The sequence below is a fragment of the Streptomyces rubellomurinus genome, assembly GCF_000961885.1.
Taxonomy (GTDB): domain Bacteria; phylum Actinomycetota; class Actinomycetes; order Streptomycetales; family Streptomycetaceae; genus Kitasatospora; species Kitasatospora rubellomurina.
In genome coordinates this window covers 1-42,784 of record NZ_JZKH01000072.1, presented here as the reverse complement: position 1 = coordinate 42,784, position 42,784 = coordinate 1, and the positions used below count along the sequence as shown (strand labels likewise).

At 75.0% G+C, this 42,784-nt stretch carries 42 protein-coding genes, 2 tRNA genes, 1 pseudogene and 1 riboswitch; of the genes and pseudogenes, 26 read left to right on the top strand and 19 right to left on the bottom strand.

Annotated features, from left to right (window positions below):
• The first annotated feature begins 578 nt into the window (after positions 1 to 578).
• The 8 genes from VM95_RS28090 (at position 579) to VM95_RS28055 (ending at position 10,912) form a co-directional block, all read left to right on the top strand.
• A complete protein-coding gene (locus VM95_RS28090; RefSeq protein WP_045701795.1) occupies positions 579 to 2,006 on the top strand; it encodes an NsdA family TPR-like regulatory protein in 1,428 nt (475 codons plus the stop codon).
• Positions 2,007 to 2,657: 651 nt separating this feature from the next.
• Positions 2,658 to 4,235, top strand: coding sequence for a TROVE domain-containing protein (locus VM95_RS28085; protein ID WP_045701791.1), 1,578 nt, complete (start codon positions 2,658 to 2,660; stop codon positions 4,233 to 4,235).
• A 392-nt stretch (positions 4,236 to 4,627) separates the two neighbouring features.
• Positions 4,628 to 5,863 (top strand): L-2-hydroxyglutarate oxidase, encoded by a 1,236-nt coding sequence (gene lhgO / locus VM95_RS28080; RefSeq protein ID WP_078860653.1) that lies wholly within the window; start codon positions 4,628 to 4,630, stop codon positions 5,861 to 5,863.
• A 145-nt stretch (positions 5,864 to 6,008) separates the two neighbouring features.
• Positions 6,009 to 6,794 (top strand): tRNA (guanosine(46)-N7)-methyltransferase TrmB, encoded by a 786-nt coding sequence (trmB, locus tag VM95_RS28075; protein ID WP_078860651.1) that lies wholly within the window; start codon positions 6,009 to 6,011, stop codon positions 6,792 to 6,794.
• Between the two features lie 171 nt (positions 6,795 to 6,965).
• Positions 6,966 to 8,270, top strand: coding sequence for a PrsW family intramembrane metalloprotease (locus tag VM95_RS39195; protein ID WP_052707624.1), 1,305 nt, complete (start codon positions 6,966 to 6,968; stop codon positions 8,268 to 8,270).
• 50 nt (positions 8,271 to 8,320) lie between these two features.
• A tRNA-Met gene (locus tag VM95_RS28065) sits at positions 8,321 to 8,394 on the top strand.
• A gap of 199 nt (positions 8,395 to 8,593) precedes the next feature.
• Positions 8,594 to 9,430, top strand: coding sequence for a hypothetical protein (locus VM95_RS28060; RefSeq protein ID WP_045701785.1), 837 nt, complete (start codon positions 8,594 to 8,596; stop codon positions 9,428 to 9,430).
• Positions 9,431 to 9,805: 375 nt separating this feature from the next.
• Complete coding sequence (locus tag VM95_RS28055; RefSeq protein ID WP_045701783.1) at positions 9,806 to 10,912, top strand: hypothetical protein; 1,107 nt, start codon at positions 9,806 to 9,808, stop codon at positions 10,910 to 10,912.
• Here VM95_RS28055 and VM95_RS28050 read toward each other — a convergent pair.
• From VM95_RS28050 to VM95_RS39190, 3 genes are all read right to left on the bottom strand, one after another.
• Positions 10,909 to 11,646, bottom strand: a complete 738-nt coding sequence (locus VM95_RS28050) for a hypothetical protein (protein WP_052707623.1) — start codon at positions 11,644 to 11,646, stop codon at positions 10,909 to 10,911. The two genes, VM95_RS28055 and VM95_RS28050, sit on opposite strands and share 4 nt — an antisense overlap.
• A 90-nt stretch (positions 11,647 to 11,736) precedes the next feature.
• Positions 11,737 to 12,552 carry a sensor domain-containing protein gene (locus VM95_RS28045; RefSeq protein ID WP_052707622.1) on the bottom strand — a complete coding sequence of 272 codons (816 nt, stop codon included), beginning with the start codon at positions 12,550 to 12,552 and terminating at the stop codon, positions 11,737 to 11,739.
• A gap of 113 nt (positions 12,553 to 12,665) precedes the next feature.
• Positions 12,666 to 13,310: a GNAT family N-acetyltransferase gene (locus VM95_RS39190; protein ID WP_052706466.1), complete on the bottom strand. Its 645-nt coding sequence runs from the start codon at positions 13,308 to 13,310 to the stop codon at positions 12,666 to 12,668.
• Positions 13,311 to 13,352: 42 nt separating this feature from the next.
• Here VM95_RS39190 and VM95_RS28035 point away from each other — a divergent pair, with 42 nt between their 5' ends.
• On the top strand, positions 13,353 to 14,225 hold the full coding sequence (locus VM95_RS28035) for a hypothetical protein (RefSeq protein WP_045701781.1): 873 nt from the start codon (positions 13,353 to 13,355) through the stop codon (positions 14,223 to 14,225).
• 131 nt (positions 14,226 to 14,356) lie between these two features.
• Here the strand turns inward: VM95_RS28035 and VM95_RS28030 are convergent, their stop codons facing one another.
• The gene (locus VM95_RS28030; RefSeq protein ID WP_052707621.1) at positions 14,357 to 15,226 is read right to left on the bottom strand and encodes a M23 family metallopeptidase; all 870 of its coding nucleotides are present in this window, start codon (positions 15,224 to 15,226) and stop codon (positions 14,357 to 14,359) included.
• Positions 15,227 to 15,238: 12 nt separating this feature from the next.
• Positions 15,239 to 15,397, bottom strand: a riboswitch (cyclic di-AMP (ydaO/yuaA leader).
• A gap of 462 nt (positions 15,398 to 15,859) precedes the next feature.
• Between VM95_RS28030 and VM95_RS28025 the strand changes: the two genes are divergently transcribed.
• The 6 genes from VM95_RS28025 to VM95_RS28000 all read left to right on the top strand — a co-directional run bounded on the left by VM95_RS28025 (position 15,860) and on the right by VM95_RS28000 (position 20,321).
• Positions 15,860 to 17,113, top strand: a complete 1,254-nt coding sequence (locus VM95_RS28025; protein ID WP_244178972.1) for a sensor histidine kinase — start codon at positions 15,860 to 15,862, stop codon at positions 17,111 to 17,113.
• The gene (locus VM95_RS28020; RefSeq protein ID WP_045701779.1) at positions 17,097 to 17,510 is read left to right on the top strand and encodes a roadblock/LC7 domain-containing protein; all 414 of its coding nucleotides are present in this window, start codon (positions 17,097 to 17,099) and stop codon (positions 17,508 to 17,510) included. Before VM95_RS28025 ends, VM95_RS28020 begins: the two co-directional genes overlap by 17 nt.
• Positions 17,507 to 17,854, top strand: a complete 348-nt coding sequence (locus tag VM95_RS28015) for a DUF742 domain-containing protein (RefSeq protein WP_045701777.1) — start codon at positions 17,507 to 17,509, stop codon at positions 17,852 to 17,854. Before VM95_RS28020 ends, VM95_RS28015 begins: the two co-directional genes overlap by 4 nt.
• A complete protein-coding gene (locus tag VM95_RS28010) occupies positions 17,832 to 18,458 on the top strand; it encodes a GTP-binding protein (RefSeq protein WP_078860647.1) in 627 nt (208 codons plus the stop codon). The genes VM95_RS28015 and VM95_RS28010 overlap by 23 nt, the downstream gene beginning before the upstream one ends.
• Positions 18,455 to 19,933, top strand: a complete 1,479-nt coding sequence (locus VM95_RS28005) for a cytochrome P450 (protein ID WP_208615544.1) — start codon at positions 18,455 to 18,457, stop codon at positions 19,931 to 19,933. Before VM95_RS28010 ends, VM95_RS28005 begins: the two co-directional genes overlap by 4 nt.
• 124 nt (positions 19,934 to 20,057) lie before the next feature.
• Entirely contained in the window at positions 20,058 to 20,321 is a 264-nt protein-coding gene (locus VM95_RS28000; RefSeq protein ID WP_045701775.1) for a hypothetical protein, read from the top strand.
• A 91-nt stretch (positions 20,322 to 20,412) separates the two neighbouring features.
• Here VM95_RS28000 and VM95_RS27995 read toward each other — a convergent pair whose 3' ends face one another.
• Together VM95_RS27995 and VM95_RS27990 are read right to left on the bottom strand one after the other, a co-directional pair.
• Positions 20,413 to 21,222: an isocitrate lyase/PEP mutase family protein gene (locus VM95_RS27995; RefSeq protein ID WP_045701773.1), complete on the bottom strand. Its 810-nt coding sequence runs from the start codon at positions 21,220 to 21,222 to the stop codon at positions 20,413 to 20,415.
• Between the two features lie 11 nt (positions 21,223 to 21,233).
• Positions 21,234 to 21,740 carry a carboxymuconolactone decarboxylase family protein gene (locus VM95_RS27990; protein ID WP_078860645.1) on the bottom strand — a complete coding sequence of 169 codons (507 nt, stop codon included), beginning with the start codon at positions 21,738 to 21,740 and terminating at the stop codon, positions 21,234 to 21,236.
• A gap of 129 nt (positions 21,741 to 21,869) precedes the next feature.
• Here VM95_RS27990 and VM95_RS27985 point away from each other — a divergent pair, with 129 nt between their 5' ends.
• The 5 genes from VM95_RS27985 (at position 21,870) to VM95_RS27965 (ending at position 24,771) form a co-directional block, all read left to right on the top strand.
• Positions 21,870 to 22,652, top strand: coding sequence for an NRDE family protein (locus VM95_RS27985; protein WP_045701771.1), 783 nt, complete (start codon positions 21,870 to 21,872; stop codon positions 22,650 to 22,652).
• A gap of 128 nt (positions 22,653 to 22,780) precedes the next feature.
• Complete coding sequence (locus tag VM95_RS27980; protein ID WP_045701769.1) at positions 22,781 to 23,014, top strand: hypothetical protein; 234 nt, start codon at positions 22,781 to 22,783, stop codon at positions 23,012 to 23,014.
• A 97-nt stretch (positions 23,015 to 23,111) separates the two neighbouring features.
• On the top strand, positions 23,112 to 24,032 hold the full coding sequence (locus VM95_RS27975; protein ID WP_045701766.1) for an undecaprenyl-diphosphate phosphatase: 921 nt from the start codon (positions 23,112 to 23,114) through the stop codon (positions 24,030 to 24,032).
• A gap of 126 nt (positions 24,033 to 24,158) precedes the next feature.
• On the top strand, positions 24,159 to 24,509 hold the full coding sequence (locus VM95_RS27970; RefSeq protein WP_045701763.1) for a hypothetical protein: 351 nt from the start codon (positions 24,159 to 24,161) through the stop codon (positions 24,507 to 24,509).
• Between the two features lie 4 nt (positions 24,510 to 24,513).
• A complete protein-coding gene (locus VM95_RS27965; protein WP_045701761.1) occupies positions 24,514 to 24,771 on the top strand; it encodes a hypothetical protein in 258 nt (85 codons plus the stop codon).
• A 39-nt stretch (positions 24,772 to 24,810) separates the two neighbouring features.
• Here VM95_RS27965 and VM95_RS27960 read toward each other — a convergent pair whose 3' ends face one another.
• Positions 24,811 to 25,695: a sigma-70 family RNA polymerase sigma factor gene (locus VM95_RS27960; RefSeq protein WP_045701758.1), complete on the bottom strand. Its 885-nt coding sequence runs from the start codon at positions 25,693 to 25,695 to the stop codon at positions 24,811 to 24,813.
• Between the two features lie 118 nt (positions 25,696 to 25,813).
• Here VM95_RS27960 and VM95_RS27955 point away from each other — a divergent pair, with 118 nt between their 5' ends.
• Positions 25,814 to 26,263, top strand: coding sequence for a carboxymuconolactone decarboxylase family protein (locus tag VM95_RS27955; RefSeq protein WP_045701806.1), 450 nt, complete (start codon positions 25,814 to 25,816; stop codon positions 26,261 to 26,263).
• Positions 26,264 to 26,292: 29 nt separating this feature from the next.
• Complete coding sequence (gene pdxR, locus VM95_RS27950; RefSeq protein WP_107073118.1) at positions 26,293 to 27,753, top strand: MocR-like pyridoxine biosynthesis transcription factor PdxR; 1,461 nt, start codon at positions 26,293 to 26,295, stop codon at positions 27,751 to 27,753.
• A gap of 18 nt (positions 27,754 to 27,771) precedes the next feature.
• Here pdxR and VM95_RS42820 read toward each other — a convergent pair whose 3' ends face one another.
• The 9 genes from VM95_RS42820 to VM95_RS43835 all read right to left on the bottom strand — a co-directional run bounded on the left by VM95_RS42820 (position 27,772) and on the right by VM95_RS43835 (position 37,974).
• Positions 27,772 to 27,978, bottom strand: coding sequence for a DUF6126 family protein (locus VM95_RS42820; protein WP_045701754.1), 207 nt, complete (start codon positions 27,976 to 27,978; stop codon positions 27,772 to 27,774).
• Positions 27,979 to 28,009: 31 nt separating this feature from the next.
• Entirely contained in the window at positions 28,010 to 28,645 is a 636-nt protein-coding gene (locus VM95_RS27940; RefSeq protein ID WP_045701752.1) for a helix-turn-helix domain-containing protein, read from the bottom strand.
• A 94-nt stretch (positions 28,646 to 28,739) separates the two neighbouring features.
• Positions 28,740 to 30,473: a pyruvate dehydrogenase gene (locus tag VM95_RS27935; protein WP_279616852.1), complete on the bottom strand. Its 1,734-nt coding sequence runs from the start codon at positions 30,471 to 30,473 to the stop codon at positions 28,740 to 28,742.
• A gap of 105 nt (positions 30,474 to 30,578) precedes the next feature.
• Complete coding sequence (locus VM95_RS27930; protein ID WP_045701750.1) at positions 30,579 to 32,984, bottom strand: glycoside hydrolase family 65 protein; 2,406 nt, start codon at positions 32,982 to 32,984, stop codon at positions 30,579 to 30,581.
• The gene (locus VM95_RS27925; RefSeq protein WP_045701747.1) at positions 32,981 to 33,754 is read right to left on the bottom strand and encodes an HAD family hydrolase; all 774 of its coding nucleotides are present in this window, start codon (positions 33,752 to 33,754) and stop codon (positions 32,981 to 32,983) included. Before VM95_RS27925 ends, VM95_RS27930 begins: the two co-directional genes overlap by 4 nt.
• A gap of 109 nt (positions 33,755 to 33,863) precedes the next feature.
• Positions 33,864 to 34,664 (bottom strand): VOC family protein, encoded by an 801-nt coding sequence (locus tag VM95_RS27920; RefSeq protein ID WP_045701745.1) that lies wholly within the window; start codon positions 34,662 to 34,664, stop codon positions 33,864 to 33,866.
• 196 nt (positions 34,665 to 34,860) lie between these two features.
• Positions 34,861 to 36,609 (bottom strand): LCP family protein, encoded by a 1,749-nt coding sequence (locus tag VM95_RS27915; protein ID WP_078860643.1) that lies wholly within the window; start codon positions 36,607 to 36,609, stop codon positions 34,861 to 34,863.
• A 485-nt stretch (positions 36,610 to 37,094) separates the two neighbouring features.
• Positions 37,095 to 37,167, bottom strand: a tRNA-Lys gene (locus tag VM95_RS27910).
• Between the two features lie 108 nt (positions 37,168 to 37,275).
• Positions 37,276 to 37,974, bottom strand: coding sequence for a nucleotidyltransferase domain-containing protein (locus VM95_RS43835; RefSeq protein ID WP_045701743.1), 699 nt, complete (start codon positions 37,972 to 37,974; stop codon positions 37,276 to 37,278).
• A gap of 147 nt (positions 37,975 to 38,121) precedes the next feature.
• Between VM95_RS43835 and VM95_RS43830 the strand changes: the two genes are divergently transcribed.
• Complete coding sequence (locus tag VM95_RS43830) at positions 38,122 to 38,268, top strand: hypothetical protein (protein ID WP_208615543.1); 147 nt, start codon at positions 38,122 to 38,124, stop codon at positions 38,266 to 38,268.
• Between the two features lie 109 nt (positions 38,269 to 38,377).
• Entirely contained in the window at positions 38,378 to 39,070 is a 693-nt protein-coding gene (locus VM95_RS27900) for a tyrosine-protein phosphatase (protein WP_045701741.1), read from the top strand.
• Positions 39,071 to 39,088: 18 nt separating this feature from the next.
• Here the strand turns inward: VM95_RS27900 and VM95_RS27895 are convergent, their stop codons facing one another.
• Positions 39,089 to 39,538, bottom strand: a complete 450-nt coding sequence (locus VM95_RS27895) for an RICIN domain-containing protein (protein ID WP_244178971.1) — start codon at positions 39,536 to 39,538, stop codon at positions 39,089 to 39,091.
• 296 nt (positions 39,539 to 39,834) lie between these two features.
• Between VM95_RS27895 and VM95_RS27890 the strand changes: the two genes are divergently transcribed.
• Positions 39,835 to 40,929: a hypothetical protein gene (locus VM95_RS27890; protein ID WP_045701739.1), complete on the top strand. Its 1,095-nt coding sequence runs from the start codon at positions 39,835 to 39,837 to the stop codon at positions 40,927 to 40,929.
• An 88-nt stretch (positions 40,930 to 41,017) separates the two neighbouring features.
• The gene (locus VM95_RS27885) at positions 41,018 to 41,353 is read left to right on the top strand and encodes a hypothetical protein (RefSeq protein ID WP_208615542.1); all 336 of its coding nucleotides are present in this window, start codon (positions 41,018 to 41,020) and stop codon (positions 41,351 to 41,353) included.
• 23 nt (positions 41,354 to 41,376) lie between these two features.
• Here the strand turns inward: VM95_RS27885 and VM95_RS27880 are convergent, their stop codons facing one another.
• Positions 41,377 to 42,201: a TIGR02452 family protein gene (locus tag VM95_RS27880; RefSeq protein ID WP_045701737.1), complete on the bottom strand. Its 825-nt coding sequence runs from the start codon at positions 42,199 to 42,201 to the stop codon at positions 41,377 to 41,379.
• Between the two features lie 198 nt (positions 42,202 to 42,399).
• Positions 42,400 to 42,784: pseudogene (locus tag VM95_RS27875) on the bottom strand (DEAD/DEAH box helicase); the annotation flags it as partial.

The following is a 42,784-nucleotide window of genomic DNA, read 5'->3' as shown; positions in this document are numbered from 1 at the left end:
TCGCCGGGCACGGCTGGGGCCGGTGTTACCGGTTCCGGTTCCGCGTCGGGCCGCTCGGCGGGGCCGCGGCGGGGCCGTGGGGGGTGGTGGGGGAAGGGCGGGCCGGGCCTTCCCCTCCCGGGCCCGGACCGCCGAGGGACTGCCTTGGCATGGGCATCGCGAGATGGCCGAAAGGCGTCGCCCAGCCCGGGAGGGCATCCGCATGCCCTCCCGGACCTCGCCGCCGCCCGCGGGGATTGAGACGGCGGCGTCCCCCGGCCCGCCGGGTCCTCGACGGCGGGCCGACCCACGACCACCAGCGAACTGCCGACCAGCCGGTCGGGCCAGGGGGCACGGCCGGGCGCACATCGACACGGGACCGGAGCACGGCGCTCCGGCGCGTGGCACTTTCGGCCGGAAACAGGCGGTCCGGACCAACTCCCGCGCCGCCGCGGCGGGGTGGCCCGGGCACGCGATCCCGCCATCCGGAATGCGACCTCTTAACCCTCGGAACGCGTCCGACTACGCTAGGTACAGCAGCTACGGCCCGGTGCCGCCCGGGCCCCGCGCACAAGGCCGCAGGAGGTGCCGCCGCCACCATGACCGTCAGCCCGCGTGGACCGAACGAACGGCTCGGCACGCTCCTGTCCCTCGCCCAGATCAGCAACGCCGGCCTGGCCCGCCGGGTCAACGACCTGGGCGCCCAGCGCGGGTTGACCCTGCGCTACGACAAGACCTCGGTGGCCCGCTGGGTCAGCAAGGGCATGGTCCCGCAGGGGCCCGTCCCGCACCTGATCGCCACCGCGATCGGCGGCAAGCTCGGCCGCCCGGTGCCGCTGGAGGAGATCGGCCTCGGCGACACCGACCCGGCGCCCGAACTCGGCCTGGCCTTCCCGCGCGAGGTCGCCGACGCCGTCCGTTCCGCCACCGACCTGTGGCGGGTCGACCTCGACCTGCGCCGCGGCCCCGGCGGCGGGCGCTGGAGCGACAGCCTGGCCGGCACCTTCTCGGTCGCCGCCTACGCGACGCCCGTCTCCCGCTGGCTGATCACGCCCGCGGACGGCTCGGTGGCCCGCGAGGTGCCGCGCGCGGCCAGCGAGGCGGCCTCCTACCGGGTCGGCCACTCGGACGCCGCCAAGCTCCGCGAGGCCGCCCAGGAGGCCCGCCGCTGGGACTCCAAGTACGGCGGCGGGGACTGGCGTTCGTCGATGGTGCCGGAGTGCCTGCGGGTGGAGGCGGCGCCGCTGCTGCTCGCCTCGTACAGCGACGCGGTCGGCCGGGCGCTGTTCGGCGCGACCGCCGAACTGACCAGACTGGCCGGGTGGATGGCCTTCGACACCGGGCAGCACGAGGCCGCCCAGCGCTACTACATCCAGGCCCTGCGGCTCGCCCGGGCCGCCGCCGACGTGCCGCTCGGCGGCTACGTGCTGGCCTCGATGAGCCTGCAGGCCGGCTACCGGGGCTTCGCCGAGGAGGCCGTCGACCTCGCGCAGGCCGCCCTGGAGCGCAACCGGGGCCTGGCCACCGCCCGCACCATGAGCTTCTTCCACCTGGTGGAGGCCCGGGCCCAGGCCAAGGCCCGCAATGCCGCGGCGTGTGCGACGGCGCTCGGCGCGGCGGAGAGCGCACTCGAACGGGCGCGCGCCGGGGATCCCGACCCGGCCTGGATCGACTTCTACGCCTACGACCGGCTCGCCGCCGACGCCGCCGAGTGCTTCCGCGACCTCGGAGTGCCCTCCAAGGTCCGGCAGTTCACCCGCGAGGCGCTGGCCAAGCCCACCGAGGGCTACGTCCGCTCGCACGGCCTGCGGCTGGTGGTCTCGGCGATGGCCGAGGCCGAGGCCGGCGACCTGGACGCCGCCGTCGCCGCGGGCGAGCGCGCCGTCGAGGTCGCCGGGCGGATCTCCTCGCAGCGCAGCCGCGAGTACGTGGTGGAGATGCTGCGGCGGCTGGAGCCCTTCCAGGGCGAGCGCCGGGTCCGGGAGTTGACGGAACGGGCGCGGGCGGTGATCGTCGCGCCGGCGTGAGGGAGCACGCCGCGCGAGGGGCGCACCCGCCCCGGCGCGAGGGGCGCGGGTTCGGCGGTAATTCGGGTGCGCCCGCGAGAGGGGCCTGGCTAAGGTCTCTCTCGTCCAGGTGCGCAGGCGGAGGTTACTTCCACTCTTCATGGGCGGGTCGCGGGTTCGAATCCCGTCATCGGCTTCGGGCCGGTGTAGCTCAGTTCGGTAGAGCAGCTTCGTCACCTCAGCCGACCTCGAACTCTGGACGCCTACACGTGAATAGAGACATCTGAACAAGATGTCCGCACCTCCCGGTGCGAAGGCAGCGGTTACTTCCCGGTAAAGGCGTCGGAAACGGCGCCCGCGGTTCAAGCCCGCAACGCGGTTGAGCGCGCCATGCGATCAACCGCGCAGACACCGCCGCCACTCTTGATCTCGGGAGGCATCGCGCTTCGGTGTGCCCGGTGCGCAGGCGGGGGTTACTTCGGATCTTGCGGTTCCGGGTTCAAATCCCGGGCGGCCGTGCGCGAGTGCGGCCGGTAGCTCAATTCGGAAGAGCACAAGGCATATACCTCCACCGACGCCGGCCGTTCGACGACGGCCGGCACGATCTCGGGCACCCTCAGCCGCCGCATGCCTCCCTCCCGACGAAACCCGCAGGCCGAGGGGGGCTGCATCATGTCCAGGTTCAACATCCGCAAGACCAAGGCGAACCCGCTCTCGCCGGTGGCCACCACCGGTCGGCGCACCACCAACCACAACGGCGGCACCGGCTTCGTCCGGGACGAGAAGTCCGAACTCTTCCTGCTCGCCGTGGCCAACATGGTGGGCCAGGACACCTTCCACGAGCAGGGCGGCGCGCGCGACGACCGCTACACCGCGCTCGTCCGCGGGCTCGCCGTCAGCGATCCCGAGTGGACGCTCGCGCTGCTGCGCTGGCTGCGCGGCGACGGGCAGTTGCGCACGGCCGCGCTGGTCGGCGCCGCCGAGTTCACCCGCGCCCGGCTGGCCGCGGGCGCCCACGGGTACTCCCGGCAGGCCGTCGACGCGGTGCTGCAGCGCCCCGACGAGCCCGGCGAACTGCTCGCGTACTGGACGTCCCGCTACGGCCGTTCCCTGCCCAAGCCGCTCAAGCGCGGTGTCGCGGACGCCGTCCGCCGCCTCTACAACGCCCGCTCGCTGCTCAAGTACGACACCGCCGGGAAGGGCTACCGCTTCGGCGACGTGATCGAACTGACCCACCCCTCGCCGGACCCGGCCAAGCCCTGGCAGGGCCCGCTGTTCCAGTACGCGCTGGACCGCCGGCACCGGCCGGAGGAGGCCGTGCCGCCCGCGTCCGACCGGGTGCTGACCGCCAACCGCGAGCTCCTCGCGCTGCCGGTCGACGGGCGCCGGCCCGCCGTCGTCGCCGAGGGCGGCGCCGAGCGGCTCGCCGACGCGGGCCTGACCTGGGAGGCGCTGGCCGGCTGGCTGCAGGGGCCGCTGGACGCGGCGGTCTGGGAGGCCGTCATCCCGTCCATGGGCCCGATGGCGCTGGTGCGGAACCTGCGCAACTTCGACCGGGCCGGGGTGTCGGACGCCGTCGCGGCCTCGGTCGCCCGGCGGATCTCCGACCCGGACGAGGTGCGGCGCTCGCGCCAGTTCCCGTTCCGCTACCTCGCGGCGTACCGGCACGCGCCCTCGCTCCGGTGGGGGCACGCGCTGGAGACGGCGCTCGCCCACTCGCTCGCCAACGTGCCCGAGCTGCCCGGCCGGACGCTGATCCTGGTCGACCGCTCCGGCTCGATGTTCGACCGGCCCAGCGCGCAGACCCAGCTCAACCGGGCCGACTCGGCGGCGATCTTCGGCACCGCGCTGAAGGTCCGGGCGGCGGAGGCGGACCTGGTCGAGTTCGGCACCAGCAGCAAGGTGATCGAGGTCGGCCGCGGGGAGGCGGTGCTGCGGGTGCTGGAACGCTTCTCCAGCCTCGGCGGCACCAACACCGCCGCCGCCGTCCGCGGCCACTACCGGGGGCACGACCGGGTCGTCATCGTCACCGACGAACAGACCGGCCCGGGCTCCTACGGCTCCGATCCTCTCGCCGCCGTTCCGGCCCACGTGCCCGTCTACACCTGGAACCTGGCCGGCTACGCCGCCGGCCACGGCCCCAGCGGCGGCGCCAACCGGCACACCTTCGGCGGCCTGACCGACGCGGCGTTCCGGCTGATACCGCTGCTGGAGGCCGGGGCGAACGCCGGCTGGCCCTGGGAGGCCTGAGGCCTGAGCGAGGGGGGCGGTGGCGCGCCGGGTCCGGGGGGGCCGGCGCGCCGCCGCTGGTTCGGCCGGGCCGTGGGAGCCCGGCGCGCGCTGCCGGGCCGGGCGGGCAGGAATGCCACCGGCGCACGCCCCGGAACCCGGCGCGCCGCTGTCGCGAGACCGGCGGCCGGACCGGCAGGAAGACCGGCGGGGAAAACCGGCAGGGAAGACCGGCGGAGAAGGCCGGCCTCAGCACCACGGACGGGCCCGGCACGACCGCACCCGGCCGCTCGGCGGAGCCTTCGCGGGCCGACCGCCGCGCGGTGCGGAGGCCGTGCCGAGGCGCTCTGGACCGCCATCGGGCGCCGTGGCAGCATCGGCCGCACATGCGGTCGGATGCGAGGAGCGCGGCGATGGCGGACGAGTTCGATGTCGCGGTGGTCGGCGGAGGGATCGTCGGACTGGCCACCGCCCACGCGTTGACGACGGCACAACCGGGCCTGCGGGTGGCGGTGCTGGAGAAGGAGAGCGGCTTCGCCGCGCACCAGACCGGGCGCAACAGCGGGGTGATTCACAGCGGCATCTACTACCGCCCCGGCTCGTACAAGGCCCGGTTCGCCGTCGAGGGCGCGGCGGAGCTGGTGGCGTTCTGCCGGGAGCAGGGCCTCCCGTACGAGGTGACCGGCAAGCTGATCGTGGCCACGGGCGCCGCCGAACTGCCCCGGCTGGCGGCGCTGGCCGAGCGCGGCCGGGCGAACGGCATCCCGGTCACCGAGCTGGACCGGGACGGCATCGCGCAGTACGAGCCGAACGTCTCCGGCCTGGCCGGACTGCACGTCGGCACCACCGGCATCTGCGACTACCCGGCCGTCGCGACCGCGTACGGCCGGCTGGCCCGGGAGGCGGGCGCCGAACTGCGCCCCGGCGGCGAGGTGCTGAGCGTGGCCCGGCGCCGGGACGGGGTGACCATCGGCACCGCCACGGGCGAGCTGCGCTGTGGGGTGCTGGTGAACTGCGCAGGCCTGCACAGCGACCGGATCGCCCGGATGACCGGGGACGACACCGGGGTGCTGATCCTGCCGTTCCGCGGCGAGTACTACGAACTGACCGAGGACCGGCGGAAGTTGGTGCAAGGCCTGGTCTACCCGGTGCCCGACCCGGCCTTCCCCTTCCTCGGCGTGCACCTCACCCGGGGCATCCACGGGGACGTCCACGTCGGCCCGAACGCGGTGCCGGCGGCGGCCCGCGAGGGGTACGGCTGGGGCGTCGTCCGCCCGCGCGACGTGGCCGAGACGCTCGCCTTCCCGGGGACCTGGCGGATCCTGTGGCGGCACTGGCGCTACGAGGTCGGCGAGTTGCACCGCTCGCTGTCCAAGCGGGCGTTCACCACCGCCGTGCAGCGCCTGCTGCCGGCCGTCACCGCGGCGGACCTGGTGCCGGCCGCCGCCGGGGTGCGGGCCCAGGCGGTGGCCCGGGACGGCTCGCTGCTGGACGACTTCGCCTTCGCCGGCTTCGACCCGGCGGACCGGCGCTCCCCGCGCCGGGCGGTGCACGTGCTGAACGCCCCCTCCCCCGCCGCGACGGCCTCGCTGCCGATCGGCCGCGAGGTGGCCCGCCGGGCGCTGGCCGCGCTGGAGGCGGGCGGCTGAGAGGCGGGCGGCCGAGAGCGCGGGGTGCCGGACTCCCCCGGATGAGCCGCGTCACAGGCCCTGCGGGGGAACGGCGGCGGCCCCGTAGACTCGGGTGATTGTGACTGCCACCGCCCCGATCCCCCAGCAATCGCCGTCCGCCCGGATGTCGGCCGCGCCGGCCGCGTACCCCGCGCCGATGTACCCGCACAAGGCCACCGAGGCCCAGCACCGCGAGCGGCGCATCCGCAGCTTCCAGCCGCGCCGGGGCCGGATGACCAACGCCCAGGCGGGCGCTCTGGACCGGAGCTGGGAGAGGTACGGCATCCCGATCGACGGCAGCCCGCTGGACCTGGCGGAACTGTTCGGCGGCCTGCCGGTGACCCTGGAGATCGGCTTCGGCATGGGCGAGACCACCGCCGCGATGGCCGCCGCCGACCCGTCGACCGGCATCCTCGCCGCCGACGTGCACACCCCGGGCCACGGCAACCTGCTCGGGATGCTGGAGCGCGACGGTTCGCAGAACGTGCGGCTGGCCGCCGGCGATGCCGTCATCCTGCTGCGCGACATGCTGCCGGACGCCTCGCTGGCCGGACTGCGGGTCTACTTCGCCGACCCGTGGCCCAAGCCCAAGCACCACAAGCGCCGGCTGATCCAGCCCGCCTTCCTCGACCTGGTGCTGCCCCGGCTGGCCCCCGGCGCCCTGGTGCACTGCGCCACCGACTGGGAGCACTACGCCGAGCAGATGCTGGCGGTGCTGTCCGCCTCGCCGGAGCTGGAGAACCTGCACCCCGAGGGCGACGGGACGGGCTGGCTGGAGCCGGCCGACCACCCGGAGGGCAGCGTCCCCGGCTACGCGCCGCGCCCGGACTGGCGGCCGGTCACCAAGTTCGAGCGGGCCGGCATCGCCAAGGGCCACGTGGTGCACGACCTGCTGTTCCGCCGCCGCTGACCCGGCCGGGCGGGCGGCCGGCCGCCCGCTGAACCACCGGCCGCCGTTCGAACGCACGACCGCCCGCCGACCGGGTGTCGTTGCCCCGGACGGCCCAATGGTCATGACCCGGACGGACGATTCGTCCCGAGTCCTCCCGGCGGGCCGCCCCCGTGGCCTACCCTGAGCCGCATGGGCAGCCCGTCCGGCGGCGGGCTCCGGACCACCGACCCGGCCCCCGCTGACGCACCGCACACGGCCCCGCGCACCGGAGGCACCCGGACCATCCCGGGGCCCCGGGGGCGCCGGGCCCACCGGCTGCTGCCCCGGCCGGGCGCCGCACCGCCGCCCGCCGGCCCGCCGCCCCGGCGGGGCCGCTCCCCGGCGCTCACCTCGGTCACCGCGACCACCGTGCTGACCCTGGCCGGCTGCGGGGTGCTGATCCTGCACCTGGTGCAGCGGCAGACCGGCACGCTCGGGCTGGTCGTGGGCCTCGCCCTGGCGATGGTGCCGGTGCCGTTCGTGCTCGGCGGCCTGGCCTGGCTCAACCTGACCGCGCGGGTGCCGCTGCGGCACACCGTGTTCTGCCTCGGCTGGGGCGCCTTCGCGGCCACCACCGTCGCCATCCTCGCCAACAACTGGACGGCCAGTCACCTGGCCAACCACCAGGGCCCGCTCGGCGAGCTGCTGGGCGCCGGGATGGCCACCCCGATGATCGAGGAAGTCGCCAAGGCCACCGCGCTGTTCGTCCTGCTGCTCCCGCTCGGCCAGCGGCTGCGCTGCCACGGCCGCCGCACCGGCCGCCCCTGCGCGCCCCTGCTGCACCGGCCGCCCGCCCCGCGCCGCACCCGCCCGTACGGGCACCGCGCGGCCGGCCCGCACGCCCGCGAGAGGCTGCGGCTGCGCCCGTACCTGCGGCCGCTGCCGTACCTGCGTCCCGCCCCGCCGTCCGGAGACGGGGCGCACCGCCGCTCCCGGCCGCGCACGCTGGCCGCCGGGGTGGTGCTCGGCGGGATGACGGCCTGCGGCTTCGCCTTCACCGAGAACGCCCTCTACCTGGGCCGGGCCTTCACCAACGACCAGCGGCAGCGGCTGGACAGCATCGGCCTCGGCACCCGGCCGAGCATCCGGGACTTCGACGGCACCGTGCAGACCTTCGTGCTGCGCGCCCTGCTCTCGCCCTTCGCCCACCCACTGTTCACCGCGCTCACCGGGATCGGCCTGGCCGTCGCGCTGACCACCGGGCGGCGCTGGCTGGCCCGGCTCGCCGTGCCGGCCGGGCTGCTGCTGGCGACGGCGCTGCACGGCGCCTGGAACGCGGCCGCCGACCTCGGGACGGACGGCTTCCTGGTGGTGTACGCGGCGCTGATGGTGCCGTGCTTCGGGGCGCTGGTCGGCTTCGCGGCCTGGACGAGAGCGCGGGCGGCCCGGCCCGCCGGGCGACGCGGGCGGCGGCCCGTGGAACCCCGGGCGGGCACGCCCCGGGAGGCGGTCTGAGGAACCGATTTCCCATCCCGGAGACTTCCACGTATTGTTGTGTTCACCGACGCGGGGTGGAGCAGCTCGGTAGCTCGCTGGGCTCATAACCCAGAGGTCGCAGGTTCAAATCCTGTCCCCGCTACTCAGTAGCCGGAAGACCCGGAGGACTCGTCCTCCGGGTCTTCCGCGTTTCCGGGCGCGGGGAGAGCACGTTCCTGCCACGAAGCTGTAACAGGGGCCGAATCCAAGATCGGCTGTCCGGGACCTCCCGCATACTGCTGAGGAAAAACTCGTCCAGTTGGGGGCACGACAAGACCGTGCCCTGGATAAGGAACCACCTCATGCTGTCGAAGCGCCTGGTCAGCACCGCCGCGATCTGCCTCGTCCTGGGGGCCGGCACGGCCGCCTGCGGCGACAACAAGGACGGCGACAAGGCCGCCGCGCCCGCCGCCGCCGGTACGACCGCTGCCGCCGCGCCGACCTCCGCCGCGGCGACCCCCGCCGGCGAGAAGCTGGACACCGACAAGCTGTCCGCCCAGGAGATCAAGCAGAAGGCCAAGGACGCCCTGGCCGCCGCCACCTCCGTCAAGTTCGCCGGCACCATGGTCGACGAGGACGGCAAGATGGAGATCAACCTGGCCATGGACAACACGGGCAAGTGCACCGGCAGCATGACGATGCCGGGCTCGGGCAAGGTCGACATCCTGCGCGACGGCAAGACCTCCTACATGAAGGGCGACGCCCAGTTCTGGACCTCCGTGGGCGGCCCGAACGGCGCCCAGGTCGCCGAGCTCCTCAAGGGCCGCTACGTGATGGGCTTCGACAACGACCCGCAGATGGCCGGGTTCCTCTCCCTCTGCAACCTCGCCGATTTCAGCAAGCAGATCGTCGAGGGCGGCGACAAGGCCGGCGGCGCGCCCGAGAAGGGTGCCGCCGGCACCACCAACGGCGTGCCGACCTTCAGCCTCAAGGTCACCAACTCGAAGGGCGAGAAGGGCACCATCTTCGTCGCCACCCAGGGCAAGCCCTACCCGGTGGAGATCCAGACGGAGCCGAGCAAGGACGGCCAGACCAAGATCGACTTCACCGACTACGACAAGCCGGTCACCGTCCAGACCCCGCCGGCCGACCAGACCATGGACTTCAGCAAGTTCAAGGACCAGATGAAGAAGGCCTGATCCGCTCCGGACACCGGGCGCGGATAAATCCGTTGCCCCCTCCCGCAGTGGCTGCCTATCGTGGCAGCACACTGAAAGGAGGTGATCCTGAGTTGAGTTCCATCAGGATGCGTGAGGTGGCTGCTCGCTAGAGCCGCCCCTGCCTGCGCAGGGTGAGGCCCCTGGCCTCCGGCAGGCGAAATCCATAGCAGTCACCCGGCCCGCGGGCTCACCGGTACATCCCCGGTGCCTCGGCGCCTGGCCAGTGCACGGGCCGGCGCGAGGAGCAGCCCGCGGGCTGTCTGCTGTTCCGGACCGTTTGTGCGGCGGTTGTCCGGGCATCCCGAGGGGGACCGTGGGCGGCGCTAGAGTCGGCGCGGACACAGGGGGTGTGCGGTGGCGAAGGCGCGGCGGCAGGGCGGGGCGGCGGCCCTGCGGACGGCGAAGTGGGCGGCGGCCGGGGTGCTGGCCGGGACGGGACTGCTCGGGCTGGTGCTGTTCGCACTCGGCCGGGAGCGGGCCTGGCAGGCGCTCGGCGGCGGGCTGGTGGTGGCCGGGGCCTCGGCGGTGCTCGGCGGCGCGCTGGGCTTCCTGTTCGGGGTGCCCCGGGTGCGCGGCGGCTCCGGCGGTTCCGGCGAGCCGCAGGGCTCGTACGCGCCGAACACCAATCTGGAGCAGGTGTCGGACTGGCTGACCAAGGTGCTGCTCGGCGTCGGGCTGACCCAGCTCGGCTCGCTGGGCGAGCGGCTGCACCAGCTCGGCACGGCGCTGGCGCCCGTGCTCGGCGGGGACGACGCGGCGGTGCCGTTCGGGGCCGCCCTGGTGCTGTACTTCCTGGTGCTCGGCTTCCTGGCCGGCTGGCTGGTGACCAGGCTGGCCCTGCCGCGGGTGCTGACCAGCGCCGACGACCAGGCGCTCGACCTCTTCCTCGCCGGCCAGGACCGCGACCGGCACGGCGACAAGGTGGGCGCCGACGACCTGCGGGTCCGGGCCATGCAGCAGCTCGGCGTGCTGGGCGGCAGCGCGGAGCAGCCCGCCGCGCTGGCCGGCCAGCTGCCGCCCTCGGCCGGGTCGCCGGCCGGGCCGGACGGCGTGGTGGCCGAGGTGCGGGCGACGGCGAAGCGGTCGGCGCTGACCGCCGAGCAGGTGCGGGACCTGTTCGCGGACGGCTCCGAGGGCCGGCGGATCCAGGCGCTGGCCCTGATGCAGGGCGATCCGGCGCTGGCCGACCTCACCAGCCTGCTGGACGCGATCGAGCACCCGCGCTCGGACTTCGAGCAGTACCACGCGCTGCTGGCCGCCCGCGGGCTGCTCTCCCGGCTGCCCGCCGACGAGGCCCGGCGGCTGCGGGACGCGGTGGCCGGGCGGCTGGTGGACCCGGCGGGCATCCCGTACGGGTCGGACCGCAGCTGGCTGGCGGAGAAGATCCTCTCCCGGCTGCAGACCGCGGCACCGTCCGTCCCGGCCCAGCCGGGGCCGCCCGACGCCCCGGCGAACGTCTAGGGCCTGGAACGGCGGCGGTGGTCGGCCGCGCGCAGCACCAGGAGGCGGCGGGTGCGGCCGTCCTCGGGGCGGGGGAAGCGGCGGATCTCGCTGGCGATCCGGCGCTCGCCGAGCGCGTGGCGCAGCGCGTCGAGGTGGCCGCAGCGCCGGCCGTACCCGTCGTGCAGTGGCTGGACGCGCACCTCGCCGGCCGGGGAGGTGACCCGGACCAGCTCGGCCAGTGCGGCCAACTGGAGCTCGGGGCCGAAGAGTTCGGGGTAGGCGAAGAGCAGGTAGCCGCTCAGGGTGAGGGCGAAGGCGCCGTCCGCGAACGGCAGCCGGGGCAGGGCGGCGGCCACGTACTGCTCCGGGTGGAGGGCCGAGTCGGCGGCGAACAGTCGGCGGGCGCGGTCCCAGCTGCGCAGGTAGCGCTCGGGGCGGCGGCCGGGCCGCGGGTAGAGCTGCGGGCGGGCGGCCATCGCCGCGGCCATCGACGCCCGGGCGGCCAGCGCGTGCGCCGCGACCACGGGCGGCGGCAGCGCGTAGGCCGGGTCGACGGCGATCACCCGGCAGCCCAGCTCGCGCGCCTCGGCGGCCAGGCCGGCGGCGCCGCCGGGGCAGTCCAGCAGCGGGCCGGGCAGGGCGGCGAGGCGGGCCCGGGTGAGGTCGAACAGGCCGCAGTACTCGTCCAGCGGCCGGGAGGTGACCAGGACGTCCGGGCCCGGCGGGCCACCGGCGGGGTCGGGGTCGGTCACCCGGCCATCGGAACACGGGCCGCCCCGGCCCGCATCCCGGGGTGCGGGGGGCGGGGCGGGGCGGGGCGGAGCGGAGCGGGGAGCCGTGGCTCAGCGGCCGAGCAGGCCCCGGGCGGCGGCCCGGTCGACGTTGGTCAGGCCGCGCACCAGCTGCGCGGTGAGGAACACGATCACCAGCCCGATCGCGGAGAACCCGGCGATCTGCGCCGGCGACTGGACGTAGTAGGCGTAGTGGTCGGCGCCGTCGTGGAAGTCGACGATCCGGTACCCGGGCCAGTGGACGAAGGTCGGGAAGACCCAGTGGTAGACCGGGTACAGCGCCATCGCCCAGCCGAGCAGTAGGAAGGTCAGCGTCACGGAGAAGCGGAAGACGGCCCACGGGAACATCAGCACCTGGTGCAGCACGGCCTTCCAGCCCGCCACGTCCGCGAGCCGCGCGGTGACCCCGCCCCACAGGCCCGGTCGGGTCTGCCGCACCGGCGCCGGGCCCGGCACGTCCACGGCGAGCAGGCTGCGCACCCGGGCCCGCTCCAGCCGGCCGAAGCCGCGGGCGGTGCTGGTCAGCGCGGCCAGGACGGGCAGGCCGAGGCAGGTGACGAGGGTGCCGAGGCCGACGCTGAACAGCGTGACGCCGAGGACGAAGCCCGCGATCGCCACCGGCAGGCCGGTGAGGGCGTAGCCGACCTCGCGGTAGTAGTGCGCGGAGAACGGCGCCCGCCAGAAGGGCGGCGGCTCCTCGGTGCGGCGAGCCCGGGCGGGGCTCCGGCCGTGGTCGTACGCGTCGTGGGCGTACGCGTCGCGGTCGTACGCGTCGCGGTCGTACGCGTCGCGGTCGTACGCGTCGTGGCCCCCGTCCCCGTCCCCGTCCAGGACGTTCCACGCGCGGTCCTGCGTGCTGCTGCTCATCCCGGCCCCCGGCCCCTCGTTCTCGCGGTCGTTCGCATTCGTTTGACGTTCCACAGTCTGGCCGGGCGGGGGGCCGGGGGACCATCGGGAGGCCTGGCGGATCGGGGGTGGGGTTAACCCCCGGCCGTGCCCCCGGCCGGGGCCGCGGCGCCCGGCGGGGGCCACTCGTCGGCGAGCAGCGCGTACTGCTGCGAGTCCGACCAGACGCCGTCCCGGTACACGTCGTGCCGCACCCGGCCCTCCAGCTGGAAGCCGAGCCGGGTGAGCACCCGGGCGGAGGCCCGGTTGTCCACGTCGGTCAGGGCGACCAGCCGGTGCACGCCGAGCGGGCCGAATGCGAGGCCGCAGAGCAGCCCGGCCAGCTCGCCCGCGTAGCCGCGGCCCCACGCGTCGCGGCGCAGCGCGTAGCCGAGGTGGGCGCTGCGGCGCGGGCCGAGCGTGAGCGAGCCCTGGCCGATCAGGGTCGCGCGGGCCGGGTCGGCGGCGTCGACGTCGGTGCCAGCTCCTGCGTCGGCTTCGCCCGTCGCGTCGGCGCGCAGGGTGACGGCGAGCCGGTAGACCCGGCGCGGCTCGGCCATCGCCTCGTCCAGGCAGAGTTCCAGCTGGTCGGCGCAGGTGTCCGGGTCGCGCGGCCCGAACGGCAGGTGGCGGGTGACCTCCGGGTCGCCGAACACGGCGTGCAGCGCCGCCACTTCCTCCGGGGTGTGGTGGTGCTCGCGGATGGCCAGCCGGGGGCCGGTGAGTCGTACGGGGACCATGGCTGCCGACCCTACCGGCGCCCGGCGGCTACCGTTCGGAGCATGAACGACGAAGACCTGCGGCTCGCCCCGCGCACCAGGGCCGCCGACCTGCTCGCCTGGGCGGCCGAGCAGGACCGCGCGCCGGTGGCCGAGGCGCCGCTGCGCGCGGTGCTGGCGCTGCTGGAGCTCGGCGAGGGCAGGATGCACGACGGCTGGCCCGAGCTGACCTCGAACGCGGTGGAGCAGCTGCTGTACGAACGCCTCCACCTGTACGTCCAACCCGCGCCGGAGGAGGACCCGCTCGCGTACGGCGACGCCGTCCGGCTGCTGGTCGACCACCAGCGGGCGGCGAAGCGGCTCAACGCCAAGCGCCAAGAGCGGCTGCACGCCGAGGCCGAGTGGCAGGGCGAGGTCGCGGCCGGGCTGCTGCGCCGCGCCGACCTGGTGACCTGGCCGCGGCTGCACGCGCTGCTGATGCACGCGCACGGGGTGGACGTCGCGGACCCGGCGGCGGTGCGGGCGTGGCTGGCCGGCTACGCGGCGCTGTCGGAGGAGAAGCGGCTGGCCGGGTACGAGGCGCTGGCGGCGACCGGGTGGCTGGACGAGCTCGACGAGCGCGGCTGGGGCCCGGCCCGGGTGCTGTCGGTGGGCATGGCCACCGATGGCGCGCGGCGGCTGCTGGAGCACGGCCTGATGCGGCGCAGCTACCGCAACCTGGCCGAGCTGAACGCGCTGGGGCGGCCGATGCCGGACGAACTGGCCGGGGACTTCGGGTCGTTCGAGGAGGCGGCGGCCGAGGCGGCGCTCGACCTGTCCGGGGAGTGGACGGTGCCGGGGCTGCCGCGGCTGCTGGTCGAGGAGTTCCCGGAGCTGGCGCCGGAGCCGGGGCCGGAGGAGATCGAGGCGTACCTGGCGCAGCTGCCGGCGGAGTGAGGACGCCCGGAGGAGCATCCGGGTGAGAACGCGGAAGGGCCCCGGCGGTGGAACGCGCTTCCACCGCCGGGGCCCTTCCGGCACGAGCGCACGGGCCTCACGGCCTCACGGCCTCAGGGGCTTCACGGGCCTCAGGGGTTGAGGCCGCGCTGCTGGAGCCAGGGCTCCGGGTCGACCGGGGCGCCGCCGCCCGGGCGGACCTCCAGGTGCAGGTGCGGGCCGGTGACGTTGCCGGTGGCGCCGACCTTGCCGATCTGCTGGCCCGCGGTGACCTGGCCGGAGCCCTTGATGATCGAGGAGAGGTGGCAGTACCAGATCTCGGTGCCGTCCGGCAGGGTCTCGACGATCCGGTAGCCGTACGAGCCGGACCAGCCGGCCGAGGTGATGGTGCCCTGGCCGACCGCCATCACCGGGGTGCCGGTGTCGGCGGCGAAGTCCAGGCCGGTGTGCAGGTGGGCCCAGTAGCGGGCGCTCTGCCCGTAGTGGGCGGAGAGCCGGTAGTCGGCGACCGGCAGGGTGAGGGCGGCGGCCTTGGCGCGCTCGGCCTCCTCGGCGGCGCGCTTGGCCTCGGCCTCCTTGGCGGCGGCCTTGGCCTCGGCCTCCTTGGCGGCCTGCAGGCGGGCGCTCTCCTCGGCGGCGGTGCGCTGGCTGTCGGCCTGCTGCTGGATGCGGGCGGCGAGCGCGAGGCCCGGGTCGGCGGAGAGCACGACCGGGGTCTCGTCGGGGGCCTCGATGGCGGGGGCGGCGGCCGGGGTGGCGGAGGCGAATCCGGTGGCGCCCAGGGTGGCGGCGACGGCGGTGACGCCGAGCAGCGGGGAGGCGCCGCGGGTCTGACGGGGCAGCCGGTGGCGGTTGGTCTCGACCTCGGTACCGAAGGCCTCCGGGCCGTCCGGGCCGTCCGGACCGGCGGAGCCGGCCGGGCCGTCCTGGCCGGGGTGGTCGAGCAGCTGGGTGCCGGTTGCGGGTCCGGCCGGGTGGGCCGGGGTGTGCGTCGACGCCACGGAGGCGCGCTCCTTTCCTTCCCTCGCGCCTACCGGGTTAGCTGACGGGTTCGGAGCAGGAAGGTCTCCTACGGCCGGGCCGGGGCCCCGCCGATTCACCCCAAGGAACGTGGTTCCCCGGCTCCCTGGCCTGCCCGGAGGCCGGCCGGCGGGATTAGGCGACGCGCACGGTGCCGTCTGGGTACGGCGTTGACGACCGCGCTGCGTTATCAGACGTTAATCCTAGGGAGCTCTGATTCCAAGCCGTCCGCCCGGGACGAACGGGGACGGACCCGTCAACTGGCGCTTCCCGCTGGGGTTCTCCTCCTCTTGGCGCAGGTGGCGGGCCCGACCCGTCGCGGCGGCCCGCCGGAGCGGGACGGCCCGGCACCCGAGGTGCCCTGCCTGCACCGGACGGGGCCGCCTTGCCGACACCCCGCACACAATTCCTCCACATCGACCGGTGCGGTTCGGCCAATCACGGGCCCTGCGCGGCACCGCCAAGGCCCGGACCAGGCGGGACCGCCGGCTCCGGATCGCGGTCGAACGAGGCCGAACCGGCGCCCCGTTGCCGGATATTGACGAGATCCGGTCACATGGCGAGATCCGTTCACACCTTCGTGCGATCATCGCCCTACAATTCGCGACGTGACGATGACTCAGTGGTGCGCAACGGCAACCGGCGTGCTCGCCGTCCTCGCCCTGGTGGCCGCCGCGCACTACCACGCCGTGTCCGTCACCCAGCGCCGGCGCGCCGACCTGCTGCAGCGCGAACTCGCCCTCCTCCAGGGCGAACTGGACGCCGAAGTCGCCCGCCGCGGCGCCGAACTGGCCGCCGTCCAGCACGAGCAGGAGCTCACCGCCGCCGCCCAGCGGGCCTTCCTCAGCGTCGCCCGCCGCATCCTCGTCATGGCCCACGACCAGCAGGCGCTGCTCGACGAGATGGAACGCACCCACGACGACCCGGCGCTGCTGGAGGGCCTGCTCAAGGCCGACCACGCCGCCGCCCAACAGGCGCGCCTCGCCCAGACCCTGGCCGTGCTGTGCGGCGCCCGGGCCGGGCGGCACTGGCCGGAGCCCGTCCCGCTGGAGGACGTCGTGCGCGGCGCCCAGTCGCGCATCCTGCCGTTCCAGCGGGTGGTGCTGCGCAGCCGGATCGAGACCGCGGTGATCGGCGCCGCCGCGGAGGCGCTGATCCACGCCACCGCCGAACTGCTGGACAACGCCACCCGCTACTCCCCGCCCAGCACCCAGGTGTTCGTCACGGTGGTGCCGGTGCACAACGGCGCCGTCATCGAGATCGACGACTGCGGCGTCGGCATGCCGGAACTCGCCGTCGCCAAGGCCGCCGCGACCCTGGCCGGCGGCACCACCCTGGAGGTCTCCCGGCTCGGCGAAGCCCCGCAGCTGGGCCTGGCGGCGGTCGGCCGGCTAGCCGAGCAGTACGGCTTCCGGGTCACCCTCAGCTCCGCGCCCTCGCCGTACGGCGGCGTGCGGGTGGTCGTGATGCTGCCGAACGCGCTGCTCACCGAGCCGCTCCCGCCCACCGTCCCCGGCCTCGGCCCGGAGGGCCCGGCCTTCGGCTCCGCGCGCCCGGCCGGCCACCTCACCGGCCACCCCCTGGTGGAGGCCCCGCCGTCCTACTCGGCCGACGGCCCGCCCCCGCCGCTGCCCCGCCGGAGCCACCGGCGCGGCCGCCCGGGCCGCCCCGCCCAGCACGCCGCCCCCGCGCCGCCGCCCGCCCCGCCGTACCGCTCGGCCCGGGACGCGCAGGCGTTCATGGCGATGTTCCAGGCCGGGACGGCCAGCGGCCGCTCGGACGCCCGGAACCAGCCCCCGACCGACCCTTCCCGTTCCGCTTCCCCCCGACTTCCCCAGCCCGGAGAGTTCCATGACCACCACCCCTGACCTCGGCTGGCTGCTCGCCGACATCATCGCCGTGCCGCACGTCCAGCACGCCGTCGTCGTCTCCAGCGACGGCCTGGAGATCGGCCGCAGCGCCCGGATCGCGCGCGAGGACGCCGAACGGCTCGCCGCCGCCTGCTCCGGCCTGCAGTCCCTGGCCCGGGGCGTGGCGGACGGCTTCGGCGGTCAGGGCAGCACCACCCGGCAGATCGTCGTCGAGTACGGCGGCGGCTACCTGTTCATCGTCGCCGCCGGGGCCGGCGCGCACCTGGCCGTGGTCACCGGCGACGCGGTCGACGCCGGGCTGGTCGCCTACCAGATGCAGATGATGGTCGAGCGGATCGGCACCCACCTGACCAGCCCGCCGCGGTTCGACCACGCGGCGGGCGGCCTGCGGTGATCGGGCCCGTCCGGCCCTACGTCGTCACCGGCGGGCGCAGCCGGCCCACCCGGGCCGAGCTCGCCGTCGAGAGCCTGGTGAACGCGGTGCCGCGGCCGCCCGAGCTGCCCCGGCACGTGCTGCTCAACCGGGAGCACCGGCGCATCCTCGGACTGTGCCGCAGCCTGCTGTCCGTCGCCGAGGTGGCCGCCCACCTGGGGCTGCCGCTCGGCGTGGCCAAGGTGCTGGTCGGCGACCTCTGGGACCTCGGCGCCGTCCAGGTCCTCCCGCCCGTCCCGCAGGCCGAGCGCCTGCCCACGACCCTCCTGGAAGAGGTGCTCGTTGGCCTCCGCCAACTCCGCTGAAGCCCCGGCCGACCTGCCGGCCGGGCCGCAGTACCTGCCCTCCTCGGTGCGCGGCGCGGTGAAGATCCTCGTCACCGGCCCGTTCGGGGTGGGCAAGACCACCCTGGTCGGCTCGCTCAGCGAGATCACCCCGCTGCGCACCGAGGAGGACATGACCGCCGCGAGCACCGGCGTCGACGACCTCACCGGGCTCGGCGGGAAGACCACCACCACGGTGGCGCTGGACTTCGGCCGGATCACCCTCAACTCCCGGCTGGCGCTGTACCTGTTCGGCACACCCGGGCAGCAGCGCTTCCAGCCGCTCTGGGAGGACCTCTCGCGCGGCGCGCTCGGCGCCATCGTGATGGTCGACCCGCGCCGGCTGAACGACAGCTTCGACGTCCTCGGCCGGCTGGAGGAGCAGGGCATCCCGTTCGCCGTCGCCGTCAACACCTTCCCGGGAACGCCGAGTTACCCGGAGGAGCAGCTGCGCTCGGCGCTCGACGTGCTGCCCGACGTGCCGCTGCTGTTCTGCGACGCCCGCGACCGCCGGCAGTCCTACGACCTGCTGATCGACTTCGTGGACCACCTGCACCGCAGCTCGCTGCTGGAGCTGGGCGGATGAGCGCGCCCGACGCGTTCGGCGGGAACGGCTGCCCGATCGGCCCCGGCGGCGAACTCCCGTACGGCGCAGGCCGATCCGCCCCCGCGGACGGCCCGCCGACCGGGCTGTACGGCGCCGCCGTCGCCGAGGACCCGCACGGCCTGTACGCCCGGATGCGCGAACGCCACGGCCCGGTCGCGCCGATCGAGCTGGAGCCCGGCGTCGAGGCGTGGCTCGTGCTCGGCTACCCCGAGCTGCTCGAACTCACCCGCAACGACGCCCTGTTCTCCAGCGACTCGCGGCACTGGCGGGTGCCCGCCGAGGGCCGGCTGGCCCCCGACTCCCGGCTGCGGCCGATGACCGCCTGGCGGCCCACCCTGCTCCACCTCGACGGCGCCGAGCACCAGCGGCTGCGCGCCGCCGTCTCCGACACCCTCGCGCAGATCGACCACCACCAGCTGCGCGAGACCACCGAGGCCGCCGCCGACAGCCTGATCGACGGCTGGGGGCCGGACGGCACCGCCGACCTGGTCGCCCGGTACGCCCGCCCGCTGCCGGTGCTGGTCTTCACCCAGCTGCTCGGCCTGCCCTCCGGGGCCGGGCCCCTGCTCGCCGAGCTGATCAGCCACATCGTGGACAGCGGGCCCCGGTCGGTGCGCGCCGGCACCGAGTTCCAGGCGATCATGCACGACCTGGTGCGCCGCCGCCGGGCCACGCTCGGCGCCGACCTCACCTCCTGGCTGCTTGCCCACCCGGCCGGGCTGACCGACGAGGAGGCCGTGCACCACCTGGTGGTGCTGATGATCGCCGGGAACGAGACCTCCATCAACTGGATCGGCAACACGCTGCGGCTGCTGCTCACCGACCGGCGCTTCCGCACCACCCTCGCCGGCGGCCGGCTCACCGTCTCCGACGCGCTGGAGGAGGTGCTGTGGCGCGACCCGCCGATGCAGAACCTCCCCGGCCGCTGGGCCACCGCCGACACCGTGCTCGGCGGCCGGTACGTCCGGGCCGGCGACATGCTGGTGCTCGGCCTGGCCGCCGCCAACGCCGACCCGGCCGCCCAGGGCCTGGCCTCCGCCGCGCAGGGCGCGCTGGGCGGCAACCGGGCCCACCTCGCCTGGGGCGCCGGCCCGCACGTCTGCCCGGCTCAGCACCCGGCGCGGATCATCGCCGAGACCGCGCTGGAGACCCTGCTGCACCGCCTGCCGGACCTCCAACTCGCCGTGCCGCCGAGCGACCTGACCTGGCGGCCGTCCCCGTGGTCGCGGGCCCTGACCGCCCTGCCGGTGCTGTACAGCGCCTTCACCCCGCCCCGGCCGCCCGCCGCCGACCGGCCCGCGTGGACACCGCCGCAGACGGCCCCGCGGCCCGGCGAGCACCGGTCCGGCCCGACCCGCCAGGACGGGGCCGGCCCGGCGGGAACACCCGGCTCCGGGGCGCCGGGCCGGCCGTCCTGGTGGGACTCCGTGGCGGGGTGGTGGTCCGGGCGGTGACCCGCCGCGCCGTCGCCCGGGAACGAGCCGACCGGGTCGTTCCCGGGCGACGGCGGACGGACCCTGCGGGTGACGGTCCGGCCCGCCCGGTTACCTCGGGGCGGCCCGGGTCGTTCGGCAGGGCATGAAGAAACTCGCCACCCTGGCCGCCCTCACCATGGCGGGCCTCGCCCTCGCCGCCCCGGCGGCGTCCGCCACCACCCAGACCGCCACGTCCCCGGACGCCACCGGCGGCCTCACCGACGGAATGAACCTCTCCCCCGCCGACCTCGCCCTGCAGACCGCGGGCAAGCTCCACCTCCCGGTCGTCAGCCACACCGCCGACGAGGTGGAGGCGGTCGGCACCAACCAGATGAGCCACCCGGGCCTCAGCGGGCAGATCGGCTGACCCCGCGCGGCCTCGGGCCTCCCGGCCTGTTTCCAGGGGCGACCGACCGACCCCCGTCCGGTCGGCCGCCCCTCGCCGTGCCCGGGAGCGGTCAGCCCGCCGAGAGGTCGTTCAGCTCCTGGTAGCCCAGCCCGTCCGCCAGGGCGGTGTACGTGCCGTGCCCGTACACCTCCTCGGCGGCCCGGCGCACGGCCGCGTACGCCGTCTCCGCCAGGCCCGGGCCCAGGCTGATCCGGGCCACGCCCAGCTTCGCCAGCTCGGCCACCGGGAGGCAGCCCGGGCCGGCCAGCACGTTCAGCGGCGCGGGGACGGCCGCGACCAGCGCGGCGATCGTCTCCGGGTCGTCCACGCCCGGCACGAACACGCCGTCCGCGCCCGCGTCGAGGTACAGCTTCAGCCGGCGGACCGCCTCGTCCAGCCGGCCCTCCGGCTCGCCGATCCCCCGCAGGAACACGTCGGTGCGCCCGTTCAGGTAGGCCGGGACGCCGGCCGCGTCCGCCGCCGCCCGGGCCGCCGCGATCCGCTCGGCGGCCTGCTCGGCCGGGTACTCCGCGTCCTCCAGGTTGAACCCGACCGCGCCGGTGGCGAGCAGCCCGGCGACCGTCCCGCCGACCCCGGCGGCGGTGTCGGCGAAGCCGCTCTCGATGTCCGCGGTGACGGGCAGGGCGACCGCCCGGGCCACCTGGGCGGTGCGCACCAGCACCTCCTCGCGGTCCGCGCCGCCGCCGTCCGCGCTGCCCAGCGACCAGGAGACGCTGGCGCTGGCCGTGGCCACCGCCTTCGCCCCGGCGGCCGCCACCAGACGGGCGCCCACCGCGTCCCAGACGTTCGCCAGCACCAGCGGGTCGCCCGGGCGGTGCAGTTCCCGGAGCAGCCGGGCCTTCTCCTGCTGGTCGTTCATGTCCGTCCGTCTCACTTCGCGGCCGGGCTGAGGCGGGTGGCCACGCCGATCCGGTTCCAGGCGTTGATGGTGGCGATCAGGGCGATCAGCTGGGCCAGCTCGGCCTCGTCGAACTGCGCTGCGGCCTCGGCGTACACGGCGTCCGGCACGTGGCCCTGGGTGAGCAGGGTGACCGACTCGGTGAGGGCCAGCGCGGCGCGCTCGCGGGCGGTGAACCAGGGGGTCTCGCGCCAGGCCGGCAGGGAGAGCAGGCGGTGGTCCTGCTCGCCGTTCGTCCGGGCGTCGGTGGCGTGCATGTCGATGCAGAAGGCGCAGCCGTTGATCATCGAGGCGTGCACCTTGACCAGCTCGGCGAGGGCCGGGTCCAGGCCCTTCCGGGAGGCGCGGTCCACGGCGAACATCGCCTGGTAGTACTCGGGGGCCAGCTGGGGCATCGAGAGGCGCTGCGCGGGCGCGGGGACCGGGGCGTCGGCGGGCGCCCCGGTCGCCCCGGTCGTCACGGTGTCGGTCGTCGTCATGCGGCCAGCCTAGGAAACCGCTGGCCCGCTGTCCTGGTGTGATCGACGCGCGTTTCCTTGGGCCACTTCCGGCCCGCGAACGTGCGTGCGAGGATCGACGACAGGATCGGATCAGGGGGAAACCAGCTCGTGTGCACGGCGTTCGTCAGCATAGAACCAGGCTCCGCGGTACCGGTACTGCTGCTCTCCGTCCGGGACGAGTACCTCGGCCGCGACTGGCTGCCGCCCGGCCGCCACTGGCCGGACCGGCCCGGGCTGGTCGGCGGGCTCGACCTCGCCGCCGGCGGCACCTGGCTCGCCGTCGACCCCGAACGACGCACCGCCGCCTGCCTGTTGAACGGCTTCGGCCCGCTCGCCCCGGCCCACTCCCGGCTCTCCCGCGGCGCCCTGCCGCTCACCGCCGTCCGGGACGGCGGCATCGGCCACCTCGACCTCACCCCGTACGACCCCTTCCACCTCGTCCAGGTCCGGCCGGACGGCGCCCGGGTCACCAGCTGGGGCGGCCACGGGGAGCCGGAGGAGCACGAACTGCCCACCGGGCTCAGCGTGATCATCAACGACGGGCTGGAGGGCCTGGCCGCCAGCCGCACCGGCTCGGAGCGGGTGCGCGCCCTGATGGCCGCCCGCGCCGCGCACTTCCGGGCCCGGTTCGACGCGCTCCCCCGGCCGCGGCCGACCGCCGACGGAACCGCCGAACAGGCCTGGGGCGACTGGCTGCCCGTCGTCACCGGCGACGGGCTGGCGCTGGACGCGGACGCGGCGCTCATCCAGCGGCGCGACTTCGGCGACGGACGGCTCTGGGGCTCCTCCTCCGTCTCCCTGCTCGCCCTCGGGCCGGAGCTGCTGCGCTACGACTTCGCCGCCGCGCCGTTGCCGGACGGGCCCGGCTGGCAGCGGGTCGCGCTCGGCTGACGCCCGGCGGGGGCGGCGCGCGGCGAGGGCAACGCGCCGCAGGGGCAACGCCCGCCGCCGGAAAAGGACTTGCACCTGACGCAACGGCAGGCGGCAGGGTGGGGTCGTCGATCCCGAGGAGGCCCCCGATGGACCCCGTCCACCCAGCGCGTTCACCCGAACCGGGCCGCGTTCCCCGCGCCCTGCCCGCCGTCCTGACGGTCGCCCTGCCGCTGCTGGGCCTCCCGCTCGCGGCGACCGCCCTGCTGCTGCTCAGCGGCGCCGCGCACCGCACCGCGCCGACCACGGCCCTGCTCGCCTCGCTGGCCGCCGCGCTGCTCGACCACCTCGACCTCGGTGTCCTGCAGCCGTACGCTCGGTGAATTTCTGATCGTCGGCCTGCCGGGCGTCTACAGGTCGGTAGTAGCTTCGCGGGGGCCCCGGTATCGGCCGGCCGCAGATCCCGAGCGAAGGTGCGCGATGTCCACCCTGACCTACCCGGAAGCGATAGGCGTCGGCCTGCTGCAGGGTGTGACGGAACTCTTCCCGGTCTCCAGCCTCGGCCACAGCATCCTGCTCCCGGCCCTGCTCGGCGGGAAGATCCAGCGGGACCTCGACATGACCGCGGACGGCTCCTCCTACCTCGCCGCGCTGGTCGCCCTGCACCTGGCCACCGCGCTCGCGCTGGTCGTCTTCTTCTGGCGGGACTGGGTCCGGGTGGTCAGCGGCCTCGTCAGCTCCGCCCGGCACCGCCGGGTGCGGACCCGGGACGAGAAGCTCGCCTGGCTGCTGATCATCTCCACCATCCCGGTCGGCATCGCCGGGCTCGTCCTGGAGAAGGCCCTGCGGCACGCCCTCGGCAAGCCCGTCCCGGCCGCCGTCTTCCTCGCCCTCAACGGGCTCGTCCTGCTCGGCGCCGAGCGTCTCAAGCGGGGCGGCACCGGCCGCCGCCGCGCCGGGTTCGCCGCCCCCGTCGACGAGCCGGGCACCGACGACCCGGCGGTCGCCTCCGACGCCCGGCTGACCCGGCTCACCTTCGGCCAGGGCGCCTGGATCGGCGCCGCCCAGATCCTCGCCCTCTTCCCCGGCGTCTCCCGCTCCGGCGTCACCATGAGCGCCGGCATCCTGCGCGGCCTCCACCACGAGGACGCCGCCCGCTTCTCCTTCCTCCTCGCCACCCCGGTCATCCTCGCCGCCTCGGCCCTGAAGGTCCCCGAGCTCTTCAAACCGGAGAACTCCGACGTCCTCGGCCCCGTCGCCGCCGGCAGCGTCGCCGCCTTCGTCGCCGGCTACGTCTCGGTCCGCTTCCTCACCAAGTACTTCGAGACCCGCAGCCTCACCCCGTTCGCCGTCTACTGCTTCCTGGCCGGCCTCGGCAGCGCCGTCTACCTCTCCATCTGACACCACCTGAGCCGTCCCCGCTCCGGGCCCCCGAACCGGCCACCCGAACCGGCCGAATCAGCGAGAACACCGCCGCCTGGTCGGCCGGTTCGCGAGTAGGCTCACCGGGGAGGAGAGGAGCCGCCCATGAGCCAACCCCTGCCGGAAGGCGCCGAGACCATCCCTCGCCCCGACCGGACCCCGACCGCGCTCAAGGCCGCGCTCGCCGTCCTCGCGCCGGACCGGCTGCCCGAGATGGTCGACGGCCAGACCAGGGCGATGGCGGAGGCCATCGAGGCCGGCAGCGTGCGCCCGATCCACGCCTTCGTCGCACACTGGGCGGCCGTGGTGGAGATCGAGCGGATCCCGGAGTCCGCGAAGGCTTACCACCGGGCGAACTACCTGGCCAACCACGCCCCCTCCGTCGCGGAGTGCCGGGCGCACGCCGTCGAGGTCGCCGAGCTCTACCGCTCGGCGTTCGCGGCCGTGAACGGGTGAACGGGTGAGCTGGGCCTGGGAGTACCTCCCCAGCGCGGAGCACGTCACCGCCGGCGCCCCGGCCGGTTTCCTCGCGGCCGTCGAGTCCAAGGCCGACGAACTCGTCCGGGCCGCTTCGGCGCTCTACCTGGACGGCACGGCGTACCAGGGCAGCGGCGAGCCGATGCGTTACGTCGACGTCGCCGGCGGCCTCTTCGCCTACTACGTGGTCCCGCGCCTGGAACTCGTGGTGGTCTGCCAGGTGACCGCTCCCCCGGCCTGACCGGGCCGCCCGACACCGGTCGGACGGCCCGGAGTGCGTTCAGGGGGTGGGGGCGAGGGCGGCGAGGCGGGTGGGGTCGGTGAGGATGTCGAGGCCGGTGATGCGGCCGGCGTGGATGGTGAAGGACATCACCGAGAGCGGGCGGCCCTCGGCGTAGGAGACGACGCCCGGGGAGCCGTTGACCAGGACCAGGCGGGCCTCGGCGGCGAAGCGGGCGAAGGTGATCGCCTGGGAGGCGACCTCGGCCGCGCCGCGGCGCAGGACGCCGGGCACCAGGGTGCCGCCGTCCGAGCGGGCCAGGACGTCCGGGTCGAGGACGGTGAGCAGGGCCTCGAAGTCCCCGCCGCGCGCGGCGGCCAGGAAGGCCTCCACCACCTGCTGCTTGCGGCCGGTGTCGGTGTCGGCGGCCGGGGTGGCGCCCTGGACGCGGCGGCGGGCGCGGCTGGCCAGCTGGCGGGTGGCGGCGGAGGTGCGGCCGAGCACGTCGGCGATCGCGTCGAAGGGCACCTCGAAGAGGTCGTGCAGCACGAAGGCCACCCGCTCCGCCGGGGACAGCGTCTCCAGGACGACCATCAGCGCGAGGCCGACCGAGTCGGCGACCAGGATCTCCTGCACCGGGTCGAGCGCCACCAGGCCGCCGATCACCGGGTCGGGCAGCCGGACCCGGCCGTCCTCCTCGGGCAGCGGGTCCTCCTTGCGGGAGGCACGGGAGCGCAGCTGGTCCAGGCAGATCCGGCCGACGACGGTGGTCAGCCAGGCCCCGAGGTTGCGCACCTCGCTGACGTCGCTGCGCTCCAGCCGCAGCCACGCCTCCTGGACGGCGTCCTCGGCCTCGGCGACCGAGCCGAGCATCCGGTAGGCCACCGAACGCAGTTGGGCCCGTTCCGCCTCGAAACCGTCGGCCAGAAAGTCTTTCCCGGTCACCTGTCACATCCTCGCGTCGGCATCCGTCGATTCGATGACGGACGCTAACGAAGAGGAGACCGCGGTGACCACCGCCAACACCAGCACCACCGGCACCACCGGCACCACCACCGCCCGCATGAAGAACCCCGCCTACGTCCTGCCGGACGCGATGAAGGGCATCCGCACCATCTTCACGTCGCTGTACCAGGGCGGCGTCGCCCCGAAGCTGCTGGAGCTGGTCCACCTGCGGGCCAGCCAGATCAACGGCTGCAGCGCCTGCGTGTTCGGGGGCGTGGACAGCGCGAGGAAGCACGGCGTGACCGACGACCAGCTGCACGCGCTGGTCGCCTGGCGCGAGGCCCCGTTCTTCTCCGACGAGGAGCGCGCCGCGCTCGCCCTCACCGAGGCCGCCACCCGGATCGCGGACCGCTCCGGCAAGGCCGTCCCGGACGAGGTCTGGGACGCGGCCGCCGACCACTTCGGCGAGGAGCAGCTCTCCGCGATCATCCTGATGATCGGCCTCACCAACTTCTTCAACCGGATCAACACCACCATCGAGGAGCCGGCCGGCACCACCTGGGGCTGAGCGCCCGCCAGCGGGCGAGAATGGAGTCCGTGAACGGCTCCTGGACCTCCTTCGGCGGCGACCTGCACCTGGACCTCACCGAGCGGCGCGCCGCCGGTGCCGGGCTGCGGGCCGCCCTGGAGGACGCCCTGCGCGAGGCCGTCCAGGACGGCCGGCTCGCGGCCGGCACCCGGCTGCCGTCCTCCCGGGCCCTCGGCGAGGACCTGGGGATCGCCCGCAACACCGTGGTCGAGGCGTACGGCCAGCTCACCGCCGAGGGCTGGCTCAGCTCCCGGCAGGGCTCCGGCACCACCGTCGCCCAGCGGTCCGCGCCGGCCCGCGGCCCCCGCGGCCCCCGCGGCGCCCGGCCGGGGCCGCGCCCGCCGGTCTTCCGGCACGACCTGATGTCCGGGCGCCCCGACCTGTCGCTGTTCCCCCGCACCGCCTGGCTGGCCGCCGCCCGCCGGGCGCTGGCCACCGCCCCGCACGAGGCGTTCGGCTACGGCAGCCCGCTCGGCCGGATCGAACTGCGGGAGGCGCTGACCCACTACCTGGCCCGGGTCCGGGGCGTGCGCACCGACCCGGACCACCTGCTGATCTGCACCGGCGTCTCCCAGGGCCTCGGCCTGCTCTGCGCGGCGCTGCGCGAGCGCGGCGCCCGCGGGCTCGCCGTCGAGGGGTACGGGCTGCCGCCGCAGCACGCCGTCGCCCGGGCGGCCGGGCTGGCGATCCGCCCGCTGCCGCTGGACTGCGACGGCGCCCGGGTGGACCGGCTGGACGAGCGCAGCGGCGCCGTCCTGCTCACCCCCGCCCACCAGTACCCGACCGGCGCGGTGCTGTCCGCCGAGCGCCGGGCGGCGGCGGTGCGCTGGGCGCGCGAGCGGGACGGCTACGTCGTCGAGGACGACTACGACGGCGAGTTCCGCTTCGACCGGCAGCCGCTCGGCGCGATGCAGGCGCTCGACCCGGAGCGGGTGGTGTACGCCGGGACGGCCGCCAAGAGCCTCGCGCCGGGCCTGCGGCTGGCCTGGCTGGCCCTGCCGGACGACCTGGTGGAGCCGGTCGCCCGGCTGAAGCGGCGGGCGGACACCATGTCCCCGGTGCTCGACCAGCTGACCCTGGCGGAGCTGATCACCTCCGGGACGTACGACCGGCACGTGCGACGCTGCCGCCTGCACTACCGGCGCCGGCGCGACCGGCTGGTCGCCGCGCTGGCCGAGCACGCCCCGCGGGTCGAGGTGACGGGCATCGCCGCCGGGCTGCACGCCGTGGTCCAACTGCCGCCCGGCGCGGGCTCGGAGGCCGAGCTGCTGGCCCGCGCCGAGGCCGCCGGGATCTCGCTGAGCGGGCTGGTCTGGCACCGCGCCGAGCCGGACGAGGAGTCGGACGCCGAGCCGGACGGCGAACGCGCCGAGTCCGGCCCGGCCCTGGTGATCGGCTACGCCACCCCGCCCGAGCACGCCTTCCCGGCGGCCCTGGCGGCGCTCTGCGAGCTGCTGCGCGAGCGCTGAACCCGCCTGCCCACGGGGCTACTTGTTGCGGCTGCCCAGCTGGAACAGGAGGATGATGAAGCCGGCGAAGGCGTGGCAGCCGACGGTGTAGATCACCAGGCGGAGGTAGATCCGCTTGTTGGCCCACTTGCCGGCGTCCATGGTCTTGGGACCGGCGGCGGTGTCGGGCGCGGCGGGACCGGCGGCCGAGGTGGCGGTGGTGGCGGTGGCGGTGGGATCGGCCATGGGGATCTCCTCCAAAGGAACTGACGAGGGGTCAGTGGATCGCTGCGGGCCCGCCGCCCAGGCAGAGCTCGCCGCCCGGGCTCTGCAGCAGGGTGTGGACGAAGAGCAGTTCGACACCGCCCTCGGACTCGGCCGCGATGCAGTGCGGGGTGAGCGAGTCGTAGTGGGCGGAGTCGCCGGGGCCCAGCTGGTGGACGCGGTCGCCGAGGGTGACCCGGAGCGTGCCGCTCAGCACGTACAGCCACTCCTCGCCGGGGTGCACCCGGACCACCGAGTCCTGCACGCCCGGCGGCACCTGCACCCGCAGCGCCTGCATGGCGCGGCCGGGGGCGCCGGCCCGCCGGTAGCCCCAGCCGCCGGCCCGGCCGGGCTCGATGGCACCGCCGCGCACCACCGGGTCGGGCTCGGCGACGGTCTCGCCGAGCAGTCCGGAGACGGAGGTGCCGTAGGCGCGGGCGAGGCCGAGCAGGACGGGCAGCGAGGGCTGCCGGCGGCCGGTCTCCAGCCGGGACAGATAGGCTGGGGAGAGACCGACCCGCGCGGCCGCGACCTCCAGGGTGAGGCGGCTGCTGAGCCGGTGCTCGCGCAGGCGGGCGGCGAGGCCGGCGACCTCCTGGTCGTCGATCCGGTCGCCGGCGGCGTCCGCGCCGGTGGGGCTGCTGGTCATGTGACCAGTGGACACCCGGCCTGCCGCACAGGCAAGAAATGTGCCTCAGAGGCAAACCCGGTTCGGCCCACTCAGCTCGCGCTCGCGCTCGCGCTCACGGCCGCGGGATGTTGCGCAGGTTGCTGCGGGCCAGGTCGACCATCCGGCCCACCCCGCCGTTCAGCACCGTCTTCCCCGCCGCCAGCGCGAAGCCCTTCAGCTGGGCGGCGGTGATCCGCGGCGGGATGGACAGCGCGTTGGGGTCGGTGACCACGTCGACCAGCGCCGGCCCCGGCCGCTCCAGCGCCTCCGCCAGCACCTCCCGGACCCGCTCCGGCTCGGTGACCCGCTTGGCGGGGATGCCCATCGCCCGGGCGATCCCCGCGTAGTCCACGTCGCCGTTGTCGATCTCGTACTCCGGATAGCCGGAGACCAGCATCTCCAGCTTGATCATGCCGAGCGCGCCGTTGTTGAACACCACCGTCTTCACCGGCAGCCGGTGCTTGACCGCGGTGAGCAGTTCGCCGAGCAGCATGCCGATCCCGCCGTCGCCCGCCATCGCGATCACCTGCCGCCCGGGGCAGGCGAGTTGGGCGCCGATCGCGTGCGGCAGGGCGTTCGCCATCGAGCCGTGCAGGAAGGAGCCGATCACCCGGCGCCGGCCGTTCGGCGTCAGGTAGCGGGCGGCCCAGACGTTGTTCATGCCGGTGTCCACGGTGAACACCGCGTCCTCGGCGGCGACCTCGTCCAGCACCGCGGCCACGTACTCGGGGTGGATCGGCAGGTGCTTCTCGATGCCCCGGGTGTACGCGCCGACCACGTCCTCCAGCGCCCGGCAGTGCTTGCGCAGCATCCCGTCCAGGAAGGCGCGGTCCCGCCTGGCGTCCAGCAGCGGCAGAACGGCCCGCAGGGTCGCGGCGACGTCCCCGTGCACGGCCAGCTCCAGCGCGGTGCGGCGGCCCAGCCGGGTGGCGTCGTGGTCGACCTGGACGGTGCGGGCCTGCGGCAGGAACGAGTCGTACGGGAAGTCGGTGCCGAGCAGCAGCACCAGGTCCGCCTCGTGCAGCGCCTCGTGGCAGGCGCCGTAGCCGAGCAGGCCGCTCATGCCGACGTCGTACGGGTTGTCGAACTGGATCCACTCCTTGCCGCGCAGCGAGTGCCCGACCGGCGCGTTCAGCGCCTGCGCGGCGGCCATCACCTCGGCGTGCGCGTCGCGGACGCCCGCGCCGCAGAACAGCGCCACCCTGCGGGCCGCGTTCAGCAGCCGGGCCAGCTCCTGCACCTGGGACCACGGCGGCGCGGCGACGGCCTGCTCGGTGAGGAAGTGGCTGCTGCCGGTCGGCCCGGCGGCGGGCAGCGCGGCGACGTCACCGGGGAAGGCGAGCACCGAGACGCCGTGCGAGCCCAGCGCGTGCTGGATCGCGACCCGCAGCAGGCGGGGCAGCTGGGCGGGGGCGGACAGCATCTCGCACCAGTTGCTGCAGTCGGTGAACACCCGCTCGGGGTGGGTCTCCTGGAAGAAGCCGGTGCCGATCTGGCCGGACGGGATGTGCGAGGCGAGCGCGAGCACCGGCAGTCCGCTGCGCTGGGCGTCGTACAGGCCCTGGATCAGGTGGGTGTTGCCGGGGCCGCAGGAGCCGGCGCAGACGGCGAGCCGGCCGCTCAGCTCGGCCTCGGCGGCCGCCGCGAAGGCCCCGGCCTCCTCGTTGCGCACGTGCACCCAGCTGATGCCGTCCGCCCGGCGGATCGCGTCGACGACGGGGTTCAGGCTGTCGCCGACGACGCCGTACACCCGCTCCACCCCGGCCTGCCGGAGCACCTCCACCATCTGTTCGGCCACGCTCGCCACAGGTACTCCCTGTTTTCGTCACTCGCGACGGGGGTCGGCACGGATCACCTGCACCCTCCGGCGCTCGGGTCCGCTCCGCACCCGGAGCGGACCCGAACGGGTGAACTACTCCGCCGCCAGGTGGTCCTGCTGCCCGAGCTTGCCGATGGCCAGGCCCGCCTGCGGCTGCCGGCGGGCGGGTTCGCGGCCGGGCGGCTGGACGCAGCGCTCCTGGGCGGGCGGGACGGTGGTGGGCAGGGTGACCGGGGAGCCGGCCTTGACCTGGACGGGCTCGCCGTCGTGCCGCAGGTGCAGCACCTCGCCCCGGCGCAGCGTGTACGTCGTCCCGTCGTGGGTGATCCGGACGCCGAGCAGGTGCCCGCGGACCATCAGCGAGAAGCTGAGCTTCATCAGCCCGGCGGGCAGCCGGGGCCGGAAGGCGAGCGTCTCGTTGTGGTCGCGCAACCCGCCGAAGCCGGCGACCAGGGCGATGCAGGCCCCGGCGAGGGAGGCCATGTGGAGGCCGTCGCGGGTGTTGCCGCCGAGGTCGTGCAGGTCCATCAGCGCCGCCTCCGCCGTGTAGTCGTAGGCGAGGTCGAGCTGGCCGACCTCGGCGGCGATGACGGCCTGGGTGCAGGCGGAGAGGGAGGAGTCGCGGACGGTGAGGCGCTCGTAGTAGGCGAAGTTGCGGGCCTTCTGCTCGTCGGTGAAGGCGTCGCCGCGGACCTGCATGGCGAGGACCAGGTCGGCCTGTTTGACGACCTGCTTGCGGTACAGGTCGAAGTACGGGTAGTGCAGCAGCAGCGGGTAGTTCTCGGCGGGCGTGTTGTCGAAGTCCCAGACCTGGTGGTGGGTGAAGCCGTCTGCCTGCGGGTGGACGCCGAGGTCGGCGTCGTACGGGAGGTACATCGCGGCGGCGGCGTCGCGCCAGGCGGCGGTCTCCTCGGTGTCGACGCCGAGGTCGCCGGCCTCGCGCGGGTGGCGGACGGCGGAGTCGGCGGCGGCGCGCAGGTTCGTCTGCGCCATCAGGTTGGTGAAGACGTTGTTGTCGGCGACGGCGCTGTACTCGTCGGGGCCGGTGACGCCTTCGATCCGGAACCTCCCGGCGGCGTCGTGGTGGCCGAGCGAGCGCCACATCCGGGCGGTCTCGACGAGGAGTTCGAGCCCGTACTCGCGCTCGAACTCGACGTCCCCGGTGGCCCGGACGTAGCGGACCACGGCGGCGGCGATGTCGGCGCCGATGTGGAACGCGGCGGTGCCGGCCGGCCAGTACCCGGAGCACTCCTCGCCGCGGATCGTCCGCCAGGGGAACACCGCGCCGGCCAGGCCGAGTTGGGAGGCCCGTTCGCGGGCGAGCGGGAGGGTGGTGTGCCGCCAGCGCAGGGCCTGGTTGACGGCGCCGGGCAGGCAGTAGGTGAGCACCGGCAGGACGAAGGTCTCGGTGTCCCAGAAGCTGTGCCCGTCGTAGCCGGGGCCGGTCAACCCCTTGGCGGGGATGGCCCGTTCCTCGCTGCGGGCGCCGGCCTGCAGGACGTGGAAGACGGCGAACCGGACGGCCTGCTGGAGTTCGACGTCGCCCTCGATCTCGATGTCGCTGGTCTCCCAGAACTGCCGCAGGTAGTCGGCCTGTTCGGCGGCGAGGCCGTCCCAGCCGGTGTACCGGGCGGCGGTGAGCGCGGCCTCGACCTGGTCGCGGACGGCGGGCAGCGAGCGGGTGCCCGACCAGCCGTAGGCGATGAACTTGACCAGCCGCAGCCGCTCTCCGGGTTCGAGCACGGTGGTGACGCTGATCCGGCAGTGGTCGGACTCGGCCTCGGCGACGGTGTCGAGCCGGTCGGGACCCTCGATGATGTGGTCCATCCCGGCCGCGACCCGGATGCCGCTGTAACGGGTGCGGTGCACCAGGACGGCCTTGGCGCCGCTCGCGTGGTGCGCCTCGGGCTGCAGCGGGGCCTCCAGGACGGCGGCGGCGCGCGGGTCGCCCTCGGGGCCGCCGGGCAGCTGCTCGTTGGCGACGAGTTCGGACTGCAGCACGATCCGCACCGGCCCGTCGACCGCCTCGACGCTGTACTCGACCGCGGCGACGGCGCGCTGGGTGAGCGAGACCATTCGGGCGGAGCTGACCCGGATGGTCCGGCCGGCCGGGGAGGTCCATTCCGCCTCCCGGTGCAGCAGGCCTTCGCGGAAGTCCAACCAGCGCTTGTGGCTGAGGAGTTCGCCGTAGCGCAGGTCGAAGGGCTCGTCGTCGACCAGCAGTCGGATGATCTTGCCGTTGGTGACGTTGATGACGCTCTGGCTGGACTCCGGGTAGCCGTAGCCGCCCTCGCCGTACGGCAGCGGGCGCAGTTCGAAGACGCCGTTGAGGTAGGTGCCGGGCAGGCCGTGCGGCTCGCCCTCGTCGAGGTTGGCGCGCAGGCCGATGTGCCCGTTGGAGAGCGCGAAGACGGATTCGGCGCGGGCCAACGAGGCGAGGTCCAGGCCGTGTTCGGCGACCTGCCAGGGGTCGACGGCGAAGTTGTCGGAGGCGGTCATCGCGGGCCTTCCTCTCCCGGCAGCGGCGGGGCCGCGGACAGCAGGTCGGCGAGGTCGGCGACGACCACGGTGGCGCCGTCGCGGCGCAGTTCGGCGGCCTGGCCGGTGCGGTCGACCCCGACCACGGCGCCGAAGCCGCCGGCCCGGCCGGAGGCGACGCCGGCGAGCGCGTCCTCGAAGACGGCGGCGTGCGCGGGCTCGACGCCGAGGGCGCGGGCCGCGTACAGGTAGGTGTCGGGGGCGGGTTTGCCGGGCAGCCGCTCGCGGGTGGCGACCACGCCGTCGACGATCACCGGGAACAGCTCCAGCAGGCCGGCGGCCCGCAGCACGTCCCGGCAGTTGGCGCTGGAGGAGACCACCGCGCGGGGCAGTCCGAGCGCGTCCAGCCGGCGCACGTAGGCGACCGAGCCGTCGTACGGCTGGACGCCCTGCTCGTGGATGAGCCGCAGCACGGTGTCGTTCTTGGCCCGGCTGATCCCCTGCACGGTGCGGGCGTCGGGCGGGTCGTCCGGGGTGCCCTCGGGCAGGTCGATGCCCCGGCTGTGCAGGAACGCCCGGGTGCCGTCCAGCCGCGGGCGGCCGTCCACGTAGGTGTCGTACTCGGTGACGGCGTCGAAGGGGACGAACGGGCCGCCGGTGCGGGCGGCTTCGGCGCGCAGGAAGGCGTCGAAGGTGTCCTTCCAGGCCGCGGCGTGCACCTTCGCGGTCTGGGTGAGCACCCCGTCGAGGTCGAAGAGGAAAGCGCGGATGTCGTCCGGTAGCCCCAGCATGGGTGCAGTCTTACCCGGCTCGGCCGGGGAACACCGGGAAGCCGCCCTTTTCCCGGCGGCGCGTCGCGGGAAGGGCGGCTTCCGTTCGCCTCTGGTCACCCGGCGTTCGTCAGGGCGAGTCCGGCAGTTGCGCCTCGGGGGCCTGGATGACGGCGAAGGCGGCGCCCTGCGGGTCCCGCACGACGGCCATCCGGCCGGACTGCATGTCGAACGGCGGCTGGATCACCGAGCCGCCCGCCTTGACCAGGGCGTCCACGGTGGAGTCGGCGTCGTCCACCGAGAAGTAGGTCATCCAGTGCGAGGGGGTGTCGCCGGACAGGTAGCCGGGGATCGCCTGCATGCCGCCGACCGTGCGGTCGCCGACGTTGAGCGAGTAGTAGCCGTCCATGCCCTGGATGGTGGCCGGGCGCAGGCCGAGCGCCGGGTGGTAGAAGCGGCCGGCGGCCTCGGTGTCGGAGGTGTTCAGCTCGTTCCAGACCAGCGCGCCGGGCTCGTTGACCACGCCGGCGCCGATGAAGTCCATCGCCTGCCAGACGCCGAACACCGCGCCGGTCGGGTCGGCGGCGACCAGCATCCGGCCGATCGCGCCGACGTCCATCGGCTCGTACAGGACGGTGCCGCCGGCCTCGGTGACGGCCCGCATGGTCGCGTCGGCGTCGTCCGAGGCGAGGTAGGTGGTCCAGGCGACGGGCGGCAGCGGCTGGCCCTCGGGCGCGGACTGCGCCATGATCCCGGCGACCGGGCGGCCGTTGAGCGTGCACACGGCGTAGCCGCCGAACTCGGCCGGGCCGGCCTCGCCCTGCCAGCCGAACAGGTCACGGTAGAAGTCGAGCGCGGCCTGCTGGTCGCTCGCCATCAGGTCGATCCAGCACGGGGTGCCGGGCTTGTACGGATCGGTGACTACGGGCATTGCTGGGCCTCCCGGAGGCGGTGGTGGCCGGCTGGGGTCGTCGGGCGGGCGCCGCGCGGCCCGACCGGTACGGCCGCGCGCGCACGGCGGTACACCGCCCACCTTCGGCCCGCCGCCGCGATCCCGCCACCGGACGGCGCCCCGGCGGGCGAACCTCGCCCGGCCGGGGCGCCGTGGCCCTGCCCCGTGGTGACGCTCAGCCGCCGCTGCCGTACGAGGTGTTGGCGCAGATGTCGTCGTCCGCCGAGCGGGCGTCGTTGGTGACGGTGGTGGGCAGCGGCTGCGGGGCGGCCGGGGTGCCCGGGGCGGCGCCGGGGGTGCCGGAGGCCGTGCCGCCCATGCCGTTGGCGGCCGCGAAGTCCTGGCCGACGATCACCGACACGCCGCGCCCGCTGCCGGCCGAGAGCTCGGCGCCCGGGAACAGCGCGGCGACCTTCTCGGCGTTGGCCTTCTGCCCGGCGCCGTACTCGACCGTCGTGGTCTTGTACTTGGTGCTGGGCCCCTGGCCGGCCGTGACGGCGTTGAACTTGGCGCCCTTCAGCACCTCGGTGCCCTTGCCGGCCAGGCCGTTGTTGCTCGTGCCGTTGTAGACCGAGACCTTGATCGAGGCGTTGGCGGCGTCCCCGGGCGGCGGGGGCGGGGTGGTGGGCGCGGCCGGGGTGCTCTGGGTGCCGGGGGCGTCCGGCTGCTGGCCGGTGGCGTTCTGGCCGTCGATGGTCTGGTCGGCCTTGAGGATGTCCCAGAGCTTGTTGGCGTCCGGCTGGACCAGGTCGAGGTCCTTGTCCTGGGTGCGGTAGCGCCAGGGCGCGGTCACGAACTTGAGGTCGTGCATGTCGATGTTCTTCAGCGACAGGCCGAAGGAGATCAGCTTGTCCGCGGAGTCCAGCCCCGGGTCGACGGTCAGCGACTTGGTGGCGGCGTCGGCCAGCGGCAGCAGGTTGGTGGGGCTCAGCCCCTCCTTCTTGATCTTGGTGGCGAGCGAGCTCAGGAAGGCCTGCTGGCGCTTCATCCGGCCGATGTCCGAGCCGTCGCCGATGCCGTGCCGCAGCCGCACGTAGTCGAGCGCCTGCTGGCCCTGGACGGTCTGCTTGCCCTGCGGCAGGACGAGCGCGCCCTTCTTGGGCAGCTTGGGGTTGATGTCGCCCTCGTAGATCGGCTGCGGCAGGCAGACGTCCACGCCGTTCACGGCCTTGGTCATCGCCGCGAAGCCGCTGAAGTCGACCACCATGGTGTGGTCGACCCGGATGCCGGTGATCTTCTCCACCGTGTTCTGGGTGCAGGCCGGGTTGCCGTCGTCGCTGCCGCCGGTCGAGAAGGCCGCGTTGAACAGGTCGATGCCACCGCCCTTGGTCCACTTGCCGTTGGGCAGCTTGCAGGACGGGATCGGCACCTTCGCGTTGCGCGGGATCGAGATGCCCACGGCGTGCTTGTGGTCGGCGTAGACGTGCAGCAGGATCGTGGTGTCCGAGCGGGCGCCGCCGTCCTCGCCGCCGCCGAGGTCCGCGTTGTTCTTGCCGCGGCTGTCCGAGCCGATCAGCAGGATGTTGACCGGCTTGTTGCCGTCCGCGTCGGCCTTGGCCTCCGGCGGGCGGTCGGTGGCTATCGCGTCGGCGTCGAAGGACTTGATGTTGGCGTTCAGCTTCAGGTAGATCGCGCCGCCCGCGCCCGCGATCAGCACCAGCACGCCGGCCGCCGACCAGGCGACGATCTTCTTGACGTTCCGCTTCGGCTTGCCGCCGCGCCGGGCCGCCGCCCGTCCGCCGGTCGCGCCCGCGCCGCCCTTGGCGTCCTCGCCGCCGCCTCTGCCGCCCTTGCCCTGGGCCGCCCGGCGGGCCTCGGCCCGACCGCCGGCGCGCGGCGACGGCACGGCCGAACCGCCCGTGGTCGAGACCGCGCCGGGGGCGTCCTCGTCCCGATCCGGGCCCTCGCCCCACTGTCCTGACATGCGCGTACCTTTCACCGACGGAAGCGACGCCCCGGACGAACTGGCGCACCGCACACACAGGAGACCGACCCGATCGGCTCCAGGTTGCACATACGAACGTCGATACAAAACGACGAGCGTGGCTTCCGATCATATTTAGGGCTCTTGCGGTCACGAACCTCCGGTCCACCAGCAGCCCCGGTGGCACGCCCCGCAGCCCCCGACAGAACCGGCGAAAACGGTCGATTCCGGCGTGACCCACGCCACTTCGGCCACGCGCGACCGGAGCCGGCAGCCGTAGCCGGTCCATCAGGTCCGCCGTCGTCCGACGGGTCGTGCGCGGCGACCGGCCCCGGCCGAGCACGCGCGGCAACTCCCGCTACCGGCCCGCCAGTCCCCGCTCGTCGCGCCCCGGCGGGAGGCCGTCCGCCGACTCCTCCGGCCGTTCATGACGAAGGGCGCCCTCCCGACAGGAGGACGCCCGGGCCGCAAGCACGTTCACACGGTGGGCCACCAGGGGCTCGAACCCTGAACCTACGGATTAAAAGTCCGCAGCTCTGCCAATTGAGCTAGTGGCCCGCGGCTCTCGGACCCGGCGTGCCGGGCGGGGAGGGCCACCGCGATCCTACCCGTTGGGGGGTGGGGCTCCGCCAGTGGATTGGGCGGGCGTGGCGGGCCTCTGGGCGCTCAGGCCGGCGGCCGGTAGTGAGCGGCGCGGACGCGCCGGAGCCAGGCCTCGGCGGGGCGCCGGTCGGGGGCGTCGGGCAGGACGCCGGGGCGGGAGAGGCGTTCGGCGGCCGCGGCGAGGAGGGGTTCGGCGGAGTCCGGACGGTCGGCGATGCGTTCGCCGAGCTCGCGGACGCGTTCGGGGTCGGGCAGGCGGATCAGGTGCCGGCCGGTCTCGTGCAGGCGGACGGCCTGTTCGGTCAGCCGGACGAGGTGGCGGGCGTGCTTGGCGGCCCGGCGGCGGGCGGCCGGCTCGGCGGTGTCGCGGGTGAGCAGTTTGCGGAACTGCTGGTCGGCGTAGCCGAGGTAGGCCCTGCGCACGGCCGGGGCGCTGAGGAACGTCGAGCGGATGGCGACGAGTTCGGCGCCGAGCGGGGTACGGGTCTCGTACAGGTCGTCGGGCAGCCAGACGAGTTCGGAGGCGGTCGGGTTGCAGTTCAGCGCCAGGCGGCACCACTTGGCGGCCTCGTGCAGGGTGAGATCGGGCGCGGTGGTGACATACGACTCGGCCGGGCGGTCCAGGCCGTGCAACTCCTCGGTGGGGGTGGCGAACAGGCCCAGCCGGTCGACGTCGGAGCCGGCGTGGGCGAAGCCGTAGGCGGTGGAGCCGACGATGCCGGCGAGCAGGACGGTCCCGGGGGCGCCGGCTCCGGGGGACACGGGCGGGGGCGTGGACGCGGGCAAGGTCGGCTCCTCTCGGGCGGGTCGGCCGGGTACCGCATCCTCTCCGGCGGGCTTCGCCGCGGCCACCGAATTCCGGCCGCACGCTCCCGCCGGATGATCGAACTGCCGTGTGGCGTACGGAACATGTCGACCACCAACGATCCCGAAGAGGTCCTGCTCGTCACCGGTGGCGGCCGCGGCATCGGCGCCGCCACCGCCCTGCTGGCCGCCCGGCGCGGCTACCACCGGGGCGTTCCTGGAGGTGTCCGGCGGGCGCTGAGCGGGCGCTGAGCGGGCGCTGATCGGGCCCCGTGCGCAGGGCGGCGGGAAACCGGCCGACGCCCAGCGGCCTCCCCCGGTTTCCTTCCCCCGAGCCCGCCCCGCCCGTACGGTGGGGCACATGACCGACGCCTTCATCGAGATCCCCGGTGTGCGCAACTTCCGTGACGCGGGCGGGATCGGCGGCCTCCGCCGCGGTGTGCTGTTCCGCTCCGGCTCCTTCCACACCCTCACCGAGGAAGGCGCCCGCCGCCTCAAGGCCCTCGGCCTGCGCACGGTGATCGACCTGCGCAGCCCCGTCGAGCTGGAGGTCTGGCCGGACCAGCGGCACGGGCTCGACCTCGACTCCGTCAACCTGCCGACCCTGCCGGCCAACCGCGAGGACGTCGACCAGCCCTGGCCCGAGGACCAGGCCGCCCTCTACCCGTTCATGGGCGAGACCGGCGGCCGCTCGATCGCCGGCGTCGTCCGCCTGCTCGCCGACCCGGCCACCGGCCCGGCCGTCGTGCACTGCGCGGTCGGCAAGGACCGCACCGGCCTGACCATCGCCGTCCTGCAGTCGCTGCTCGGCGCGGACGAGGACGAGATCACCGCGGACTTCCTGCGCTCCAACCTCGGCCTCGGGCTGGACAAGGGCCCGGTCCCGTACGTCGACGAGACCGGCACCGAGCGTGTCTCCCGCCCGGTCGGCGCCGAGCACCTGGCCTCCGCGCTCGACACCATCCGCACCCGGCACGGCAGCCTCCCCGCCTTCCTGGCGGCGCACGGCGTCACCGAGGACGAACTCGCGGCCCTGCGCGCCAACCTGTCCTGACCGGGCCCGCGGGCACGCTCAGTCCTGCCGCTCGAACCGCCACCACTGCGCGGGCGAGTCGACGTCCTCCCACTGCCGGACGGCGTCCTCGGGCGGTTCGGCGGCGGTGAGCGGCTTGCCGCTGATGAAGCTGGTGACGGTGTAGGTGCCCGGGGCGTCGACGTGGGCTTCGAGCAGCCACTCCTGGGCGCCGAAGGCGTTCGCCGACCACTGCTGGATCGGCACGCCGTCCTCGGTGGCGGCCCCGGTGACGTCGAGGCGCTTGCCGCTGCCGGCGTTCTCGATGTGGACGAGCGCGCCGCCCGGGTGGACGGCGGTGAGCTGCCACAGCTGGGCGTCGGAGCCGTCGTCCGCGCCGACGCGGACCTTGGCGCCGCTGCGCTTGGAGGCGTCGGCGACCTCCAACAGCAGGCCGGTGCCGACGTTGCGGATCAGGTAGCGGCCGTCGGTGATCGCGAGGTTGGTCACGATCGCAGTCTCCCACCGGGGTCCGACAGACACCGCGCAGCGGGCCGCCCTCGTGGGCCTCGTGGGCCTCGTGGGCCCCCTGAGCCTCGCGGGCCTCGTAGCCGAAGACGGCGGCCGGCACCGCCGCCACCGCGCCGACCTGGTCGAGCGCGGACGCCTGCGGCAGGCTGAGCGCCGCCCTCCCATCCGGCCTGGTGGGGACGGCATTTGACGCGGTCACCGCGCGAGCATCCGTCACCGGGCCGAATCCCGGGGAGGTTTCCGGTGAACGGGCTCCGCCGCCTATGCTGCGGCGAATGTCCATCGATCAGACGCCCTCGCACCGCCGTCCGCCCGCTCTCCTCGACGCGGTCGCCGAGTTGGAGGCCGTGGTCGCGGCCGGGGAGGACGAGCACGTCGGCCGGGCCCTGGCCGAGCTGGGCGGCCTGTTCGGCGCGGCCGGGCCCGACGAGCAGCGGGCGGCCGGCCCCCGGCTGGCGGCGCTGCTGCCGGGCACCCCGCCGTTCCCCCGCGCCCACCTGGCCATGATGGTCGGCGCCTGCGTCGAGCAGGGCGCCGACCCGGTGGCCTGCGCGGGCCCGGTGCTGGCCGGCCTGCGCGGGGCGCTGACCGGCGCGCAGCGGCTGGTGGAGCGCTGGGCGCGGACGGGCGGCGGCGAGCTGCCCGACCCGATGGAGGACGACCCGGCCGAGGCGCACGCGCGGATCGAGGACCCGCGGCAGCTGGACGAGTGGCACGCCTTCCTGGCCGTCGCCGGCTGGTGGACGCTGCACCTGTGGCAGATGGCCGCGTTCGCGGTGTACGCGCACCCGCCGGTCCGGGCCGAGGCCCGCGCCTCGGGCGTGACGGAGGTGCTGCTGGAGCTGATCGGCCGCTACGAGGGCGACAACCACGACTTCCGGGGCCTGACCCACCTGGCGCAGGTGCTCGACGACGAGCCGCTGCTGGTCCTCGACCGCCCGAGCGGCACCGGCTACCTGCTGCGGATGAGCGGCCTGAGCGACACCTTCCAGCTGCACACCCTGCTCGCCGACGTGCTGATCGGCGGCGGCCACCTGCCCGGCGCCCCGCAGGACCCGGAGGTGGTGGCGCTGGCCCGCACCGCGTTCGTGGACGGCCGCCGGCTGATCGCCACCGGCGCGTTCAACCTGGTCGCGCCGGACGGCTCCTGGCTCTGGAACGAGGGGACGCCCGCCGACGTCCCGCTGCTGGACGGCGTCCGCACCCTGGTGCTGGAGCCGCTGCCGTACGAGCGCACCTGGACGGCCGGGCGGTTCCTCCAGGAGCTCCCGGGGGACCTGCGGCTGGAGCGGGTGCTCGACCCGGCGGAGGCCGCCCGGCTGCTGGCCCGGACGGTACCGGGCGTGTCCACGGCCGCGGCCTTCGGGTAGCGCCCCCGCCCCGGAGGCCCCCGGCGGCCGCCGTGTTCGGCGCGTTAGGGTCGGAAGCCGACGAAGCCCCTACCGAGTGGAGCCGACGATGGCGAAGGTCCCGAACGCGCTGGTGTCCGCCGCGCCCGCCGCGCTGACCGCGGCGAGCGGTCTGGTCGGCGGCTACGGCGTCGCCCGCTGGAGCGGCCGGCGCGAACTCGGCGGCGCGGTGCTGGCGGTGGCCGGCGCCGGGGCGGCCGCGCAGTGGCGCCGCAGCGCGGGCACGGGCGCCGCGGCGGCGCTGACCGGCCTGTACGTGGCGGCCTTCGGCGGCTCGCACCCGCTGGCGAAGCGGATCGGTGCCTGGCCGGCCGTGTTCGCCGTCACCGGCGTGGTCGCGGCGGCCTCCACCGCCGCGACGGTGCTCGGCGCCCGCAAGCGGTAACGCCCCGCGCCCGGAGGCGCCGGTCAGCGCCCGAACCGTGCCTCGAAGGCGGCCCGGTTCACCGAGACCGGCGAGCGGTCCCAGACCGCGAACACCACCCGCTCGAAGGCCGCCCCGTACCGGGCCAGCGCGCCCTCGAACGCCTCGGCGACCTGCGCCGGGTCGTTGCGGAACACCCCGCAGCCCCAGGCGCCGAGCACCAGCGCGCGGACCTCGTGCCGGGCGGCGGCCGCCAGCACCCGCTCGGCCCGCGCGGCGAGCACGCCCCGTACGTCGGTGCCGGCCGAACGCCGCTCCAGCTGGCCCGCGTTGGGCGCGGGCGAGGTCAGGAAGGTGACCGGGTACGGGCGGGCCAGCAGCTCGCCGCGCCCGCCGCGGATCACCGGCACGCCCGGCGAGACGATCACCCGGTGGCTGTACCGCAGGTCGTCCGAGGCCCGGTGCGCCTCGTAGTAGTCCGGCGCCTCCAGCAGGCAGGAGTACAGCAGCGCGCTGCGGCACAGGTCCTCCTCCTGGGCGCGGGCGCCGCGCAGGTAGCCGCCGCCGGGGTTGCGCGCGGAGGCGAAGTTCAGCACCCCGACCGGCCCGGCCCCGGCCGCGACCAGCCGCCCGGCGGCCTCGACGCTGCCCTCGGCCGTCACCTCGATCCGCCCGCCGGCCGGGCCCGGCCCCGGCGCCCCGGCGGCCAGCAGCGCGTCCAGCGCCTCCGGCCGGTACGACACCGTGCCGGCCCTCGCCGCCGTCAGTTCCTCCCCCACCCGCACGAGTTCGCCCCCGGCCGTCCGGTAGCTCCCCCGCTCGGCGATCTCCTCGTTCACCCGTGCCACGTCGTGCAGTCTGCTGCTCATGTCCGTGACGCTACGGGACTACCGCCGACGCGCGCCACAGGTTATTCTCACTTCCAGAACAACACCTCGGGGGGCTTGCCGGAGGTGTCGGGGGGTATCGGGGGAACGCGAAGGGCCCGCTCCGGGGGACGGAGCGGGCCCTTCGTGTGTTCAGTCGTTCAGCGCGGCCGGCGGTCGAGGACTACCGGCCGTACCGGGTCAGTTCTTCCAACGCGGCTTGCGGTCCTCGCGGTTGAAGCCGCCGCGGTCGTCACGGTCGCGGCCGCCGAAGCCGCCGGAGCGGGTGCCGCGGTCGTCGCGGCCGAAGCCGTTGCCCTGCGGACGGCCGCCGGAGCGGTGGTCGTCACGGCGGGCGAACGGACGGCTGTTGCCGCCGCGCTCGTCCCGGTCACGGCCGAAGGACGGGCGGTCGCCGAAGGAGCGGGCCGGGCGGTCGCCGAACGAACGCTCGCCGAAGCCGCCGGAGCGGCGGTCGTCCCGGTCGCGGCCACCGAAGCCACCGCGGTCGCGGTCGAAACCACCCGAACGACGGTCATCGCCGCCACGGCCACCGAAACCACCCGAACGACGGTCGTCACGGTCA

Coding starts and splice junctions, on each gene's coding strand:
- VM95_RS28085 (WP_045701791.1), top strand. CDS start 2,658: ATGTCCAGGTTCAACATCCGCAAGACCAAGGCGAACCCGCTCTCGCCG.
- VM95_RS28005 (WP_208615544.1), top strand. CDS start 18,455: ATGAGCGCGCCCGACGCGTTCGGCGGGAACGGCTGCCCGATCGGCCCC.
- VM95_RS27970 (WP_045701763.1), top strand. CDS start 24,159: ATGAGCCAACCCCTGCCGGAAGGCGCCGAGACCATCCCTCGCCCCGAC.
- VM95_RS28090 (WP_045701795.1), top strand. CDS start 579: ATGACCGTCAGCCCGCGTGGACCGAACGAACGGCTCGGCACGCTCCTG.
- VM95_RS42820 (WP_045701754.1), bottom strand. CDS start 27,978: ATGGCCGATCCCACCGCCACCGCCACCACCGCCACCTCGGCCGCCGGT.
- VM95_RS27920 (WP_045701745.1), bottom strand. CDS start 34,664: ATGCCCGTAGTCACCGATCCGTACAAGCCCGGCACCCCGTGCTGGATC.
- VM95_RS27885 (WP_208615542.1), top strand. CDS start 41,018: ATGGCGAAGGTCCCGAACGCGCTGGTGTCCGCCGCGCCCGCCGCGCTG.
- VM95_RS43830 (WP_208615543.1), top strand. CDS start 38,122: ATGTCGACCACCAACGATCCCGAAGAGGTCCTGCTCGTCACCGGTGGC.
- VM95_RS27880 (WP_045701737.1), bottom strand. CDS start 42,201: ATGAGCAGCAGACTGCACGACGTGGCACGGGTGAACGAGGAGATCGCC.
- VM95_RS27900 (WP_045701741.1), top strand. CDS start 38,378: ATGACCGACGCCTTCATCGAGATCCCCGGTGTGCGCAACTTCCGTGAC.
- VM95_RS28060 (WP_045701785.1), top strand. CDS start 8,594: ATGCTGTCGAAGCGCCTGGTCAGCACCGCCGCGATCTGCCTCGTCCTG.
- VM95_RS27925 (WP_045701747.1), bottom strand. CDS start 33,754: ATGCTGGGGCTACCGGACGACATCCGCGCTTTCCTCTTCGACCTCGAC.
- VM95_RS27890 (WP_045701739.1), top strand. CDS start 39,835: ATGTCCATCGATCAGACGCCCTCGCACCGCCGTCCGCCCGCTCTCCTC.
- VM95_RS27995 (WP_045701773.1), bottom strand. CDS start 21,222: ATGAACGACCAGCAGGAGAAGGCCCGGCTGCTCCGGGAACTGCACCGC.
- VM95_RS39190 (WP_052706466.1), bottom strand. CDS start 13,310: ATGGTCCCCGTACGACTCACCGGCCCCCGGCTGGCCATCCGCGAGCAC.
- VM95_RS27915 (WP_078860643.1), bottom strand. CDS start 36,609: ATGTCAGGACAGTGGGGCGAGGGCCCGGATCGGGACGAGGACGCCCCC.
- VM95_RS28000 (WP_045701775.1), top strand. CDS start 20,058: ATGAAGAAACTCGCCACCCTGGCCGCCCTCACCATGGCGGGCCTCGCC.
- VM95_RS27955 (WP_045701806.1), top strand. CDS start 25,814: ATGAAGAACCCCGCCTACGTCCTGCCGGACGCGATGAAGGGCATCCGC.
- VM95_RS28020 (WP_045701779.1), top strand. CDS start 17,097: ATGACCACCACCCCTGACCTCGGCTGGCTGCTCGCCGACATCATCGCC.
- VM95_RS28045 (WP_052707622.1), bottom strand. CDS start 12,552: ATGAGCAGCAGCACGCAGGACCGCGCGTGGAACGTCCTGGACGGGGAC.
- VM95_RS27940 (WP_045701752.1), bottom strand. CDS start 28,645: ATGACCAGCAGCCCCACCGGCGCGGACGCCGCCGGCGACCGGATCGAC.
- VM95_RS27975 (WP_045701766.1), top strand. CDS start 23,112: ATGTCCACCCTGACCTACCCGGAAGCGATAGGCGTCGGCCTGCTGCAG.
- VM95_RS28025 (WP_244178972.1), top strand. CDS start 15,860: ATGACTCAGTGGTGCGCAACGGCAACCGGCGTGCTCGCCGTCCTCGCC.
- VM95_RS27990 (WP_078860645.1), bottom strand. CDS start 21,740: ATGACGACGACCGACACCGTGACGACCGGGGCGACCGGGGCGCCCGCC.
- VM95_RS27980 (WP_045701769.1), top strand. CDS start 22,781: ATGGACCCCGTCCACCCAGCGCGTTCACCCGAACCGGGCCGCGTTCCC.
- VM95_RS28035 (WP_045701781.1), top strand. CDS start 13,353: ATGAACGACGAAGACCTGCGGCTCGCCCCGCGCACCAGGGCCGCCGAC.
- trmB (WP_078860651.1), top strand. CDS start 6,009: ATGTCGGCCGCGCCGGCCGCGTACCCCGCGCCGATGTACCCGCACAAG.
- lhgO (WP_078860653.1), top strand. CDS start 4,628: ATGGCGGACGAGTTCGATGTCGCGGTGGTCGGCGGAGGGATCGTCGGA.
- VM95_RS27930 (WP_045701750.1), bottom strand. CDS start 32,984: ATGACCGCCTCCGACAACTTCGCCGTCGACCCCTGGCAGGTCGCCGAA.
- VM95_RS39195 (WP_052707624.1), top strand. CDS start 6,966: ATGGGCAGCCCGTCCGGCGGCGGGCTCCGGACCACCGACCCGGCCCCC.